The 55,375-nt window shown below is 39.9% G+C and carries 63 protein-coding genes, 1 tRNA gene and 1 pseudogene (1 of these 65 cut by a window edge); 20 read left to right on the top strand and 45 right to left on the bottom strand.

The window, feature by feature from the left end; all coding sequences use genetic code 11:
- From mobF to RBR61_RS01465, 9 genes are all read right to left on the bottom strand, one after another.
- Positions 1-3,767, bottom strand: a 3,767-nt coding sequence (mobF, locus tag RBR61_RS01425) for a MobF family relaxase (protein ID WP_320341724.1), incomplete at its 3' end; no start/stop codon positions are given.
- A 191-nt stretch (positions 3,768-3,958) separates the two neighbouring features.
- Positions 3,959-4,282 (bottom strand): hypothetical protein, encoded by a 324-nt coding sequence (locus RBR61_RS01430; protein ID WP_320341725.1) that lies wholly within the window; start codon positions 4,280-4,282, stop codon positions 3,959-3,961.
- Positions 4,283-4,300: 18 nt separating this feature from the next.
- The gene (locus RBR61_RS01435; protein WP_320341726.1) at positions 4,301-4,648 is read right to left on the bottom strand and encodes a hypothetical protein; all 348 of its coding nucleotides are present in this window, start codon (positions 4,646-4,648) and stop codon (positions 4,301-4,303) included.
- The gene (locus RBR61_RS01440) at positions 4,645-5,433 is read right to left on the bottom strand and encodes a hypothetical protein (protein ID WP_320341727.1); all 789 of its coding nucleotides are present in this window, start codon (positions 5,431-5,433) and stop codon (positions 4,645-4,647) included. Before RBR61_RS01440 ends, RBR61_RS01435 begins: the two co-directional genes overlap by 4 nt.
- 1 nt (position 5,434) lies before the next feature.
- Positions 5,435-5,593 carry a hypothetical protein gene (locus RBR61_RS01445; RefSeq protein WP_320341728.1) on the bottom strand — a complete coding sequence of 53 codons (159 nt, stop codon included), beginning with the start codon at positions 5,591-5,593 and terminating at the stop codon, positions 5,435-5,437.
- Positions 5,594-5,604: 11 nt separating this feature from the next.
- A complete protein-coding gene (locus tag RBR61_RS01450) occupies positions 5,605-6,183 on the bottom strand; it encodes a hypothetical protein (protein ID WP_320341729.1) in 579 nt (192 codons plus the stop codon).
- Positions 6,180-6,737, bottom strand: coding sequence for a hypothetical protein (locus tag RBR61_RS01455; RefSeq protein ID WP_320341730.1), 558 nt, complete (start codon positions 6,735-6,737; stop codon positions 6,180-6,182). Before RBR61_RS01455 ends, RBR61_RS01450 begins: the two co-directional genes overlap by 4 nt.
- A gap of 226 nt (positions 6,738-6,963) precedes the next feature.
- Positions 6,964-7,434, bottom strand: coding sequence for a helix-turn-helix domain-containing protein (locus tag RBR61_RS01460; protein WP_320341731.1), 471 nt, complete (start codon positions 7,432-7,434; stop codon positions 6,964-6,966).
- 135 nt (positions 7,435-7,569) lie between these two features.
- Positions 7,570-7,764 (bottom strand): helix-turn-helix domain-containing protein, encoded by a 195-nt coding sequence (locus RBR61_RS01465; RefSeq protein ID WP_320341732.1) that lies wholly within the window; start codon positions 7,762-7,764, stop codon positions 7,570-7,572.
- Between the two features lie 168 nt (positions 7,765-7,932).
- Here RBR61_RS01465 and RBR61_RS01470 point away from each other — a divergent pair, with 168 nt between their 5' ends.
- Complete coding sequence (locus tag RBR61_RS01470) at positions 7,933-8,589, top strand: hypothetical protein (protein ID WP_320341733.1); 657 nt, start codon at positions 7,933-7,935, stop codon at positions 8,587-8,589.
- The gene (locus RBR61_RS01475; protein WP_320341734.1) at positions 8,586-8,897 is read left to right on the top strand and encodes a hypothetical protein; all 312 of its coding nucleotides are present in this window, start codon (positions 8,586-8,588) and stop codon (positions 8,895-8,897) included. Before RBR61_RS01470 ends, RBR61_RS01475 begins: the two co-directional genes overlap by 4 nt.
- Positions 8,898-8,939: 42 nt before the next feature.
- Here the strand turns inward: RBR61_RS01475 and RBR61_RS01480 are convergent.
- A pseudogene (locus tag RBR61_RS01480) lies at positions 8,940-9,173 on the bottom strand (addiction module antidote protein); the annotation flags it as partial.
- 98 nt (positions 9,174-9,271) lie between these two features.
- Here RBR61_RS01480 and RBR61_RS01485 point away from each other — a divergent pair.
- The 4 genes from RBR61_RS01485 (at position 9,272) to RBR61_RS01500 (ending at position 10,163) form a co-directional block, all read left to right on the top strand.
- The gene (locus RBR61_RS01485; protein ID WP_320341735.1) at positions 9,272-9,526 is read left to right on the top strand and encodes a type II toxin-antitoxin system prevent-host-death family antitoxin; all 255 of its coding nucleotides are present in this window, start codon (positions 9,272-9,274) and stop codon (positions 9,524-9,526) included.
- Entirely contained in the window at positions 9,523-9,777 is a 255-nt protein-coding gene (locus RBR61_RS01490; protein WP_320341736.1) for a Txe/YoeB family addiction module toxin, read from the top strand. The genes RBR61_RS01485 and RBR61_RS01490 overlap by 4 nt, the downstream gene beginning before the upstream one ends.
- A 14-nt stretch (positions 9,778-9,791) precedes the next feature.
- Positions 9,792-10,037, top strand: a complete 246-nt coding sequence (locus RBR61_RS01495) for a hypothetical protein (protein ID WP_320341737.1) — start codon at positions 9,792-9,794, stop codon at positions 10,035-10,037.
- 46 nt (positions 10,038-10,083) lie between these two features.
- Positions 10,084-10,163: transfer RNA gene (locus tag RBR61_RS01500), tRNA-OTHER, on the top strand.
- A 3-nt stretch (positions 10,164-10,166) separates the two neighbouring features.
- Here RBR61_RS01500 and RBR61_RS01505 read toward each other — a convergent pair.
- Positions 10,167-11,375, bottom strand: coding sequence for an aminoacetone oxidase family FAD-binding enzyme (locus tag RBR61_RS01505; protein WP_320341738.1), 1,209 nt, complete (start codon positions 11,373-11,375; stop codon positions 10,167-10,169).
- A 112-nt stretch (positions 11,376-11,487) separates the two neighbouring features.
- On the opposite strand from RBR61_RS01505, the gene rimO reads away from it, so the two are divergent.
- Together rimO and tilS are read left to right on the top strand one after the other, a co-directional pair.
- Entirely contained in the window at positions 11,488-12,801 is a 1,314-nt protein-coding gene (gene rimO, locus RBR61_RS01510; RefSeq protein ID WP_320341739.1) for a 30S ribosomal protein S12 methylthiotransferase RimO, read from the top strand.
- Positions 12,794-13,798: a tRNA lysidine(34) synthetase TilS gene (tilS, locus tag RBR61_RS01515; protein ID WP_320341740.1), complete on the top strand. Its 1,005-nt coding sequence runs from the start codon at positions 12,794-12,796 to the stop codon at positions 13,796-13,798. The genes rimO and tilS overlap by 8 nt, the downstream gene beginning before the upstream one ends.
- Here the strand turns inward: tilS and RBR61_RS01520 are convergent.
- From RBR61_RS01520 to RBR61_RS01555, 8 genes are read right to left on the bottom strand one after another with little or no spacing between them, the layout of a single operon-like run.
- Positions 13,788-14,327, bottom strand: coding sequence for a hypothetical protein (locus RBR61_RS01520; RefSeq protein ID WP_320341741.1), 540 nt, complete (start codon positions 14,325-14,327; stop codon positions 13,788-13,790). The genes tilS and RBR61_RS01520 overlap by 11 nt on opposite strands.
- Positions 14,317-14,841 carry a hypothetical protein gene (locus RBR61_RS01525; RefSeq protein WP_320341742.1) on the bottom strand — a complete coding sequence of 175 codons (525 nt, stop codon included), beginning with the start codon at positions 14,839-14,841 and terminating at the stop codon, positions 14,317-14,319. The genes RBR61_RS01520 and RBR61_RS01525 overlap by 11 nt, the downstream gene beginning before the upstream one ends.
- Positions 14,831-15,850, bottom strand: a complete 1,020-nt coding sequence (locus RBR61_RS01530) for a hypothetical protein (protein ID WP_320341743.1) — start codon at positions 15,848-15,850, stop codon at positions 14,831-14,833. Before RBR61_RS01530 ends, RBR61_RS01525 begins: the two co-directional genes overlap by 11 nt.
- Positions 15,850-16,686 carry a tyrosine-type recombinase/integrase gene (locus RBR61_RS01535; protein WP_320341744.1) on the bottom strand — a complete coding sequence of 279 codons (837 nt, stop codon included), beginning with the start codon at positions 16,684-16,686 and terminating at the stop codon, positions 15,850-15,852. Before RBR61_RS01535 ends, RBR61_RS01530 begins: the two co-directional genes overlap by 1 nt.
- Positions 16,664-17,122, bottom strand: coding sequence for a hypothetical protein (locus tag RBR61_RS01540; RefSeq protein WP_320341745.1), 459 nt, complete (start codon positions 17,120-17,122; stop codon positions 16,664-16,666). The genes RBR61_RS01535 and RBR61_RS01540 overlap by 23 nt, the downstream gene beginning before the upstream one ends.
- Positions 17,112-17,735, bottom strand: coding sequence for a lysophospholipid acyltransferase family protein (locus RBR61_RS01545; RefSeq protein ID WP_320341746.1), 624 nt, complete (start codon positions 17,733-17,735; stop codon positions 17,112-17,114). Before RBR61_RS01545 ends, RBR61_RS01540 begins: the two co-directional genes overlap by 11 nt.
- Positions 17,728-19,029, bottom strand: a complete 1,302-nt coding sequence (miaB, locus tag RBR61_RS01550) for a tRNA (N6-isopentenyl adenosine(37)-C2)-methylthiotransferase MiaB (RefSeq protein ID WP_320341747.1) — start codon at positions 19,027-19,029, stop codon at positions 17,728-17,730. Before miaB ends, RBR61_RS01545 begins: the two co-directional genes overlap by 8 nt.
- 9 nt (positions 19,030-19,038) lie before the next feature.
- Entirely contained in the window at positions 19,039-19,284 is a 246-nt protein-coding gene (locus RBR61_RS01555; RefSeq protein WP_320341748.1) for an HP0268 family nuclease, read from the bottom strand.
- A 173-nt stretch (positions 19,285-19,457) separates the two neighbouring features.
- Between RBR61_RS01555 and nusA the strand changes: the two genes are divergently transcribed.
- Positions 19,458-20,594, top strand: coding sequence for a transcription termination factor NusA (gene nusA / locus RBR61_RS01560; protein WP_320341749.1), 1,137 nt, complete (start codon positions 19,458-19,460; stop codon positions 20,592-20,594).
- Between the two features lie 4 nt (positions 20,595-20,598).
- On the opposite strand, the gene RBR61_RS01565 is transcribed toward nusA, so the two are convergent.
- Both RBR61_RS01565 and RBR61_RS01570 read right to left on the bottom strand, forming a co-directional pair.
- Positions 20,599-21,558, bottom strand: coding sequence for an ABC transporter permease (locus RBR61_RS01565; protein WP_320341750.1), 960 nt, complete (start codon positions 21,556-21,558; stop codon positions 20,599-20,601).
- 140 nt (positions 21,559-21,698) lie between these two features.
- Positions 21,699-23,027, bottom strand: a complete 1,329-nt coding sequence (locus tag RBR61_RS01570) for a hypothetical protein (protein WP_320341751.1) — start codon at positions 23,025-23,027, stop codon at positions 21,699-21,701.
- Positions 23,028-23,173: 146 nt separating this feature from the next.
- On the opposite strand from RBR61_RS01570, the gene RBR61_RS01575 reads away from it, so the two are divergent.
- Positions 23,174-23,644, top strand: a complete 471-nt coding sequence (locus RBR61_RS01575) for a hypothetical protein (protein ID WP_320341752.1) — start codon at positions 23,174-23,176, stop codon at positions 23,642-23,644.
- A 45-nt stretch (positions 23,645-23,689) separates the two neighbouring features.
- On the opposite strand, the gene RBR61_RS01580 is transcribed toward RBR61_RS01575, so the two are convergent.
- The 5 genes from RBR61_RS01580 to gap form a co-directional block, all read right to left on the bottom strand.
- The gene (locus RBR61_RS01580) at positions 23,690-24,358 is read right to left on the bottom strand and encodes a TorF family putative porin (protein ID WP_320341753.1); all 669 of its coding nucleotides are present in this window, start codon (positions 24,356-24,358) and stop codon (positions 23,690-23,692) included.
- 159 nt (positions 24,359-24,517) lie between these two features.
- Positions 24,518-25,333 (bottom strand): enoyl-ACP reductase FabI, encoded by an 816-nt coding sequence (gene fabI / locus RBR61_RS01585; RefSeq protein WP_320341754.1) that lies wholly within the window; start codon positions 25,331-25,333, stop codon positions 24,518-24,520.
- 49 nt (positions 25,334-25,382) lie between these two features.
- Positions 25,383-26,090, bottom strand: coding sequence for a triose-phosphate isomerase (locus RBR61_RS01590; RefSeq protein ID WP_320341755.1), 708 nt, complete (start codon positions 26,088-26,090; stop codon positions 25,383-25,385).
- Positions 26,091-26,093: 3 nt separating this feature from the next.
- The gene (locus tag RBR61_RS01595; RefSeq protein ID WP_320341756.1) at positions 26,094-27,293 is read right to left on the bottom strand and encodes a phosphoglycerate kinase; all 1,200 of its coding nucleotides are present in this window, start codon (positions 27,291-27,293) and stop codon (positions 26,094-26,096) included.
- An 8-nt stretch (positions 27,294-27,301) separates the two neighbouring features.
- Positions 27,302-28,300, bottom strand: a complete 999-nt coding sequence (gene gap / locus RBR61_RS01600) for a type I glyceraldehyde-3-phosphate dehydrogenase (RefSeq protein ID WP_320341757.1) — start codon at positions 28,298-28,300, stop codon at positions 27,302-27,304.
- Between the two features lie 336 nt (positions 28,301-28,636).
- Here gap and nadD point away from each other — a divergent pair, with 336 nt between their 5' ends.
- Together nadD and rsfS are read left to right on the top strand one after the other, a co-directional pair.
- Positions 28,637-29,185 (top strand): nicotinate (nicotinamide) nucleotide adenylyltransferase, encoded by a 549-nt coding sequence (gene nadD / locus RBR61_RS01605; RefSeq protein WP_320341758.1) that lies wholly within the window; start codon positions 28,637-28,639, stop codon positions 29,183-29,185.
- Positions 29,170-29,505 carry a ribosome silencing factor gene (gene rsfS / locus RBR61_RS01610; protein WP_320341759.1) on the top strand — a complete coding sequence of 112 codons (336 nt, stop codon included), beginning with the start codon at positions 29,170-29,172 and terminating at the stop codon, positions 29,503-29,505. Before nadD ends, rsfS begins: the two co-directional genes overlap by 16 nt.
- Before the next feature lie 2 nt (positions 29,506-29,507).
- On the opposite strand, the gene mltF is transcribed toward rsfS, so the two are convergent.
- The 6 genes from mltF to RBR61_RS01640 all read right to left on the bottom strand — a co-directional run bounded on the left by mltF (position 29,508) and on the right by RBR61_RS01640 (position 36,759).
- Positions 29,508-30,938 (bottom strand): membrane-bound lytic murein transglycosylase MltF, encoded by a 1,431-nt coding sequence (gene mltF, locus RBR61_RS01615; protein ID WP_320341760.1) that lies wholly within the window; start codon positions 30,936-30,938, stop codon positions 29,508-29,510.
- A gap of 23 nt (positions 30,939-30,961) precedes the next feature.
- Positions 30,962-32,236 (bottom strand): ArsS family sensor histidine kinase, encoded by a 1,275-nt coding sequence (locus tag RBR61_RS01620; protein ID WP_320341761.1) that lies wholly within the window; start codon positions 32,234-32,236, stop codon positions 30,962-30,964.
- 39 nt (positions 32,237-32,275) lie between these two features.
- Complete coding sequence (locus RBR61_RS01625; RefSeq protein WP_137015123.1) at positions 32,276-32,938, bottom strand: response regulator transcription factor; 663 nt, start codon at positions 32,936-32,938, stop codon at positions 32,276-32,278.
- Between the two features lie 52 nt (positions 32,939-32,990).
- Positions 32,991-35,129: a ferrous iron transport protein B gene (feoB, locus tag RBR61_RS01630; protein ID WP_320341762.1), complete on the bottom strand. Its 2,139-nt coding sequence runs from the start codon at positions 35,127-35,129 to the stop codon at positions 32,991-32,993.
- Positions 35,126-35,380, bottom strand: a complete 255-nt coding sequence (locus RBR61_RS01635) for a FeoA family protein (RefSeq protein ID WP_320341763.1) — start codon at positions 35,378-35,380, stop codon at positions 35,126-35,128. The genes feoB and RBR61_RS01635 overlap by 4 nt, the downstream gene beginning before the upstream one ends.
- Positions 35,381-35,442: 62 nt before the next feature.
- Positions 35,443-36,759, bottom strand: coding sequence for a hypothetical protein (locus RBR61_RS01640; RefSeq protein WP_320341764.1), 1,317 nt, complete (start codon positions 36,757-36,759; stop codon positions 35,443-35,445).
- A gap of 157 nt (positions 36,760-36,916) precedes the next feature.
- Here RBR61_RS01640 and RBR61_RS01645 point away from each other — a divergent pair, with 157 nt between their 5' ends.
- Positions 36,917-37,474, top strand: a complete 558-nt coding sequence (locus RBR61_RS01645; protein ID WP_320341765.1) for a CDP-alcohol phosphatidyltransferase family protein — start codon at positions 36,917-36,919, stop codon at positions 37,472-37,474.
- An 11-nt stretch (positions 37,475-37,485) separates the two neighbouring features.
- Here the strand turns inward: RBR61_RS01645 and RBR61_RS01650 are convergent, their stop codons facing one another.
- Positions 37,486-37,869, bottom strand: coding sequence for a DoxX family protein (locus RBR61_RS01650; RefSeq protein WP_320341766.1), 384 nt, complete (start codon positions 37,867-37,869; stop codon positions 37,486-37,488).
- Complete coding sequence (locus RBR61_RS01655; RefSeq protein ID WP_320341767.1) at positions 37,866-38,066, bottom strand: hypothetical protein; 201 nt, start codon at positions 38,064-38,066, stop codon at positions 37,866-37,868. The genes RBR61_RS01650 and RBR61_RS01655 overlap by 4 nt, the downstream gene beginning before the upstream one ends.
- A 236-nt stretch (positions 38,067-38,302) precedes the next feature.
- On the opposite strand from RBR61_RS01655, the gene RBR61_RS01660 reads away from it, so the two are divergent.
- Both RBR61_RS01660 and RBR61_RS01665 read left to right on the top strand, forming a co-directional pair.
- Entirely contained in the window at positions 38,303-39,862 is a 1,560-nt protein-coding gene (locus tag RBR61_RS01660; RefSeq protein WP_320341768.1) for a DEAD/DEAH box helicase, read from the top strand.
- A gap of 116 nt (positions 39,863-39,978) precedes the next feature.
- A complete protein-coding gene (locus tag RBR61_RS01665; protein WP_320341769.1) occupies positions 39,979-40,344 on the top strand; it encodes an HIT family protein in 366 nt (121 codons plus the stop codon).
- A gap of 155 nt (positions 40,345-40,499) precedes the next feature.
- Here RBR61_RS01665 and RBR61_RS01670 read toward each other — a convergent pair whose 3' ends face one another.
- From RBR61_RS01670 to rpmF, 3 genes are read right to left on the bottom strand one after another with little or no spacing between them, the layout of a single operon-like run.
- Positions 40,500-41,501 (bottom strand): beta-ketoacyl-ACP synthase III, encoded by a 1,002-nt coding sequence (locus RBR61_RS01670; protein ID WP_320341770.1) that lies wholly within the window; start codon positions 41,499-41,501, stop codon positions 40,500-40,502.
- Positions 41,501-42,499 carry a phosphate acyltransferase PlsX gene (plsX, locus tag RBR61_RS01675; protein ID WP_320341771.1) on the bottom strand — a complete coding sequence of 333 codons (999 nt, stop codon included), beginning with the start codon at positions 42,497-42,499 and terminating at the stop codon, positions 41,501-41,503. Before plsX ends, RBR61_RS01670 begins: the two co-directional genes overlap by 1 nt.
- Before the next feature lie 3 nt (positions 42,500-42,502).
- Complete coding sequence (rpmF, locus tag RBR61_RS01680; protein ID WP_008335740.1) at positions 42,503-42,652, bottom strand: 50S ribosomal protein L32; 150 nt, start codon at positions 42,650-42,652, stop codon at positions 42,503-42,505.
- Positions 42,653-42,688: 36 nt separating this feature from the next.
- On the opposite strand from rpmF, the gene RBR61_RS01685 reads away from it, so the two are divergent.
- Positions 42,689-42,850, top strand: coding sequence for a hypothetical protein (locus tag RBR61_RS01685; RefSeq protein ID WP_320341772.1), 162 nt, complete (start codon positions 42,689-42,691; stop codon positions 42,848-42,850).
- Positions 42,851-42,894: 44 nt separating this feature from the next.
- Here RBR61_RS01685 and RBR61_RS01690 read toward each other — a convergent pair whose 3' ends face one another.
- The 4 genes from RBR61_RS01690 to metK all read right to left on the bottom strand — a co-directional run bounded on the left by RBR61_RS01690 (position 42,895) and on the right by metK (position 45,485).
- Positions 42,895-43,272 carry a hypothetical protein gene (locus RBR61_RS01690; RefSeq protein WP_320341773.1) on the bottom strand — a complete coding sequence of 126 codons (378 nt, stop codon included), beginning with the start codon at positions 43,270-43,272 and terminating at the stop codon, positions 42,895-42,897.
- 40 nt (positions 43,273-43,312) lie between these two features.
- Entirely contained in the window at positions 43,313-43,726 is a 414-nt protein-coding gene (gene ndk / locus RBR61_RS01695; protein WP_320341774.1) for a nucleoside-diphosphate kinase, read from the bottom strand.
- 147 nt (positions 43,727-43,873) lie between these two features.
- The gene (locus tag RBR61_RS01700) at positions 43,874-44,158 is read right to left on the bottom strand and encodes a 4Fe-4S dicluster domain-containing protein (protein WP_320341775.1); all 285 of its coding nucleotides are present in this window, start codon (positions 44,156-44,158) and stop codon (positions 43,874-43,876) included.
- A gap of 151 nt (positions 44,159-44,309) precedes the next feature.
- Positions 44,310-45,485 (bottom strand): methionine adenosyltransferase, encoded by a 1,176-nt coding sequence (gene metK, locus RBR61_RS01705; protein ID WP_320341776.1) that lies wholly within the window; start codon positions 45,483-45,485, stop codon positions 44,310-44,312.
- Positions 45,486-45,611: 126 nt separating this feature from the next.
- Between metK and RBR61_RS01710 the strand changes: the two genes are divergently transcribed.
- The 3 genes from RBR61_RS01710 to RBR61_RS01720 all read left to right on the top strand — a co-directional run bounded on the left by RBR61_RS01710 (position 45,612) and on the right by RBR61_RS01720 (position 48,555).
- The gene (locus tag RBR61_RS01710; RefSeq protein ID WP_320341777.1) at positions 45,612-46,208 is read left to right on the top strand and encodes a peroxiredoxin; all 597 of its coding nucleotides are present in this window, start codon (positions 45,612-45,614) and stop codon (positions 46,206-46,208) included.
- Positions 46,209-46,295: 87 nt separating this feature from the next.
- On the top strand, positions 46,296-48,209 hold the full coding sequence (locus RBR61_RS01715; protein ID WP_320341778.1) for an HD domain-containing phosphohydrolase: 1,914 nt from the start codon (positions 46,296-46,298) through the stop codon (positions 48,207-48,209).
- Positions 48,210-48,285: 76 nt separating this feature from the next.
- Entirely contained in the window at positions 48,286-48,555 is a 270-nt protein-coding gene (locus tag RBR61_RS01720) for a nitrous oxide reductase accessory protein NosL (protein ID WP_320341779.1), read from the top strand.
- 7 nt (positions 48,556-48,562) lie between these two features.
- On the opposite strand, the gene RBR61_RS01725 is transcribed toward RBR61_RS01720, so the two are convergent.
- On the bottom strand, positions 48,563-49,825 hold the full coding sequence (locus RBR61_RS01725; RefSeq protein WP_320341780.1) for an AAA family ATPase: 1,263 nt from the start codon (positions 49,823-49,825) through the stop codon (positions 48,563-48,565).
- Between the two features lie 47 nt (positions 49,826-49,872).
- On the opposite strand from RBR61_RS01725, the gene RBR61_RS01730 reads away from it, so the two are divergent.
- Positions 49,873-51,120: a diguanylate cyclase gene (locus RBR61_RS01730; protein WP_320341781.1), complete on the top strand. Its 1,248-nt coding sequence runs from the start codon at positions 49,873-49,875 to the stop codon at positions 51,118-51,120.
- Here RBR61_RS01730 and RBR61_RS01735 read toward each other — a convergent pair.
- The 3 genes in view from RBR61_RS01735 to RBR61_RS01745 are tightly spaced (at most 56 nt apart) and all read right to left on the bottom strand, a layout consistent with a single transcriptional unit that may run on beyond the window.
- The gene (locus tag RBR61_RS01735) at positions 51,117-53,819 is read right to left on the bottom strand and encodes a cation-transporting P-type ATPase (RefSeq protein WP_320341782.1); all 2,703 of its coding nucleotides are present in this window, start codon (positions 53,817-53,819) and stop codon (positions 51,117-51,119) included. The genes RBR61_RS01730 and RBR61_RS01735 overlap by 4 nt on opposite strands.
- 23 nt (positions 53,820-53,842) lie before the next feature.
- On the bottom strand, positions 53,843-54,961 hold the full coding sequence (locus RBR61_RS01740; RefSeq protein ID WP_320341783.1) for a VWA-like domain-containing protein: 1,119 nt from the start codon (positions 54,959-54,961) through the stop codon (positions 53,843-53,845).
- Between the two features lie 56 nt (positions 54,962-55,017).
- Positions 55,018-55,375, bottom strand: partial view of a ferritin-like domain-containing protein gene (locus tag RBR61_RS01745; protein ID WP_320341784.1) — the 3' portion only. It continues 161 nt past the right edge of the window; 358 of the gene's 519 nt are visible here — the last part of the coding sequence; its start codon lies beyond the right edge, outside the window — the gene reads right to left on this strand; the stop codon is at positions 55,018-55,020.

Raw genomic sequence — 55,375 nt, forward strand, 5'->3', positions numbered from 1 at the left:
CGATCTACTGCGATTTCGATTAAATCGCTTGTATGTTCAAGTTTATCTAAAACTTTTTCGACAAAGCTCTCTTTTTCTTTTTCGACTTTTTGTTCCGGCTGTCTGTTTTGAATTTTACGCTCTTCAGTGTTGACACCGTTTTTATGAAGATCATTTATATCTTGCCCTGCTTCTGATTTTTTATATTTGATATACTCAAACTTTTTAATCTCCGCTCCGGCAACTACATTTTTAACAAATTCAATCCCTGGCTTATCATTTTGGTTGTAAAACTCAAACGACTCATATTTAGCGGCTTTTATAGCCTCTGAAACTTTTAGATGGTTAGCTGTTGAATTAGCGATAATAACATCTGTACCTGTAAAATCTCGGTTTTGATAAGCTGCTGCATAGTCCATTTTTGACTCAAAAATAGCAACTTTTTTAACCGGCTCTTGACTTTTAAAATGAGAGATATTTTTCACTCCAAAATTCATAGTTTTCAAACTGCCTATTTGCTTTAAGAAGTGTATATCAGCACCCCCGCCTATCGACTCAATACCGATACCGAACGCCTTTTTAACCTCTTCATTTTTATTGGTGTACTGACCCGTGATCATCTTGAACTCTTTAGGTATTTTATAGATGCCACGGCTTGCAAGATAATCAAGAGCAGGTTTATAGTTATCTATCTCTTTTGTTTCTACAACTTTAGAGTTGATTTGAGCCTCAACTTTAGAGATATTTTCTTGTTTTATAGTTTCAAGATTATTTACACTCGGAGTTTTATAAGTATGGTTTTTACCGTTTAGATAATCTAATCTCTCTTGTACATAGTTGCGAATGCCTGAATTTGCGACCGCAAACTCTAACGCCTCTTTATAAGTTGCATCTTTTAGATCCATAACGAGATTTTCGATTGTGCCGTTATTGCCGCCAAAATCCTTATATTTCCACTCGCCTTTATTGTCGATGTACATATTTGCGCTAGCCGTATTTTCATCTCTAACTTTAAACTCATAACGCCCGTTTTTGATTTTATAATCAATGTTTAAAGCATCAAGAACCTTAGCCGGGTCCGTAAGCTTCAACTCTTGTTTTGTTTTGCTTGAGAGTTCATTAAACTCACTTGACTCTAGCGTTTTTATTTCTCGTTTCATAGGTATCATCCCCTCTGGTTTTATTTGCGCAGCTTTTAACATTTCGCTCGCATTTAGTTTTTGACTATCTCTAGCAGCTCGTTTTTTAAGTTCCTCTAGATCATCTGTGATGATGTGAGCCTCGTTTTTAGCTCTGGTAATCTGTGTGTAAAAATCATTAAATGATGCAGCTTGAGAGTTAGCGACTGCAATCACTTTGTCGGTGGTTTTACCTTGAGAGGCAAAATCCGTGATAGCATAAGCATGGGCGATATACTTATAGTTTTTAACACTAAAAGTTTTTTCGCTTTTATCAAACTTAACCGTTATCTCATCCTCCTTTATCGCTGTTATCTTTCCAATCTGACCGTTTTTTAAGCCCAATTTAGTATCATTTTTTTTCATGATAATCTGGTCGCCGATACCTATATCCGTTTTTGTCTCTTTGAAGAGATTTAGGCTATTGCCTTGTTTAGATAAATCTACTGTTTCTGTAAATACCTTATCTTTGAATGTATGCTCTATCGATAAAGTATTTTTATCGATATCAACACTTAAGATTTTTGCCTCTCGCCCTGCACTTATAGAACCTATATTTTTTGAGAGATAAACTTTTTCGCCTGCTTGATAATAGATAGCACTTCTTTTTTCAAGGGCTGACATGCTCGGAACTTCTCTTGTAGTAAATGTTTGAGATTCTGTTATCTCTCCCTCCTTAACTAAAAAAGAACGAATAGAGCTGTTTAAGGCTCTACGGTCTGCGTTTGTAGTAGTAATAAGTAAAGAGTTATGTCTATCTTTTAAATACTCCTCTTGAGCAGCGTTGAGCCTCTCATCACTATTTGTAATCTCTCGTGTTGTGTCTTTTAAAATGTCAAGAGCAGCGGTTATATCTTTATCCAAAATACTTGAAACCGCTGTTCGCATCAAGTCGTTTTTCTGACGGTTACCCTCATTTAGCCTTACCGTCTCAAAACCTTGTCGCTGCAAACCTGAAAAAATATCGCCTTGCTCGATTGATTTTTTTTGATTTTGGTCGCCTGAAAAAACAAGCTTGAGATTGTTAGCTTCGGCAATTTTTACGAGTTCGTGTGTGTCTCTTAAACCTAGCATACCCGCTTCATCGATAATGACGAGAGCATCTTTAATCTCCGCACCGCCGCTTTGTATAAATTTAGCGACGGTGTAACTCTCTGTTATACCCGCTTCTTTGGCTAGATTGTCTGTCGCTGTACCTGTCGGCGCAAGGGCTACGACTTTTATATTATTAGCCTCTGCGACATTTTTCACGATTTCAAGAGATGTAGATTTACCCGCTCCCGCAACACCTTGAGCTACTATGAACTGACTATTAGAACTTAAAATAGTGTGAGCTAGATTGTTTTGTCCCTCTTTTAACTCAAAACCTTTTTCAGTTTCAAACTCTTTTATCGCCTCTGCGATTTGCTCTTTATCCTCGGTAACTTTGAAAGTTTTGAGGTCTTTTTTAGAGAAGATATACTCCTCTTTTTGAAGTACCTCGATAGTTGTATATTCATTTCGTGATTTATTAATCGTAATAAGCTCTGAATAGTTCTCGAACTCTTTTTGAATTTCTGACAAAGATACATCAGTAGTTAGAGAAACCTTGAGAGAGTGTTTTAAGATATCCTCACGGGTAAAAACAGATTTTTTATCTGTAGTGTCCTCGATAGCTATTTCAACCGCCTCTTTAGCGGTAAATTTTCGGATTTCAAGGTCTGGATTTTGAGATTTAATAAGCTCTATATCTGCGCCTGCTTCTTTTAGCCTCTCAATATTGTGTTCTTGAATTTGCTCTCTATCTTTATTTTTATCTTTCCATTTTGCAGTTTGTTTCTGGGCTATATGAGTCGCTTTATATGAAGTCTGCCCGCTCGCTTCCATCTCTTTTTTTATGTCGTCTGAACGAGTTGAAAACTTATCTCTTAACTCTTTATATACATTTTTTAGGCTAAAACTACCTACTTTTGCATTACTTATTTCAACTTCGTAACCTAGTGCTTGAAGTTTTTGAGCGAATGAATTACGCTGGATTTGCCCGATAAGTTGATGGTTCATCATGATTTGATTAAACTCAACGCTTCGCCAATTACCCTCTTTATCTTGAATCATATTGATAGCCAAGCAGTGTTGATGCAGGTGCATATCATTATTGCGACTCTCGGAATGATCAAACCTGGTAAAAAGCATTTTGGACTCCGCCTCTGCACCTTGTAAGTTATCCCGGCTTTTTGAATTTGAGTAATTAGCCTCTGCAAAATCTAAAGCCTCGTCTATAGACTTTGTAAAAGCTTCTCTGATTTGAGCCTTTACCTCGTCACTTGAAATCTCGTACAAAATAGATACTGACTTGTCCGCTGCAAATGTCAGATCACATGCAGCTCTCTTGCGATCTCCATTTTCCTCTAAATCTTTTTTTGAGAGTTTGATTAACTGCTCTCCACTTTGAGGATGTCGCCCGTTTAAGAGCGCATCAAAATCTTTTAAATTAAACTCTGATAATCCGAGTTCATTTTTTAAGCCGCCGTAAAATGAGCCTTGCTCAAATTCATTACTTATAAAATATGTATCGTTCTCGAAATAATTTCTAGCCCCGGGTGCAGATACAATTTTGGGTCTTGCTAGCATTATTTTTCCTCCTTTTTTAGTATTTTTCTTTTTAAAAGCAACGCTCCACCTCAAAGGTGGGTTCGGTGCCTCTCTCTTACGAGTTGAACTTAAGTTGAATTTGAATTGAAGTTAGTTGAAGTTGTGTTGAAACTATTTGAACTCATTTGAAACTAGTTGAATTTGAATTGAAACTAGTTGAAATAAGCTTTTTACTCTGTTGCCCACTCCGGCGCAGCTTTTATCTCCAAATCTTTTCCTTTTCGCTCCAATTTAAAGTTTTGAAAATTATCACTCTTTGCTTTTTCACTTATAGCAGGTTTTGAAATTGGAGTATTTTTTGTATCTTTTGTAGCACTTTTTAAGAACTTGGATACATTTTGAAAAGTAGTGATAACTCCATTTTTTTTTAAAAATTGAACTATAGATTTCAAAGAATAGTTATCATTTTTAAGCTCCAAAATTTCGCCCTCAAACTCTTTCAAACTTGAAGCTCTTTTCGGCTTGTTCTTTTTTTTGAACTCTTCAATGTTCATTTTACATCTCCTTTAAAATTACCCGAACTTACCCATAAACCACATCATCAAAATAGTAATAAAACTACCCGTAAAAATACTACCAATGATGGCAATAATAAATCTGGTTTCTATCTCTGTTTTGCACTCCAAAAACTCTTTTTTTACATTTTTGAGAGCAATCAAGTTGCTCTCAAGCTCGAGGGACTCTCGCTCAAGACTTTTAAAAAGAGAATTTTTTGTGCTTAAGGTTTTTTTAAGTTCACTCACTATCTCTTCCCTCATTTTAACCGCGTCAAAATCTTTTCGAGCTTCCTGAATTTCGCCGATAATCCCGCTTAAATCGGTCATAAATTCCGAAAATTGCTCTTCGCTCATCACTTTCATTTTGAGCTCTTTTGAAGTTTAAACATAATTTTTTCAATCATATTTATCACATAATCGTTATAAAAATTTTGTGAAGACAAGATGAGAGAACGCTGTCGTGTAAGTTCTAACCTCTTTACACGGTCCTTCTCAGCTCTTTGAGCCGCAGTAATAGCGTCCGCATCGGTATCAACCAAACTTTTAAGCGTGCATTTTTTGGCACGAGATAACTTTATGGCTCTGCTATCTTTTAAGATGTAGTAGTTATCCTCGTTTGATAAATCGATACCAAAATTCTTTTTTATCTCGCTTTTTTTATCAAAAAATGACGAGAACTGCTCTTCATGAGATGTATATTCATGGTCGTTAAAACGATTAAAACTAAACATAATACGGTCGGGAGTGATAACATCGCGAATAGTTTGTAAAAAGGACATAGCAACTAACATATCATCACTACCGTCCATACTTGGAATGATTAATAGATCGATGGTTGAATATAGGTTTGCGGCAGTCATACTTTTATGAAAAATTTCAAGCTTAACCGCTCCAACATCAATTATTTTTACACCCTCATCAAGTAAATAATTTTCAAACTCTAAAAAAGATTGGTCACTCTCATTTAAAAAATCAACTTGTACTGATTTATAATCTTTACTTTTGATTTTTGAATCGCTTTCATTAATTTTATCAATCTCGATAAGTAGGTTTTGCTCTTTGTTTGTTGTAGGCAAAAAACTTGCAATCAACGACGCATTTGTCGTTTTTGCAGCCCCTCCCTTTAAATTAATTACTAGTACATTCATCTTATTTTTCCTCTAATTTTTTTTCAAGATTTTTAATCATTTTTAAATTAAAATCTCTGTCGATTAACAAATCCTCGATCAGTTTTTTTCGTTCATCAGCTCCACCGTTTTCTAAAATTTTTTTAACGAACTCTTCGCTAATTTCTATTTTTTTACTCATAATTTAACTCCTTATTTTTTTGTATTTTTAAGACTAATCTCAAAAATTTTATATTGATCATTTTGGGACACCGTGACCGCATCATTTTTAGACGGTGACCAAACTACAACTCTGTCGGCGTCGATCGCAAAAACAACTCCGCGATTTTTTGCTTTTTGTAACAGCTCCAACTCCGCAGCCGCGGCGCCTACCCTACCCTTGAGTTCTTGGTTAATATAATAATTGTTAAGCTCACTTTGAGCCAAGCTCCCGATATATCCACCCAAAAATAGGGCAACCGCACCAATCGCGATTGTATTTTTAACTTTAAAACTTGAAACTTTTCGCTCGAATTTATTAAATTTTTCAATTTGAAAATCAAGAGTTTCAAGCTCTTTTGAGAGTTTTTGTGCCTGTTTTGCGGCACTCATAATTATTTTTTCTTGTTTTTCGTTCATCAGCTCCACCGTTTTTTTAGGTGGAGGCGGCTCTGTATGTACTTTTTTTGCCGCGCTCTTTACAAAGTTCTGATCGTCCGGGAGAGTTGCGACCTCCTCAAGATCCTCGAAATCAATCACATCATCTGGCGCATCCCAATCTACTTCCTTCATTTTTGAGCCTCCCACGCTTTTACAGGCGATCTAACGGCTGTGCCGACATCACCTCGGGCTGTCGCCTCTGCCCGCTCCTTCTCCCACGCCTCTTTTTTAGCTTTTTTTTCCGCATCGATTTGCGCGATTTTTTGTTTTTTTAAATCTTTTACAAATGCGATATAATTGTCAATTGGTTTTGCTCGACCTCCCATAAATACAAGAGTTTGCAGCTCTTGATTGAGTTGTCGTAGAGAGATTTTGTCGAGATTATCTTTGAGTTTTTGCTTTTTATCTTCGAGCTCTTTAACTACTTTTTGGTAATCGGTATCAATTTTGAGGGCGAAATTATCAAAATCGAAACCTACTACCTTATCCTCGTTTTGCTCCAAATAATAGGCGTAAACCTCAGTTTCTCCGGCTTTATTGTTAAAAACTGACATTTTGTAGGCATTTTGCACCTGCTCAAAAGTCTTATCTCCCGTGAGTTCTGCGAGTTTTTGGGGATCTGGCCCTCCGCAACCTGTAAACAACATCGCCGCAACTAAAGCGGCACTCATAATTATTTTTCTCATTTTTTTACCTTGTGTTAAATTTTGTTTTACATTTAAGTGTTTCTTTAGGAAACAGCAAATGCAAAATCAAATTTAATACATTACATACTCTCTCCTATGTAAGTGGTAATCGGTTTTGACCCTGGACTGAGTTGTGGGTTGATAATTTAAATAACTTGAGGTTAAATAACCTCTCATAAACTCTAACATGCCATTAGGGCTCATGAGGGGATACTTACATTTACTCTTACCCCTTTATTTTTTCTTTTTTAAACTCCTCTCTCCTCTTATTAACTAAATCAATATTATTAATAAGATCAGTATTATTAATACAGTCCCATTTTTGCACGGTGTCAAAATGGCACGGTGTCATTTTGGGACTTTGGCTATTTTGCGCCAAAGTGTCATTTTGGGACTTTGGAGTTTGTGAAGGCATCTCATCCTCTAAAATATATCTTCCTGTTCCATTTTGGTTTTTTTGATACTCAACAATCCCAAAATCTTTTAGTTCTTGTAACAATTTCAATATGGTTTTTCGCGATTCTTTGAGCTGAGAGGCCATCGAGGAAGCTGTGAAGTTCCAATCATCCGGTTTGGAGTACATAAACGCGTACAAACCTTTAGCCTTTAAACTCAACTCTCTGTCGTTAAGAATAGAGTTCGCGATTTGGGAATATGGGTTTGTTCGTCTTTTTTTAACTGAGTTTTGTTCTTTCATTTTAGTGCCTTTTTATTTATGCACTTAATAAGGTGTGTGAGGGTATAATTGCGGCTCACAATGCTTTTATCAAGTGTTGTTGTAAATTAAAGTTTCTTAGTTCTCAAAATTTGGTCGTGGCGAGAACTAAGGCGACTATCCTGCTATTGGTTGTACTTCGTTTTTATCTATATAATCTTGGATCCATTCTTTTTTATAAACACAAACATTCCCGACCTTACTAAAACGAATTTTGCGAGCGGTTCTCAAGTTCCGCAATGTTGTTTTAGATATTGGTAATAACCCATCTATTCCTTTTGCTACTTCTTCTGTTGTGTAATATTCTTTCATATCGTTTCCTTTATTTTATCTAGTATATAATATATACTTTAAATCGTAATTGATAGTACAATTGTATATATTATATACTTAAAAATACATTAAATAGTATTTAATATATACTATGCTATAGTTTTTCACAAAAGATAGTATATTATATATACGAATAGGGGTTTATAAATGACATTTAAGGAAACGATGGCTGCTGTATTTGCTTCGTCAGAAGGTGCTTACTACAAATGGAAAAAAGAAAATCGCCCTATCATTACTCTTCTCGATAAATATTTCTCGAGAGAAGACCTTGAAGAGTTTCTGGAGACGGGTAAAGTCGCAAAACTTGAAAATCTAAACCTTATTGATAAATCTGCAAAAAAAATAGTTGCAGAATTTTTTTATCAATCTTCTACAAACTCCCATAAAAACAAAGAGTTTGCAGATGTCATTTTTCCTGCATTTGTTAAAAAAGAAAATGATTTTGTTAAAAATCAAAAAAAACTTTATGAAGAAAAAATAGCTCAGATAAAAAAGAACTCAGATAAAAAAGAAGAGCTAAAAAAATATGTGGATAGTCTTTGTGTTAATTACAAAAAAAGAGAGTTAATTAAATTTATCATTGAAACAGATCTTGACATTGATAAAACAACGGCTTTGCTTGAGATATCTCCTTTAAATGATCTCGAAATTCACTTTCTAATAAATTTTTATAGAAATTTTTTAGATACCATAGACAATATATCTGATTTTATAAAAATAAATCACGCTCTTTCAGAAATGAAAAATATAGAAAAAGAAATGTTTGATACAATTTTGCAAATTAAAAATGGAGATAAAAAATGATTAAAATTGAAAATTGGGTTACTCTTGAAAACCCGATAACCAATCAAGACCTGCATAAAAAATTGTTCCAAGGACTACAAAATTTTCAGAATAAGTTTAAACCTAATGATATTGTTTATCTTTTCGTTCTCAAAAAGGATGAGCAAAATCGTCGAGTTTTCTTTAGTAATCATGCTAACTGGAGTAAAGACGAATATGTATTGGTTGATAAATATAAATATCACAACTTTTGGTCACCGACAGATGCAGCTCTTGCTTTTGCACAAACTATTACAGAGCGCGTGATAAAGTTGAGCGGGGCTACATAATGCTAACGGTTCGTTGTCAATCTATCATTAAGTAGGTTATGCCTACGCCGATACCTGCACTTTTACGCCTAGAGAGTTGAGCACTTTTGCAATAGTGTCAAATTTAGGCTTTGAACCCTGATGAAAGGTTTTGTATAAGCTTTCTCTTCCAAGCCCTGTATCTTTTGCTATTTGACTCATCCCTTTTGCTTTTGCAATATGCCCTATAGCTTCTAAGAGTTCATCTATATCTCCATCTGTTAAGATTTGAGATAGGTATTCTGCTATCACTTCCTTTCTATCAAGATACTATCATATCAATAATACTATAAAATTTGCATTCATTTACCATATATGTACTATAATTTGTACATACATTTAAAAAAGGAGTCAAAATGCAAACTATGACATTTTCTCAAATCAGACAACATCTAGCTACTGCTATTGATACAGTTGTCCATAATCACTCTCCTATTGTTATTACTCGACAAAACAAAGAGCCTGTAGTTATGATTTCGCTTGATGATTACAAATCCATAGAAGAGACGGCATACCTTATGCAGAGCATGACAAACGCATCAAGGTTAAATAGTGCCATAGCACAACTCGAAGCAGGGCAAGGCACTAAAAAAGAGTTGATAGAAGAATGAATCTCACTTTTGCAGATGAAGCTTGGGAAGACTATCTCTATTGGCAGACAACTGATAAGAAGATTTTAAAAAAAATAAATGCACTTATCAAAGAGATAAAGAGAGAACCGTTTAAAGGCACTGGAGAACCTGAACCGTTAAAGTATAATTGGTCGGGCTACTGGTCAAGACGAATAACGATAGAACATAGGCTAGTTTACAAAGTAACCGAAAATGCTATATTGATAGCGCAGTGTAGATATCACTATTAAAGGAAATTCCTATAATGGTGGATAATACAATTGAATATAAAGGCTATATCGGCTCGATAAAGTATTCTAGTGAAGATAAGCTCTTTTTCGGGGAAATAGAGCTTATAGATGATTTAGTAACTTTTGAGGCAGATAGCGCAAGTGAGTTAGAGACAAACTTTCACAATGCGGTGGATGGATATTTGCAAACTTCTAAAGAGCTGGGCAGAAAACTACAAAGGGCTCAAAAGTCGCAACAGTTTAAAAAATCTACTACATAGTGTGGTAAAAAGTGGGGCAAGGCTTTTTTAAAAGCTTTAAAACCTCATAAAATAGGAACTTTGAAGTACAGCAAGTTTACCTCGACAAGGTAAAAGTCACTGGTTCGAGTCCAGTTGTGAGCACCACGTCTAACTTTCATTTATCCCTTTTGCACACACAACGCCGCTGCTAAACGCCCATTGAAAATTGTATCCGCCAAGCTCACCCGTCACATCGACAACTTCGCCAATAAAATAGAGTCCTTTTACATCCAGTGCTTCCATAGTATACGGATTTAGCTCCTCACTCAAGACTCCGCCGCGGCACACTTCGGCTTTTGAAAAACCGAAATTTCCCGCAGGTGCGAACTCATAATCGTGAATTCTCGCTAACTTCTCTTTTGTCTCATTTGTGACCTTTTTACACTCGACATCTTCTATATCAAGAGCTGCCAAAAGTGCTTTTGAGAGTCTTTTTGGAAGCGGTATGACCGAACTTAGCTGTTTTTTGCTTCCTTTTATCAGCTCTAAAATATTATTATCGGGAAGAAAATCAATCGAAATATTTCCTTTTTGCCAGTAGAGAGATGCTGAGAGAACTACGGGGCCGCTTATACCTTTATGAGCAAACAGAAGCTCCTCTTTTAGAATTTTGCCATCAACTTTGATAGTGGCAGGACAGCTAAGACCGCTAAGCTCTTTCATCCAGAACTGCTCTTTTTGAACGGTAAGTCCGACAAGTGCGGGAGTAAACTCTTTTACTTTTATGCCAAAACTCTTTGCGATCTCAAGGCCGATATCACTCGCACCGAGATTTTTGTAGCTTTTGCCGCCTGTTGCCACGACCACTTTTTTAGCTCTAAAGAGCTCTTTGAGAGTTTTTACTTCAAAAATATCGCCCTCTTTTTTTACCCATAAGATTTCACTGTTTAAAAAAAGATCCGCATTTTTTGTATGTTTTTTAAAGATATTTATTATCTCATCTGATGAGTCTCTGCAGAAGTAGTAGCGCTTTTTTCTCACCACAGGTTCAAGATCGTTCTTATTTAGATATTCAAGCAGGTCATCTCTTGAAAAGGTCTCAAAGACATTAAATATAAACTCTTTTTCGCCGTCGTAATTATCTCTGCTTAACTGGGTATTTGTAATATTGCATTTTGCACCGCCTGAGATTTTTATCTTTTGGGCTATTTTACTGTTGCCATCTACAATTGCAACGCTTAGTTTTTTGTCCAAATTTGACGCGCACATAAGTCCGCTGGCACCTGCTCCGAGTATTAAAACATCATATATCTTCATGTCGAAATTATACTTTATGGCACCTTTAGCTATAATACGAAAATATATTTTATAACTCATACTCGTTCATTAAGGCTTCACCTTGGGTGCCCCAAAATCAAAGATTTTGACCCTAAGGTTGCCCAAACTTTACTTCGTATGGTTATAAAAAGTCTACAAAAAATGGAAATTAATGAGCAACAAACTTCATATCGTATCTCTTGGATGCACAAAAAATTTGGTCGACACCGAAGTGATGATGGGCAAACTTCAAAACTTTGAACTGACCGATGATCAGGGAGATGCAGATGTCATCATAGTAAACACCTGCGGTTTTATAGATGCTGCAAAACAGGAGTCGATAAACACGGTGCTAAATCTTCACGACGCGCGAAAAGAGGACTCGGTTTTGGTTATGGCAGGGTGCCTTAGCGAGAGATATAAAGAGGAGTTGGCTAAAGATATGCCAGAGGTTGACATCTTTACCGGTGTTGGCGATTATGACAAGATCGATGAACTGCTACAAGAGAAAAAGAGCAGATTCTCCGAAGCCGTTTATCTTATAGACGGTGCCGAGCGTGTTGTAACGGGTTCAACTTACCACGCCTATATAAAGCTCTCCGAGGGGTGTAACCAGGCATGCAGCTTCTGCGCAATTCCATCTTTTAAAGGCAAGCTAAACTCCAGAACTCTTGACTCTATTGCAAAAGAGGTTGAGGGTCTTGTTGCAAAAGGGTATTATGATTTTTCATTTATATCTCAGGACAGCAGCTCTTATTTGCGAGACCAGAACGTTAAAGACGGTCTTAGTCTTCTTATACAGAGAATCGAGCTTATCGAGGGAGTAAAGAGTGCTAGGATTCTCTACCTCTACCCATCTACAACATCGATGACGCTTCTAAAAAACATAGCAAAAAGCAAGATCTTCCACAACTACTTCGATATGCCTATTCAGCATATAAACAACGATATGCTGCGTATAATGAAAAGAGGATTCGGCAAAAAAGAGACCTTGGAACTTTTAGAGTTTATGAAGTCACTCCCTAACTCGTTTCTGCGTACAAGCTTCATCGTCGGGCATCCCGGGGAGACTCAGGAGATGTTTGATGAGATGTGCGAGTTTGCCGCAGATTTCGGTTTTGACCGCATAAATGTTTTTGCATACTCCGATGAAGAGACGACTACGGCACACGAGATGAGCGAGAAGATTCCTGCAAAAACAATCAACAAGAGAGCCGAGATCTTAGGCGAGATTGCCGCTGAAGTTATGAAAAACTCGCTTCAACGCGAGATCGGCAAAGAGGTTGAGATAGTTATTGACGGCGAAAGCGAAGAGCATGAGTATCTCTTAAGCGCAAAAAAGCTCATCTGGGCGCCTGAGATCGACGGCGAGATCTATGTAAATGACAGAACCGGCGATGAAGAGCTTGAGTTTGGCAAAATTTACAAAGCCAAGATCACCGACATTGTCGGAGACATACTAACCGCAACAGTAGATAATGATTAAAGACAAAACCTTATCAGACCTTAAAGATAAAAAAAACCTCCTGGCCTTCTCGGGCGGAGCGGACTCTACCGCTCTCTTTTTTCTTCTCTTAAAACATAACATCCCCTTTGATATTGCTATCGTCGACTACGGTGTCAGAGAGCAGAGCAAAGAGGAGGTGGCATATGCTCAAAAACTGGCTCAAACGCACAATCTCAGATGTCATCTGCTAAAAGCGCCAAAGATAGAGCAAAATTTCGAAGCAAAAGCAAGGGAGATACGCTACGCTTTTTTTGAAGAGCTTATTAAAGAGTACGGCTATGACAATCTCTTGACCGCTCACCATCTTGGAGACAGGTTCGAATGGATGCTAATGCAGTTTTGCAAAGGTGCCGGATGTGCAGAGATAGCGGGAATGCAGAGCGTTCAAAACAGAGAATTTTACAAACTTGTACGCCCTCTTTTGCACCTGGACAAAAAAGAGCTTTTAGCCTATCTGCATGCGAACGAAAAACACTATTTTGAAGATGAGAGCAACTTTGATGAGGATATAAAAAGAAACTCCTTCAGACACAAATACTCTCTGCCGCTTTTGGAAAAATACCTAAGCGGGATAAAAAAAAGTTTTGACTACATCGATGAGGACAGAGCGGAGCTTATTGAAGAGATAGAGCTTGAAAGCATTAATGATTTTGCATATTTTAGAAGTTCTCATAACCTAAGAGCCGATATTTTCACAATAGACAAATATCTGAAATCACGCCTTTATATGCTTAGTGCAAGCGAGCGGGAAGCCCTAAAAGAGACTCCTGCGGTTATTGTCGGAAGGCGCTTCATCATAAATCAGGATAGAGGATTCGTATTTATTGTGCCGTACGAGAAAAAGAGCATCAAGATGGATGAGAAGTTCAAAGATGAGTGCAGAGTTTTAAAGATAGAACCCAAACTAAGACCATATCTGTATAAAAACCAAAAAGCTTTTTTAAAAGTAAAAGAGCTGCTTAGTGCTACTGCTTAGTGGCGTTTGACTCTTTGTTATTGTAGACCTTCATAGTAAAAGATGAGCTGATCATCTCACCCTCTCTTTTGAAGTTTATCGGAAAGTTCACGGCTATTATCCAGTCGCTTTTATTTACAGCATCGAGGAAATTGTAAAAGCTCTTCGGCGAGCTGATCTCTGACGTCGTATTTACTTCATAGACACTAAACTCCTCTTCATCTTGGGCTTTGCTGGTTTTTGATACGCTCAAAGTGCTGAAAAATGATTTATGCTGCTTCTCAAATCTATCGGGATTAAACTCCGTTGCGAACGCTTTTATGATATGCAGATTATCGCTCTGTAGCTTTTGAAGTATAACCTCTTTCTCGATCGAGAAGTCGCTAAGCTGCTTTAGTTCAAGACTCTCTTTTTTTAGTTCCGCTTTTTTGATCCTGTACTCTTTGCCCTCAGGAATGAGAACCGCAAAAGAGAAGATAAGGACGAACAGAAGCAAAAAGAGCGTGATCGCCATCAAGTATATGTTCTGTCTTGAGAAATTAATTTGCACCGCTTAACTCCTCTTCATCTATATAGTTGGTGGAGACAAATCTTAGCCATCCGTTTTGGGCTGGGTAAAAACTGCTGTATGTTCTATGAAATATGGAACGCAGCGGGGCTTGAAGCATAAAGTTGTAAACATCCTTGTTTGGCGTAATACCGTAAAGAATAAGCCCGTCTTGCATGATCTTTGCCTCAGAGAGCGTTATTCTGCTTGGAACCAGATCAAAGAGATTGTTTATGCTCTCTTTTAAAACGCTGTTTTTGGTAAAGACCTTTTCAGAAAATAGGCTCTGTTTCTCAACGACTGCGATCTGGGCGTTCATGCTCGATATATTTGTACGGAGCTGAATCTTTTGCTTGGCAATATCATCTATCTCGCTCTTAAACCTGTAGTCTTTAAAAAGCAGAAAAGCGTACGTGCTAAAGAGCATAAAGAGAGTAACGCCGAAGAATGTAAAAAGCAGCTGTATATCTTTTGTAAAGACCGTCTTTTCTCTAGCCTTTATGTAACTATATCTCATTTGCCTCTGCCTTTGCCATCTCAGAGAGTGCTGCGCCAAGATCTATCTTTCTTACATATACGTTTAAGAACATCTCCTCTTCAAGATAGCTCTTGAGTTCGGCACTTGTCCCTATGCCGTCTGCTATATAGATGGTCTCGATAAACTGGCTCTCATATTTCGGGTCTTTGTAAAAAGTGTTTAGTGCACTTTGTATCAGTGAAAATCTCTGATAATCCTCATTGAACCCGTCACTTGAAATATCGACATCGCTCTCTACTCTCTCTTCGATCTCCTGTATCTCGGAAAACTCATCCATATCGTCACCGTTGTCGAGGTCTTCGATATTTGTAAAGTCGTCAAAACCTGAGATGTCGTCATCATCGTCGTTCATACTGCTCATCTCTTCAAGATCGATCCCCTCTATGCCAAAAGAGTCATCCTCATCAAGCGAAGAGTCGATCAGCATATCCTCATCATCCCTGTGATGCTGCATATCGAGATACTCCGCATAAAGCAGTTTTAAGTTGTCAAAAATGGTAAAAGAGAGATAGTTGTCTTCGACCAAGACGAACATAGAGAGACTGCTCTCTATCTTATCTTTAAAAAAGTTGGCCAAGATCGCAAAAGGGGAGAAGATATAATCCAGTCCGATACTCCTGTACTCGTGTTTTATAGCTTCAAGGTCATACTCCGAGGTATAAAAAGCCCACTTGTCAGAGTAGCAGATATACTCAGACGAGTTAATGTCACAATACTTCTCCATCTCGCTTGGCACACAAGTGGGAACGGCTCCTTGATTTGAAGATTTGTCGAGTACGGATATGTAATAAAAAGGGGTCTCTTTAAAAAATGAGCGGACAAACTCATACATCTTGGAGTTTATCGTTGTGGTCTCAAAAACTTTATGCGTGCTCTGCAGCACATCTTTTTTTGAGCAGACCTCAACATATACGACAGTCTGTATATTTTCGACAATGATATTTATAAAAACTTTTGTATATAAAGTCTCTAAAAATTTACCGACCATTACTCTTTAGCTCCACAAAGAGGATGAGCCGAGTTGTAGTTTTCCTGTTTCAATGCACTACCCAGTTTCGTATATATTTGCGTCGTTGCCATAGATGAGTGTCCCAACAGCTCGCTGACATCGGCAATAGGAGCCCTGCCGTTTAAAAGACCCGATGCGTAAGAGTGCCTGAGCTGATGCGGAGTGACTTTTAAGCCGACTCTTCTAAAGACATTTGTAACTATATATCTTAGACTGTTTTGGCTTAATTTTTCGCCATTTTTCTCAAAAACAAACTTTTTTTGCGCCGTTGTACTCAAATATTCGTCAAGCAGCTCTTTTGTATTTGCCAAAAGAGGGATATCTCTTTGTTTATTACCTTTTCCTATAACTCTTATCCACTTCTCAGATACATTCCCTATTGTAAGTGAAGCAAGTTCTGATATTCTAAGCCCGAGCGTATAAAGAAGCATAACAACTAGTTTCTCTCTTAGATCGCAGTGTGAGATCGCTTCTACGATATGCTTGTGTGATATAGGCTTTGGAAGGGTCTTCGCCACCTTGACGCTCTCATCCGCCTTTAAAACAACCCTGATGCCGTTGTCGTTTAGGTACTCGGCAAAAGAGCGGATTGCGCTAAGTTTTTTACTGATAGTCTTTGGATTTAGCGAGGAGATCTTTATGCGGTAAGGCATAAGGTTTAAAAGCGTATGCCCACCCTCTTGAAGCACTTCAATATATGCAAATGCCTCTTTTAGAGACTCATCGTAGCTCTTGATGGTAAGGTCGGAGTAACCTCTTATCTCTTCTAAGTAGAGAAGAAAGTCTCCTCTTTTAGCTTCTATTGATTTTTTCAAGTAACTTCTCAAATTTACCGTAGTACTCTGCTGCCTGCTCTACCAGCTCATCGTCTGTTACTACACTGGGTGCCAGTTTTATGTATGCGCTTATCATGATCTCGCAAATCATCTTCATTTTTGCCTTATCCGCATCCAAGATGCTCTCTTTGCGGGCGATCTCATCTATGATCTTCATATACTTTTTTGCATCATCTATATAAGAGACATATTTCAAAGATGTCTGCGACTGCGTCATAATAGTAGCCGCCATCCTGTTGTAGAGGTCCAGACTAAACGCCTCTTTTGCAAGAGTATATGCCTCTTTATACTCACCCGTCTCGTAGTAATACTTAGCTCTAAGCGACTTCTCATATGACGGGTTTGCTATAAAGTACGCCCCCATTACAAACAGCAAAAAAAGTGCGATAATCGGAATAAACAATCTAGATTTCATGTTTTAACAGCCCCTCTTTTATGACTTTTTTTGCCTCTTGCATATCCATATCACTGACATCTATCGGAGATGTGGAGTAGTAGTTCAAAGTGCCGAACGGTTTTGGGATCGTAAATCTGTCCCAACTCTTAAGCTGCCAAAATCTGGTCGGCTTCATTTCAACCAGAACTATTTTGGCTTTTGCTTTTTGCGCCATCGCTATTATACCATCTGCGACCTCATGTCTTGGTCCTTTTGGTCCATCTGGCGTAATACCGATGTCATAACCATCTTTTAGAGCCCTTATTCCTTGCATCAAGACTCTTGTTGCATTTCTGTTTGTCGAGCCCTCTATGGTGCCAAGTCCGAAATATTTGATGGTTTTTGAGATAAGCATGCCGTCAAAATGGCTTGAGATCAAAACTTTTGCGTGAGGGGTTTTTCTGTATCTGGAGTATAAGTAGGGAAGCATCAAAAGCTCTCCGTGCCAACATGCAAAGATCGTCGGCTCGTCGCTTATTGACTCAGGAGAGTTAAATCTCTTTTTATTGGTGAGATAGATCAGCCTTATAAAGAGCGATGCCACAAAGGGAACGATCAGTAACGCCAATGTACGAAATATCTTTTTACCCAACAACTTCTCCACTTAAGATAGTTCTTCCTATCTGAGTGATCTTCACATCTCTGAACTCACCCAGCAGTTCGTCGGAACCTTTCACTTTTATGACTATATTGTTGTCGCTTCGCCCGCTTACATAGTAGTCCTGATTTAGGTCTTCAAAATAGACTCTGTATATCTTGCCAAGATGCGTTTTGTTCTTTTCATCCAAGATCTCCGTATGAAGATTTTGAAGCGTTGTGAGTCTGTGAGATGCGACATCTTCGTCTACTACATTTGTGTAGTGTTCCGCTTCCGTCTCAGGTCTTGGGGAGTACTTGAACGAGAATATCTGATCAAACCTCACCTTCCTCATAACATCCAGGGTATCTTCAAAGTCCTCATCGCTCTCACCGGGAAAAGCAACGATAATATCCGTTGAGATGCTGACCTCCGGACATACGCTTCTTAACTTTTCAACACGGTTTAAAAACCACTCTTTAGTGTAGCCGCGCTTCATATCACGAAGCACTTTGGATGAGCCGCTCTGAAGCGGCATATGCATAGATTTGCATATTTTAGGGTTTGAGGCGAACTCCTCTATAAACTCGTCATCCATATGAAACGGATGCGGGGAGGTGAAGCGGATTCTCTCAATGCCTTCTATTTTGCTCAGTCTTCTAAGAAGTTCTGTAAAATTTACCTTTTCATGTTCGCCTGAGAATCGGCGTCCGTAGTTGTTGACGTTCTGCCCAAGCAGAAAAAGCTCTTTTGCTCCGCCGTCTGCCGCTCTTTTAGCCTCACGCAAAATAAGCTCTGCAGGTATCGAAATCTCATCCCCGCGGGTTTTTGGAACTATGCAGTAAGTACATGATTTATCGCATCCGATGGAGATATTGATGTAGGCTTTATATGGAGACGTTCTAAACTCGTCAAAAGCAAATTCGCTCTCATCGTAGTTTATATCTACTTCAACGGCTCTGTCCTTGTGCAGGACTTCCGTTATTTTAGAGACGTTTCTAGCCCCCAGTACAAAACTGACATAGGGCGCTTTTTTAATGATCTCTTCGCCAAGATGCGATGCCGTACAGCCGCAAACGCCTATCTTGGCTCCCTCTTTTCTCTTCTTGTTAAAAACTCCAAGCTCAGAGAAAAGCTTTGCAACTGGTTTTTCTCTGACCGAACATGTATTTATTAAAATAAGGTCTGCACTCTTTAGATCATCTGTAGTCTCATAACCCTCTTTCTCTCTAAGTGCGGCGATCATATGCTCGCTGTCGCGAGAGTTCATCGCACAGCCCAATGTTTCAATAAATAGTTTTTTTGACATTAAAGGTTCTTAGTTTATGATGTGAACTTGGTACATATACTCGTTATCTGCGAGTCCGTATTTTACTTCGTTCATATAAAAACTTTTTCCTTTTGCCTCGAAATAGTCCTGAAGCTCTAAAAGATCTTTGTGTGAATTTTCTCTGTCAAAGTAAAAGATGGCGCTCTCCTGCTTCTCTAGTGCAGCTTCTATCTTTTCTAATTCCGCTTTTTTAGGTTTTGCCGTAATATCTGTTCTTGCAAACTTTAAATCCATAATCTTTCCTTATATCAATGCTATATTTTCTTGCATTATAGTAAAACTCTACTAAAAATCGTATTAAAGCTAATTTTATGACTATTTTTGGTATAATATCACTCTTCATAAGAAATCCCTAAAAATATTTTTAACACTGTTTTTTATGAGACAATTTTGTACAGGATACAGTAATGGAAAAAATTCTAGATATAGTTGAAGCAATAGCACATGAAAAAGGTCTTAAACCTGAGAAGGTAAAAGAGGCGCTAAAAACAGCATTTATTCAAACAGCAAAAAGGGTCATAAACCCGAAATTCGCCTTTGAGGCGGTAATAAACAACCAGACAAAAACTCTTGACGTCATTCAGACGATAACAGTAGTTGCAGACGATGATGAGAGGCTAAAAGATGAAGAGATGGCTCCTGCTTATATCTCTATCACAGAAGCCAGAGAGTATGACGATCAGGTAGAACTTGACGATCAGCTCCAAATTCCGCATGACTTGGAAGAGTACGGCAGAACTGCCGCTTCAACCCTTCACCGCGAGATAGAGTACCATGTTCAAAGACTTATAGAAGATGAGATATTCAATAAATATAAAGCTAAGATAGGAACACTGGTAACAGGCAGAGTAACAAGAGTTGACAACAATAACGCGACATATATAGATGTTGATGAAGTCCGTGCGGTACTGCCTATGAAGAGCCGTATAAAAGGCGAGGTTTTCAAAGTGGGAGACCATCTAAAAGCCGTTGTAAGACGTGTCAACATGGATAAAGAGAACGGTATTCAGATCGAACTCTCGCGTACCTCTCCAAAATTTCTAGAAGAGCTTTTGGCACTTGAAGTTCCTGAGATAGCAGACGGAACGGTCGTTATAGAAAAGAGCGCGCGTATTCCGGGTGAGAGAGCTAAAATAGCGCTTGTTAGTATGCACCCGCAAGTTGATGCGGTCGGTGCAACGGTCGGCGTTAAAGGCGTTCGTATCAATGCCGTCAGTCAAGAGCTTATCGGTGAAAATATAGACTGTATCGAGTATACGAGTATTCCTGAGCTTTTTCTATCAAGAATAATGAGCCCCGCTATCATCTCTGCGGTTGAGATCGTAAAAGATGAGAACGGAGAAGCCGAGAAAGCTATCATCACGCTCTCAAGTGATCAGAAATCAAAAGCTATCGGTAAAGGCGGTATAAATATACGTCTTGCTTCTATGCTTAGCGGTCTAAATATAGAGCTTGTAGAGAGTGACAAATCTGAGCAAGATGGCAGTGAGAGCAGCAGCGAACAAAAAGAGAGCGTTGACGCTTTGGCAGCTCTGTTTAACTAGCCAACTACTCTCTTGCCATGTAAGGATTTAGCTTCAAAAGGAGCAAATCCGCTATCATATTGCCTAAAAGAGTCAAAAACGCCGTGATCATCAAAGTACCCATTATTATCGGGTAATCACGGCTCAGGGCACTCATATAAAAGAGCTGTCCCATTCCCTCTATCCCGAAAATAGACTCCAAAATAACGCTTCCTCCTATAAGCCCCGGCAAAGATAGCCCCAAAAGAGTGATTATCGGCGGCAGAAGATTTGGAAGTATGTAGTAGCTAAGAAGCTCTTTTTTACCCAAACCGCGGGAGAGTGCGAAGTAGTAGTAATCACTCTTTAGTATCTCCAGAGTCAAAGAGCGGATATAGATTATCATGCTTCCAAGCCCCACAAATATCATAACGCCGACCGGCAAGACCAGATGCCATGCCATATCAAGATAGTACTGAGCTCCCTCTTTTGGCTCTACGGAGTGCAGACCCGAGATAGGAAACAACCCCAAGGTCAAAGAGAAAAAGATGATAAAAAGAAGTGCCAAGTAAAACGAAGGCATAGAGAACGAGATAAGAGATATCTGACGGATAATATAGTCGCTCTTCTTCTCATAGTTAAGTGCTGCTTTTATCCCTAAATATAGAGATATTACAAATACGGCAACAAGCGCGGTTATATTCATAGTTAATGTTACGGGGAGGCGCTTTAGTATCTCGGCACTTACATCCTGACCGCTTACAAAAGAGATGCCGAAATTTAGGCTAAAGATGTTTATAACCCAGTCTGTATATTGCTGCCACAGAGGTTTGTCAAGACCGTATACCGCTTTTAGCGCGGCTATTGCCTCGTCCGTCATATTCGGGTTTAGCTCCCCTGCTCCAAAAAAGCTGTTGGGTGCAGCATGGATTGCCAAAAATGAGATGACGGAGATAAGAAGAAGCATAAAAAGTATGTATGCCGTTTTTTTAATTAATCTGTTCATTGAAAAAAATTATAGCTAAAAAAGATCAAAATGAGACCTACTCATCTTCACACAAAACAGGAAAGGAGAAGATGAGGAGGGCTCACTCCCCCGGAAGGAGGTCGGGGAAGATGAGCTTATAAAAGGGTGTATGGCAATGATTAGAAGTTGTATGTTAGATAAATCTGAATATGATTAGTATCATTATCAGTATTAGCTACATTATCTTCTTGATTATCCATAACGTATGCTACAGAAGTATCTAACGGACCAAATGATTTAGATGCAACCAGAGCGATCTCAGTCACCTCAGTATCAACTGCTGCACTTGGGTTAATGTCAGCCACATAGTAACCTGCAAGCAGATCAACACCTGCAACGGTTCCCTCAGCAGTTATAGAGTAAGACTCAGCACCTGTAGAAGATACGTTACCGTAAGCCCACCACATCTCAGTATATAGTTTAGACTGGCCGGTAGTAGTAGCAACGTTAGAAACACCTAAAGTACCTTTGTCGTCTACATCAGAGTATGCAACTTTAACAGTAGCAACATCTTTAGCTTCATAACCTAACATAGCAGCAAAAGCTTCATCTTCATCAGAGTTATTTACTTCAATTTCAGTATATTGAACACCAGCTAAGATACCACCAACATTTAAGTCCGCTTGAAACCACATTGCATCTGCAAGTTGCTGTAGGCTATAGTACCAAGCTTGAACTGTCAATGGTTTGATAGTGTTATTTACAAGACCTGCAACATAAACACCGTTTGTTCCAAAAGTATTAAACTTGCCACCCTGAGAAGTGATTCCAGCTTGAGCAGCACCACCTTGAACACCACCTAAATTAATATCATTTAATGTTCCCGGAGCAAGTGGATTACCAGTGTTTTTTGGATCCCAGCTTGAACCATTGTGCTTACCAAGGTATGTAGCAACCAATGTAGTATCAGGAATGCTTTGGTTGATTAAAACAGCACCTTCGAAAGTATTTTGATCGATTCCCCAAGTCTCAGTAAACGCCAAAGGAGTGTCAACAGACTGACGTCCAACTTTAACAGTAGTGTCAAATGCAGTACCTGCTACCCATAGTTCACCCATAAAGAATGCATCATCAAGTTGTTTACCGCCAAGTTCACTAGCAAAACTAGCACCAGCAGCATCCGATATAGTGTGAACATTCGACCAAGTATTATCTACTAAGTTATTCTCCAAACCTAAAGTAGTAACATAAGTACCTTTAACACCTGCAGACACACCTTTAGTAAGATCTGTAGTTAACTCTAAGTTAGCAGCAGCATTGCCATAAGCACCTTCAGCATCAAAAAACGAAGGCGTAGTTCCACCAAGAACACTCTTGTAAGTACCAACGTCAGAATCCATTGTTCCGTAGAACACACTTACGTTACCAGAAACTTTTGTGTTTTCAATTGCAAATGCAGTTGAACCTATTAGCATTGCTGCTATTAAACTTAATTTTGTTAATTTCATCTCGTCTCTCCTAGTTTTAATATTGTCAATAATCTGTCAATATATTGTCATCATAATGTCATAGAAAACTTTAAATTAAGTTTAACTTACACCAATAAACTAATATTTTTTGCCATATTGTTATTTATTTTCTGTATACTTACATTATGAAAAACATTATTATGACAATATTGGCAGTTACACTCTTTAGTGCATGTAGTAAAGTGGATGGTGCGAACCCATCTCAGAACCAAGCACTAAACAGCGTTGCCGGGAAAAAAGAGAAAAAGAGTGGCTATATGCAGCAAGCACTGGACAACTGGTTAAAGAACGAGTGGGAACCTATTGTCGCGGGAACTGAGGCTCCTACCGGAGATACCAAAGTTAAGATCATCCCTAATGAGGACGGCTCTGCAAAACTTGTGGAGAGTGAGACGGGCGTAGTTTTAAAGGAGCTCACCGCTCAGCAGGTAGAGAAACAAAAAGAGGTACAGTCTAAATATAAGGAAGAGGACAGAGCGTTCACTCTGCAAGAGTATGTAGATAAAATTTCTGTTTACAACTCTAACCACACAACAGACGAGAAGAACTCACACGTAAACAAGATCAGTTCTATGCCTGTTATCGGCAAGAAGTAGATCTGCTATAAAAAGCCATATTCCAAAAAGGAATATGGCGTTATCTTAAAAAGCAAAACTCACAGTCGCCACTACATTATCTTCATCCGCAGCAGAATCAGTATCATGGCTAAAGTCGATATATGCCAAACTTAGATCAAACTTTTCAAATGATCTGTTAAGCCCTAGAGAGTAGTAGTAACCTATATTGTCATAATTTCCGTAACTTGCATCAAAACCTATCTCATAAGGCAACACCGATGTGGAAGCACCGACTTCGTAAAAATCTTCAGGGTTTGTATCGTCTGTCTCTATGCCAAAACTCTGTTTTGCGCTAAGTCCAAATTTATCCCACTCCTTGCTTACACCAACATAGGCTTCACCGAAGTTATACTCATCTGACTTATTTGGATAAGCATACTGTATATATCCGACATCATAGCCGATACCTGCAATCTCTCCTGCATATCCTCCGTATATATCCAGTTCCAAAGAGTTATTGTCATTTGCACCAAAATCTACGTTTGAGCCCCAAACACCTGCATACAAACCTTTATACTCCAGATCGACTCCTCCTTGGATGGCAGGAGAGTCTTTTGTCTGTGTCATTCCTCTCCATACATAGTTGCTAGTTAAGCTCATATTTGCGCTTACGTTAATACCAGTACTATCCTCATTTGCAAAAATTGAAGTTGCAAACAGTGCAGCAACTACGCTAAATCTAATAAGTTTCATATCTAATCCTTTTTTTTGGTTGCAATATTATTACACATGGATTAGATTTATGATGCAGAAAATAGATTAAAAATTAAGCAGTTTATTGAGGAAAATTTAATGAGTTTTTTTAAAACATAAAGCTAACAAGCTTTATGTTTTAAAAATATTTGTTTATTGTTATCTAGCATCCCAAGAGAGAACAGTTTTACCGTCTCTCTCTTCGGCAGCTGCCATACCCATGATGTTATATCCTGAATCCACATAGTGAACTTCACCCGTAACACCCGAAGCCAAGTCACTTAGTAGATACATAGCAGAGTTGCCCACCTGCTCTATGGTCACATTTCTCTTAAGCGGCGCATTTGTCTCGTTCCAGTTAAGGATCTGCTTGAAATCACCTATCCCCGCAGCTGCCAGTGTTCTTATCGGTCCTGCCGAGATAGCGTTTACTCTCTGCCCTTTGCTGCCAAGCTCTACCGCCATATATCTTACGGTTGATTCAAGTGCCGCTTTTGCAACGCCCATAACATTGTAGTTTACTATATATTTAGGCCCGCCCAAATATGAAAGTGTCAATATAGAAGCGTCATCTGCCAAAACAGGCTCTAGACGATTTGTCAGGTCTATTAACGAATAAACTGAAATATCCATAGCAATTTGAAAAGCCTGTTTTGTAGTTTTCATAAAAGGTTCGCTTAGTGCCTCTTTTGGAGCAAACGCAACAGAGTGAACCAGGAAGTCGATCTTTCCGAAATCCTTCTCTATCAGTGAAGCGATATTTGCCATATGCTCTTCGTTTGATACATCAAGTTCGTACACTTTATCGCTGCCAAAAGATGCAGCCAACGGCTCAACTCTTTTTTTAAGCGCATCGTTTAAGTATGTAAAAGCCAACTCAGCACCTTGCTCATGACATGACTTTGCTATTCCGTACGCTATCGACTTATCGTTTGCCAATCCTACTATTAAACCTCTTTTGCCCTTCATTAACATTCTGTATCTCTCCTGTTGTTTTATTTGATTTTAAAAAATTTGGTACTGCTTATTTTTCTAACATACTTGCATATTTACACATCGTACAAAAGTGCTCCGCATAAAGCGCCGCACTCCCTACTAAAACACCGTCAACTCCCTCAAGAGCCAAAACTTCCGCTGCATTTGTCACCTTAACGCTTCCGCCATAAAGCAGAGGAGCTGATGACTTTTTCTTCAACTCTGCATGTATCGCCACGATATCCGCGTTTGTCGGAGTAAGCCCTGTTCCGATCGCCCAGACAGGCTCATAAGCTACGATCAGGTTTTCATATGAAGCATCTATACCCTCATACTGCGCAGATATATACTCCATCATACTATCAAATCCAGCCTCTCTGATCTGCAGCGGCTCACCCACACAGTAGATGATCTTAAAGCCAAGCTCTTTATAGAAGTTGAACTTTTTTACAAGCTCCTCTTGAGTCTCGCCGATTATGTGTCTTCTTTCGCTATGACCAATAAGAATGGTTTTTATGCCAAACTCTTCCAACTGCTCATAACCGATCTCGCCCGTAAATGCGCCATTGAGTGTCGGGTAAGCATTTTGAGCGCCTACGACCACGGCTCCGGAGTGTGAATTTAGACTTGATGTTGCAGGAAAGACAAAAACTTCCTCAGAGATGCTGTTTTTACTTAAAAAACTCTCTACCTCAGCTATATACTTGGCAGTTTTCTCTCTTGTGAGATTTGTTTTTAAATTTGCTGCAATTATCATATTCTAATCCCCTTTTATCATTAAAGATGCTACACCAGGCAAAATTTTGCCCTCTAGCAGCTCCAAAGATGCCCCGCCGCCTGTTGAGATAAATGTCATCTCATCATCAACGCCTATTCTTTGAACCAGGTCCGCAGTATCTCCGCCGCCTACAACGGTTGTCGCATAACTGTCAGCCACGAAGTGCGCTATCTCGTTTGAGCCTCTTGCAAATTTGTCCATCTCGTAAACGCCCATAGGACCATTCCACAGAACAGTCTGAACATCGCCCAAGACCTCTTTGTAAAGTCTGACGGTCGCAGGTCCGATATCAAGACCCATCCATCCAGCAGGTATCTCCTGAGCAGATGTTATCTTTATAATAGAGTCTTCCGCAAACTTCTCAGCAGCCACAACATCTACAGGCAGATAAAATTTTACGCCAAGCTTTTTTGCCTCATCCATGATGTGTCCTGCATCTTCAAGCAGATCATCTTCTACAAGCGAAGCACCTATATCGTGCCCAAGCTTTTTTAAGAACGTAAACGCCATACCGCCGCCGATCAGGATCTTGTCCACTCTTGGCAGAAGGTTGATAAGCGCTTCAAGTTTGCCCGATACTTTTGAACCGCCTACTATTGCAGCAAAAGGACGCACAGGGTTTTGTATCAGCTTGCCGAAAAACTGTATCTCTTTTTGAAGCAAAAATCCCGCCGCTTTATGGTCATTGTCAAAAAAGTGCGTTATTCCCTCAACTGACGAGTGGGCGCGATGGCTAACCCCAAATGCGTCGTTTATGTAAAAATCAGCCATTGAAGAGAGCTTTTTTGAGAGCTCTTCATCGTTCTTTGTCTCACCCGCCTCATAACGAAGGTTCTCCAGAAGCAGAACCTCTCCCTGTTGCAGAGCTGATGCTTTTGAGAGCGCATCTTCACCTACTACGTCTTTTGCCAAGATAACTTCTCTCTTTAGCAGATGCTGAATTCTTCTAGCTACGGGAATCAGTGAATATTTCTCAACCACCTGTCCGTCCGGACGTCCAAGATGAGAGCCGAGCACAACGGAACAATCTTGATCGAGACAGTAGTTTATGGTAGCAAGAGCGGAGCGTATGCGGCGGTCGTCTGATATGTTTCCAAACTCATCCATCGGAACGTTAAAATCGCATCTGATAAATACCTTCTTGCCTGCAAGATCTAAATTCTTAATGTTTAAAAGTTCCAAATTCTATCCTATTTGCTGATATGAAGAGCCATATCTAAAAGTCTTGTAGAGTATCCCCACTCGTTGTCGTACCAAGCCATAACTTTGACCATATTGCCGTCAATCACCTGAGTAAGATCCTCTGCGACTATAGAGCTGTACTCGCATCCGACGAAATCTTGAGAGACTCTCATCTCTTTATCCATTAGAATTATCCCTTTAAGAGCGCCGTCTGCAGCTTTGTTAAATGCAGCCGTCACTTCCTCTTTTGTAGTGTTTTTCTTAACGATGACGTTTAGATCGACCATAGAGACGTTAGGTGTCGGAACACGAACGCTCTGCCCGTGAAGCTTGCCCTGAAGTTGAGGAAGAACCAGACCGATAGCCTTTGCAGCACCCGTAGTTGTCGGAATCATATTGATAGCTCCGGCACGTGCACGGCGCTTATCTTTTGAGTGTTTTACATCAAGTATGTTCTGGTCGTTCGTATAAGAGTGGATCGTAGTCATAAGACCTTTTTCAATTCCAAAAGCGTCGTCCAATACTTTAGCTATAGGACCAAGGCAGTTCGTCGTACATGAAGCGTTTGAGACTATATCTTGCCCTGCGTAGAGGTGCTCATTTACACCAATAACAAATGTCGGTGTGTCATCCTTTGCGGGAGCCGAGAAGAGGACTTTCTTGATACCGTTGTCAATATGTATCTGCGCATCTTTTTTACTTAAAAAGACACCAGTACACTCTAGAACCATATCTGCACCGCACTCGGCAAACTTTAGGTTTTTTGGATCTCTGTCACTGAAAACTCTTATCTTTTTACCGTCAATAGTAATGTTCTCATCATCTATCTGCACTACTTCGCTCTTAAATGTCCCATGGACAGAGTCATTTTTCAGAAGGTAGAGCATCATATCTATACTAGCCATATCGTTTATTGCCACGATCTCTACATCATCTCTTGTTGCAGCAATACGAGCTACACAGCGACCGATTCTACCAAATCCGTTAATTGCTATTTTTAGTGCCATTATATTTCCTAACTAAGGGCATCTCTAAAAACCTTTAACCATTTTTGCTTTAAGAGATTTTGTACATATCTAGGCGACGCGAAGAGCCATAGCCAAAGCTACGGCGATGAACGGCAACAAAGATAGGTGCAAAATCTATAAAGCCCGAAGGGAAGGCAACTTTTTAACTGTTTTGTCGTCAGATATCTCACTCTTAACTACGGTTAGGAGTTTCAATATCTTCCTAAAAATAGTTTAAAAATTTGCTCTTCAAAAATCAGTAAAGGGTTTCTAGAGATGCCCTAAAAATAAAAGTTGGGCAATTTTACCTAAACTTAGTTATAATTCGCTTTAAATATGGATACAATCGCACTTTTTGGCGGCTCTTTTGACCCGCCGCATATCGGTCACGAGGCAATAGTAAAGGCTTTGATGAATTTCAAAGAAATTGAGAAAGTCATTATAATGCCTACATATCTAAATCCGTTTAAATCAAAGTTTTATGCTCCTGCATCTCTTAGAGTAGAGTGGTTAAAAGAGATATTTAAAGAGTATAAAAATGTCGAGATTTCAGAGTATGAAGTTTTACAAAAAAGAGCGGTCTCATCAATAGAGAGCGTCAAACATCTTTTAGAAAGCTACAGAAAAATATATCTTGTAATAGGTGCGGACAACCTCTCTTCGCTTCATAAATGGAATAGATATGATGAACTTAAAGAGCTGGTGACATTTATAGTAGTCCCAAGGGATAATATTGAGATCCCGAAGCAGTTTTTAAGATTGGATGTTGATGAAAAAGTCTCATCGACCAATCTTAGGGAGTGCATCGACATCTCAAAGCTGCCAAAGAAGTGTGTAAAAGAGATATATAATTTTTACAAGGAAAACAGTTGCAAAACAGAATAGAAAAAATAACCCAAGTCTTAGACAAAAACAAAGCGGAAAACATAGAGGTTTTTGACCTAAGAGAGAAGAACTACTTTGTAGATTATGCGATCATCGCATCATCACTTGGTTCAAAACACACTTTGGCTCTTTTAGACCATCTAAAAAATGAGCTTAAACCGGCAGAAAAATTTGTAAACGTAGATGAAAGCAGTGACTGGGTCGTAGTCGATCTGGGCGATATACTGATCCACATAATGACCCCTGAGTACAGAGTGAAATATGACATGGAGAGCTTTTTAAGCTCACTTGCCCAGGGGAAAGAGGGAATGCCACTCTAGGCTTAATCCTCCTCAAACTCCCTGTTGCTTAAAAGCGGCTCATAACTGCTTTTTTGCAAAATATCCCTGTAATCGTATATGGAATCGACATACCTCACAGGTTCGCTTCCTCTTGCATATCCGTGCTTTAGCGTTTTATAGTACTTTTTTTGCGCAAGCAGAGGAAGCACTTTTTTAAGGTCGCTCCAGACGTTTTTATTGAGCCCCATCCTCTCCGCCAACAGTTGCGCATCAAAAACGTGACCCAGACCGACATTATATGCCGCAAGTGCGAACTTTAGACGGTCTTCGCCATTTACCTCAGGAGGTACACGCTTCAAGAGTTCATTTAAATGCTTTGCGCCGCCCTCAATGCTCTGCTCAGGGTCAAGCCTGTTTTTAACTCCTAACATTTTAGCCGTAGACTGCGTAAGCATCATAAGCCCCCTTACTCCCGTATAGCTCTTTGCTTTTGGGTTCCAGTGAGATTCCTGATAAGATTGCGCAGCAAGAACCGAGCAAGGGATGCCGTACTTCTCTCCATACTTCTCAAAAAGCTCCTTATATTTTGGGAGTCTGGTTTTTATTCTGTCATAAAATGTCTTGGTGTTGTAGTAGTCAAAAAAAAGAGCAAAAGAGTAGTAGTGATCTTTTAAGCGTGCCATCTCTCCGCTTTGATTAAAACCGTTAAGCCAAGAGTACATATCGTCTTTTAGCTCTTTTGAGTCCTGTGCCAAAACCCAAGCGAGCTGCTCTCTGTTACTTACAGAAAAAGCAAGGGCTATCTTTGGAAAATAGCGCTGATTGAGCGCATATATATTCGAGTCCGCTATGGTGCAGTCAATCTCATTAGATGCGACTTTTGCCAAAAGCTCTTCGGTGGAGTGCTCCGAGGTGTATGTCGCATTTATATCAAAGCCGTCTTGGCGCAGCGACTCTATTGTCTCGCTGTAGCTCGTATCTTCCCCCACAACTATTCTAAGTCCTGAGAGATCCTCTATACTTTTTGGAAAGTGACCCTGCCACAACATTCCCCTGTAACAGATCACCTGCTGCTGAGCTTCAAAATATGAGGGTCCGAAGTTGAAATTTTTCTCTTTGACCTTCGTCTTTGCCAAAGACGCAGAAGTTATATGAATACTTGGATCTTTGCTAAGCTCCAGTGCCTCTTTTGTGGTGTTTACAACAGTAATATTTAGTTCAACGCCCAAATGCTTGGCATAGGCATCAAGAAGATCGTACTCAAAACCTTTCGGTCCGTCAGGTCCTATGTAGTATGTAGAGGGGGAGTTTAATAGTGCTACATTAAGGATCTTTTTCTCTTTTATCTCATCCAGCAAAGATGGTGTCTTGATCCTGTGGATAGGCTTATAAGCGGTATGCGAAAGCCACCCGAACACAAAAAAAGATATAGCAAAAAAAACTATTATGCTTGATTTAAGATACTTATCCATTACACTAGTTTACACTTAAAAACTTATGCAAAAATAAAGCGATTCGTACCATTTTCATACTCGTGCGCAAGTACCTGATTGTGCGCTTTTAAAATAGAGTCTACAAGGTATAGACCCAGTCCGAAACTGTTCTTTGCAGGGTTGTCTTTGGTAAAAGGCTCTATGTAATATTGAAGCGGATGTGCGATGCATTCGCCTTTGCTCTCAAAACATAGCTCTCTATTTTTTATCAGTATCTTAACGTGCGAATCGCTGGAGTACTTTATGCCGTTGTCTATCATATTTTTAATAGCCGTGGTGTATAGCCTGTAGTTCGCATTTATCTTATAGCTTGCATCTACGTCTATATCAACACAGTTTTTATCTATCATAGCCATATCAATTGCACCGTCTATAATATCAATAAGGCGGTACTCCTTAAAGTCCGTCTTATCCCCAAGGCTTGTAACCTCTTCTATAAGTGCAAACTCATTGACCAATGACTCCAAACGCCCAAAGATAGAGCTAAATCTCTCTCTTTGTTTTTGCGATTCCAACATCTGTGTAGCAATGGTTCCTTTTGCGATAGGGGTCTTTAGCTCATGCATCAGATTTCGCAAAAAGAGGGTTCTAGACTCCAGGATGATATTTATCTTCTCTCTTGTAGCTTCAAGTTCGTTTGAGATAAGCGCTATCTCATCACGACCTTTGGTCTTAAAAGAGATGTTCATATTACCATCACCGTAAAGTGCTATCTTTTTTCTTAGTCTTATAAGCGGTCTGAGTCTTTGCAGTATCAAGACAAAAGAGAATGAGATGATGACAAGTATTGTCATATACGAGTAAGCAACGCTCCAGTACCTGTAGGGCTTTAGCTCCTCATCCAAGATCAGAACGGACGATGTGGGAGACTTAATAAGAAAATATATTTTCTTATTGAACTCAAGCATTGAAGCGGTAAGGTCCGTGACGGTCCTTTTAGTGAAAAATCCGCCCTGAGAAAAGGTCAAAGAGGAGTTTACGCTCTGAAAATCCTTCTTTTTTAGAACTTTTGCATTGTTAAGGATCGTCTTTATCGCCTCTTTATCTTTTTCAAGCACAAAGTTATAGACGGCAAGATTTGCCTCAAGCATGATCTGAGAGTGCTGTTTTTGCTGATGCTGGCGAAATATCTGGGTAATAGTTGCGTGTTTTGTAAAGATGTGGTCGATGTAGTGCTGCTTGTTTAGGAGAAAAAATTCCCAAAAAACTACGCTTACACTGATAATTGTAACTGCAAGTGCGAATAGAACGGTTATTAAAACGGCATGCTGGCGCACTACTGTCTCCCCCGCTCTATTTTAAAGCCTGAAGATGTGCTACTTAAGAAGCTTATAGCCAACGCCTCTTACCGACTCTATAAGAGATTTGTCTCCGAGCTTGTTTCTGATCCTGCCGACCATAACGTCTATGCTTTTGTTAGAAGAGTCTTCGTTTATGGCATTTACGTTATGGATGAGATCCTCTCTTGATACAACAAGCCCCTGCTTGGCTATCATGTAAGAGAGGATGCCGAATTCCGCTTTTGTAAGGTCTATATTTCTGCCCTTATATGTGATCATCATTGAAGATGCGTCACACTTGAAGTCGCTTTTAGACTCCTCTTTTTGCTGAGACTTAGCCTCATAACGTCTAAGAACGGAGTGTATCCTAGCCTCAAGTTCACGCGGATCGTAAGGCTTTGGAAGGTAGTCGTCCGCTCCGAGTTCAAGCGCTTTTACTTTATCAGTCACATCGCTTCTGGCAGAAGAGATAATAATAGGGATATCCTGTCTCTCACGGATCGCTTCACAAACCTCTAAACCGTCCATTCCAGGCAGCGTAAGATCTAATATAACTAGATCAAAAGGCTCCAACTTCAATATGCTTACTGCTTTAAACGGGTCATCTTCCGTGATAATCTCAAAGTCAAACTGCTGCAGATACTCAGTGAGTATCTCCGCTAATTCTAAATCATCTTCAATCATTAATATTTTTTTCATGTGGCAATTCTAGCAAATATGCGCTAATAAGTAGTTAATATTGCACAAATATTTAGTTATATAGCATAGAAGTGACGTTATAGGCAATAAATGCCAGTGAATACGCCGCTATAGACGTAAAAGCTAAAAGGTAAAAGAAGTACTTTATGCCTCCCGCTTCACGCGTAAATACAACCGAAGCTGCCAGACACGGCAGATAGATCATAACTACGACTATAAATGCGACGGCTGATGGAAACGGGATATTTTTGGAGATTATCTCTTTTAAAGATGCGCTCTCCTCGTTCACATCCTCACCAAGAGCGTACAAGACGCCAAGCGTGGACACCACCACCTCTTTTGCCGCAAGTCCTGTCTGAAGAGCAACGCTCATCTTCCAGTCAAATCCTAAAGGCGCAAAGATAGGCTCTGAAAATTTACCGATACGTCCCAGATAGCTCTGCTCCATATTGGCCTCTGCAAGACTATTTTCAATAACTCTTCTCTCCTGTTCATCTACCGCTTTTTCGATCTTTAGAGCGTAGCTATCTTCAAGCTCTTGATTGTGCGGATAGTTGCTTAAAAACCAGACAAGAATTGAAGCGGCCGCGATAAACGTACCCGCTTTTTTTAGATACATAAGAGTCTTTGTAACGACCGTGTGCCAGATGAGCTTCAGCGAAGGAAGTCTGTACTTTGGCATCTCCATTACAAATGGCTCATCCATCCCCTTAAAAGCTGTCAGTTTAAGTATTTTTGCCGCAAAAAGCCCAAGCATGGCACCCGTTATATAGATGGCGAAGAGAACATTGCCCGCCATCGACTCGGAGAAGAATGCGCCCGCAAAGAGAACATACACCGGAAGCCTTGCCCCGCAGCTCATAAACCCTATGATAAAGAGAGTTAAAAGTCTGTCACGGTCATTTTTTAATATCCTCGCAGACATATAGGCAGGAATCGAGCAGCCAAAACCTGTTACAAGCGGTATGAACGACTGCCCGTGAAGACCGAATTTGTGAAAAAATCCATCAAGCAAAAACGCAACTCTTGACATATAACCCGTACTCTCCAAAAGTGCTATTCCTATAAAGAGTATGGCAATATTCGGGACAAACAAAACAACTGCACCGACTCCGGAGATGATGCCGTCAACCACAAGAGAGCGGACATCGTCATTTGCTATGGTCGCTCCGATGGCATCTCCAAACCAGACAAAAAAGGCATCTATCCACTCCATAGGGATAGAGCCTATCTCAAAAGTAAGCTGAAAAAGCGCCCACATAAAAAATAGAAATATCGGTATGCCGAATATCTGGTGAATCAGCACCGAGTCTATCTTGTCGGTAATAGTCTTATCAGAGATCTTTACCTCCTGCTTTAAGACCTCGGTCACTACTCCTCTGTTAAAAGAGGCGTATTCAGAAGCGAAAGCCTCTTTTATATCACTGGAGTCATGGTGGAGCTCTATATGTTTTGACGCTTCTATCAAAATAGGCTGCAGCTCTGTCCAGATAGGATCATCATGAAGCTTTGCATAGGTATATTTGGTGTTCTTTAGAAGGTTTATCGCAATATTTCTATATGTGTTTTCGTCCTCATACTTGTGTTTTGCCAAGTAGTCAACAATTACCTTTATCTCCTCTTCAACCGCCTCGCTAAAGATAAGCTTGTACTCCATAGCCTCATTTTCATACTCTTTGATGATCGCTTCTATAAGTTCTGCTATACCTTTTTTGGTAGCTGCAGAGACCTTGACGCAGGCAAATCCTAAAAGCTCGGACATATATTTATCATCTATCTCAATCCCCTCTTTATCTGCTTCATCGCTCATGTTGAGTGCAAGTATCATCTTTTTGCCAATACTCATAAGCTCTGCTGTGAGTTGAAGATTTTTTTGCAGGTTTGTAGAGTCAACGACGTTTATAATAAGATCATAATCCTGTGTAAGAAGATAATCGTTTGTCACCCTCTCTTCTATCGTATAATCATTTAATGCATAGGTTCCGGGCAGGTCGACCACGGTAAAGTGGTAATCTTTATAGTCAAAAAGAACCTCGCTCTTCTCTACAGTGACTCCGGTAAAGTTCCCAACATGCAGATTTGCATTCGATATGGAGTTTATAAGCATACTTTTGCCGACGTTTGGCTGTCCGACAAGTGCTACTTTTATATGCTTTGCCGTTACCGGACACGCCTTTATATCTCTGTTCACAGTGTCGCTACCTCTATTAACTCTGCCTCTTTTGCTCTAAGTGCTATTCTCATTTTCCCCACTTTTACCTCTATCGTACTCTTTGCAGGAGCGTGTTCAAGCACCTCCAAGATAGCATTCTTCATTATCCCAAAAGAGATAAGCCTCTGCCTCAACTCTGCATCGGCGTTTAGTTTAACGACTCTCACTATACATGTTTTTTTGCAATCAACAAGTCTTTTTATATCTTTATTATCCGTACTATTGTGCATATCTTATCTTTGGTCATTATTTTTCATGATGATAATCGGTATCATATTAAATATAGATTAATTTAAAATTTGTATAAAAGTAAAACTCTTATATTTTCCCAATCTCCGCCGTTGCTTCCACTGTTTTTATTGTCTTCGTTTAGAACATATAGAGCTCCGATTGTTAAATTTTTATTTGGCATATATTCAAAGCCTATATTTTGCTCTACTATATGTTCCTTAACTCCAAGAGAATTCTCTCTGCCTTTAAAATCCCCATATGCATACATAAGACCAAAGTCATCATGCGTATATGTAAGCCCTGCTACAACAGCCTGCGCATCTCTATCTAAAGTAATAACATCTATTATCATAGAGTCCATATTTGTATATAAAGCCCCTCCGCCAAAACCTGAGAAACTGCCTCTTAGCGCTTGTTTTTCAGACCAATTATATGCACTCGAGAGAGCAAGATCTTCAAACACAATAAACTCTACCATTGCTCCATATATTGAAGACTCTATGCCACTGTTGTCAGATTCTCTTTGATCCACATATTGAGTACTTGCATGAAATGCATAATCTTTTGAAAAAGCTATATGCAAAGAAAAATCTATGTATAAAGAAGTATTTGCTACATTTAGCGTTGCACTGTTTGGGTCATTGTCTTTTGATATATCATAGTACCATACACTTGTATCTATGAATTTGTCTGCGTAGGACAATCCACCAAAAAAGGTTCCATCTTCTCCTGTGTCAGACCAATGGTTTTGGGGAGACAAACCTGCATCAGTCCCTTGCCATTTTGTAAGCAAGCCTCCAAAAAACGACACTTCTTCATCTTCATAAGAGAGCGTATAAGCTTCAAACGTATTTGAAATTATTCTTATATCGTCACTGTCAGCCAAAGGTGTATCTATAAGTTGACGACCGGCGCGAAAATTTAATTTACCGTTTGTATAGTTTATATACGCTTGTGAAAGTTCTGTATAACTCCCATCTTGAGAAGAAATTTCACCATTATGTCTATTCTCCTCTCCTGTTGCAAAACCAATATCGTGAGCAGTGCTAAACTCCACTGCTGCATTAAATCCGTTATACTCAGCCAACTCGTACTTTAGTTGGCCACCGACGGCGGTCGCATACTGATTTTCAGTTCCGTCAACATAATAACCTGAATGCAAAACCTTTATTTGCCCTGAAACTTTCCCCTCTTTAAACATATGCTTGGTTTTTTCAACTACGGAAATCTCTTTTTCCAGAGGTGCCGCAACTTTATCTATAATATCTCTTATTGAGTGTTCTCTATCTTTTAGTCTTTGAGACACCTCCTCTAAAGCATATACATTGCAGCTTAATATTAAAACAATCAGAGATACGCCAAAGGCTATTTTTTTCATTCTCTTATTCTCTTTTAATCAAATTTATCTCCAAAATGATAATAGATATCAACTTACATGTAGCTTAATATTGATAATGCTTATCAATATTCTAGAGACGAAGATTGTAAAAAATAAAATTAATTTTTTAGGCTATAATTTCAACAAAAAGACTACTATGAAATTTCTATTTACAAACCAATCACACTTTAATCTTGCAAACATGTTTACTTTTGCAAATATAACAGCGGGCCTTCTGGCTACATACTTTATAACTCAAAACAACTTTTTTACGGCTATTGTTCTTGCTTGGATGGGAGGGGCTTTTGATATATTTGACGGCAAGATCGCAAGAAAATACAATCTCTCGAACGAGTTTGGAGTTCAGCTCGACAGCTTCGCAGATTTTCTGAGCTTTGTTCTTGTCCCTGTTTTTCTGATCTTTCAAGCGGTCTACTCAAAAGAGCTCTCTGGAGCTATGCTTATAGTTGCGGCGATCATAAGCATCTACTACGTCATCTCAGGTCTTAGAAGACTTATACAGTTCAATATAAACTCGGATGCTGGAGAGGTTAGCAAATACTTCACAGGAGTGCCCACCCCTCTTGGAGCGATATTGCTCTGGCTTGTTTACTTAGCCTCTGCTTATGAAATAGTGCCTGCGTTTGCGGTAGTGTTTCTTATGATAATAGTAGGATGGAGCCTTAACTCCAAGATCAAGGTTCGCCATCCGTAGAACTTTAGCTCTTATTTGCTATTGAGCGCGTACTTTCCGCTTCCTAGCATAAATATTAAGATCGACATAATAAGATACAGGAACGGAAGTTCAAAAACAGGAGCTCCGTGCTTGCCTAGAGTAAGGAGCGAGTTTCCATAGGCTAAAAATATAGCCAGAACCATATTAAACGCCAAGACCAAAGAGGCGATCCTCGCATAAGCTCCAAGCAGGATCAAGATCGGCACAACGATCTCACCTACATAGACACCGTAAGCTAAAAACTCTGGAAGTCCAGAAGCAGTTGTAAGATGTTTTACTCCGCCTATTCCGTTTATTATCTTATCAAGCCCGTGAAAAAGCATCATTATCCCGACGGTAAGTCTTAAGATGAGTTTTGCTGCGTCATTTGTCATTTACTCTCCTCGTCTGCTTTTCTAAATCTGCAGCTTCCCACCAAGATAACTTTGCCTGACTGTATAGCCTCTTTTATATATGCTAGCGTGCCTTTTGGATCAGCATCTCCGACCTCCTCGGCGATTATCTTAAGAAGGTCGTCCTCATTGGTTATTTTCCAAGTTTTTTCATAACTGTATTGTGTCTCTATTTTCATAACAGTATAATATCCAAAATTTAAAAAATATATCTCTAAACGATAATATATGATTTACTACCTGCTGTAAGCAGATCTAGTTCATTTTTTTACACAATATAAACTTAACTAATTCACAATATAATTTATTTAAATCAAAAACCCAATATATTTAGGTATAATTCGCCAAATATTTTAGGGGAAGGTGCCTTGCCGTTTACGGCTTGCTTGTATCATCTCCTATCCAAAGGATAATGATGCAAGAAAATGCACAAACACAACCAGAAACAAAGGCGATCACATTTGATGATCTAGGACTAAAAAAAGAGATACTTCGCAGTATCAAGGAAGCTGGATTTACAATTCCAAGTCCTATTCAAGCAGCTGCAATACCATTCGTACTAGCGGGTCGCGACATCGTAGGTCAGGCACATACGGGAACAGGTAAAACAGCGGCTTTCGGCCTTCCAGCTCTTAACAACATAGACCCAAAAGACGGCGTAGGCATACTTGTTATTACTCCGACACGTGAACTTGCAACTCAAGTAAGCGACGAGCTTTTTAAATACGGAAGAAACATAGGCGCTAGAACCGTAACAGTTTACGGCGGCAGCTCTTACAACAGACAGATAGACCTTATCCAAAGAGGCGCAAGCGTTGTTGTCGCTACTCCGGGAAGACTTCTTGACATTTTAAAGAAGAACCTATTAAAAGACTTCGCTCCAAGCATCGTTGTTCTTGATGAAGCGGATGAGATGCTTGATATGGGATTTTTAGATGATATCAACGAAATATTCTCTTATCTTCCTTCAAACCGCCAGACACTTCTCTTCTCGGCTACTATGCCAAAGCCTATTAAGCTTCTTGCAGAGAGAATTTTGGATAATCCTGAGTTTGTCAGCATCACACAGGGTGAGACTACAAATACAGATATTAACCAAGAGTACTACGTCATTGACGAACATGAGAGAGATGACGCGATCATACGTCTTATGGATGCAGAAAAGTGTAAAAAAGCGGTTGTTTTTTGTAGAACAAAAAGCGAAGTCGACAGACTCTCAAACGTTCTCTCAAGCGCAGGATATTTGGCGAACGGGCTTCACGGCGATATGGAGCAGCGTCAGCGCGAAACTGTGATCAAAGGTTTCAAAAACAACAACGTAAACGTTCTTGTAGCAACAGACGTCGCGGCTCGCGGTATTCACGTTGACAACATCTCACACGTTTTTAACTACCATATCCCTTTTGATCCTGAGTCTTATGTTCACCGTATCGGAAGAACTGGACGTGCAGGTACAAAAGGTAAAGCAATTACACTTTTGACTCCATTAGAGTTTAAAGAGCTTCAGCGCATAAAAGCAAAGGTCGGAACTACTATGACACACGCTTACGTTCCAAGCAAGAACGACTTAAGAGCAACGAACCTAAAATCGATTGTAGCAAATATAGAAGATCAAAAGATCTATGATGAAGCGCACCAGATACTAGATATGCTAAAGCAGGATATTGATGAAGAGACGATTATGTTTAAACTGGTATCTATGATACTAGACAAGCAGACCATCCAAGGTCCAAACACTATCGGTATTCCTGCAGATAAACTGGCTGCTATCTTGGAACGTGCAGATAAGAGAAGAGACACCAGAGGCAAAAGCGGAAGTCGCGGAGGTTTCCGTGGGAACAGAAGCCGCTCAGGCAGCAGTGACAGAAATCGTTCAGGCGAGAGAAGCCGCTCAGGCGGCTACAGAGGCAACAGCTCTTCTGGCGAGAGAAGTCGTCCAAGCGGTGACAGAAACCGTACAAGAACAAGAGACTAAAAACTTCTCTTACCAATAAAGCCCGAAATGATTTTCGGGTTTTCTCCTATCTCTCCTACTTATAACCTCAATTGAAACTCCAAAAAAACGATATAATTTGCCAAAAAAGAGAAAATATGACAATTTATGAAGATAACGAACTCTATATAGAAAAAGAGAGCAGTGAGATACCGTGGCTCAAGATTTTTACAAAAGAGCCTTTCGTAGAACTTGGGGATCTTCCAAAAGAGCTTCGCATGAGACTCTGGAATGTCTATGACATAATAGAGCGCGAGATGAGAGAGTACTACAACCCTAAAAAGATCAATATGGCATCTTTTGCCAATATGCTCCCGCGTGTTCATATACACGTTATGGCAAGGTTTGAGAGTGACAGCTACTTTCCAAACCCGATGTGGGGAGAAAAACTAAGAGAGTCGAAGTTGAATCTGCCAAACGAGGAAGAGTTCTTTAATAGAGTCAGAAAAGCGCTTGATAGATAATTTTACAAAGAAATTTCTGTATAAATAAAATAGATAATTTTGTTCTAGTTTGAGGCGGGATTTAATTTTTTTTGAGGAGTTTACTTATTGTAAATGACGAAAAATAAAACTAAAGCCCAACGCTAAAATCGGACAAAAGTATCATTTTAGAAGAGTTATTTTTTAAATGGTGCAAAAGGCACGAGTGCGCTTCCCCATGTCAATCCCCCGCCAAAAGCATCAAGCAGCATAAGTTCTCCCGCTTTGAGTCTTCCGCTCTCATAAATATCATTTATTGCCATCGGTATAGAAGCACCCGACGTGTTTCCGTACTTCTCAACAGTAAGCACAACCTGCTCATCTTCTAGTTTTAAAGCATCGCCTACGGCTTTTATGATTCTATAGTTTGCCTGATGCGGTACAAAATGTTTAATCTCAGATGCTTGAATACTGTTCTCTTTTAAGATCTCGACAACATCTTTTGTAAGTGTCTTAACAGCTACCTTGAAGGTCTCATTTCCTTTCATCTGCATAAAACAGCTTGCGGCTTCCTGCTCCAAAGAGTCATGTGCAGAGCCGCTTCCGCCGTTTGGGGTCATAAGAAGATCTGCAAACTCACCGTCTGAACCTGTGTGAATATCTATGATAGCCTCATCTCTGTTCTCGGTCGCACTTATAACTGCAGCTCCGGCACCGTCGCCAAAAAGAATACATGTACCCCTGTCGCTGTAGTCTGTTATTGACGAGAGTTTTTCTGCACCGATAATCAGCACATTTTTTTTCATTCCTGACTCAATAAATGCTTTTGCGATTGAGAGAATGTAGACAAATCCAGTACATGCGGCAGATATATCAAACGCTGTAATATTTCCAAGACCCAATTTTGTACTTATGATAGTAGCGGTTGATGGCATACAGAAGTAATCAGGCGAGATAGTAGCACATACGATCATGTCGATCTCGCTCTTATCCAAGCCGCTTCTTTCTATTGCGAGTTTAGCAGCAGCTACACCCATGTCGCTCGTAAACTCATCACTTGCGGCGATATGTCTCTCTTTTATGCCTGTTCTCTTTGTTATCCACTCATCAGAAGTATCTACCATTTTTGAGAGATCTTCATTTGTGAGAATCTTGCTAGGAACATAAGCACCTATAGAGCGAAATGCCGCATACGCCATTAAACTTCCTTGTTTTTTAGTGCTTCAAGTCTCTCAACTATATGTGTGTTTACGCCTGTATCTACATAGTTTATAGCTTGAAATATCGCATTTTTTATTGCTTTTGGAGTGCTTTTGCCGTGACTGACTATCGCACACCCTTGAATACCGATAAGCGGAGCGCCGCCGATCTCTTCATAGTTCATCTGTTTTTTAAGAAGCTTGAATACTTTTCTCATTAGAAGAGCCCCGGTGATCGCTATAGGAGATTTTCTAATATACTCTTTTATAAGTCCGCTTATCGTAGAAGCAACACCTTCAGAGGCTTTTAAGACCAAGTTTCCGACAAACCCGTCACACACGATGACGTCACAGCTTGCATTGAAAATATCACTGCCTTCAACGTTCCCTTTAAAGCCTTTATAGCCGTCAAGAAGTTTAAATGCCGCTTTCGTTACGTCGTTGCCTTTGCTCTTCTCTTCGCCGTTTGCCAAAAGACCGATCGACGGAGTTGATATCTTAAACATATCCTCCGCATAGCATCCGCCCATAACTGCAAACTGCAAAAGATGTTCTGCTTTAGAGTCAACGTTTGCTCCGACATCGAGTATTACAGATTTTCTGCTGCTCTTTGTAGGCATCAAAGCCACAAGTGCAGGTCTTAGCACGCCTTTTAAGCGGCCAAGTCTCAGAGTCGCCAAAGTCATTGTAGCACCGCTGTGTCCCGCTGAGACAACACCATGCGCTTCACCGTTTTTAACCAGTTCAATAGCTTTATATATCGAACTCTCTTTTCTTTTTACGGCATCTGTCGCGGCATCATCCATCGATATAACGTCATCAGCTTCGACTATAGAAATCTTATCTCTATAACGTTTTGGTAACAGAGGTAAAATTTCCGATTTTTTACCTACAAGTATAGGAATAAAAAGTTTGTGTTTAAGAGCCTGCATACAGCCCTCTACAATTGGTTTGGGACCGAAGTCCCCGCCCATTGCGTCAATAGCAATCTTTACCATTTACTATTTATACTCACCGGTTGTTGGGTTGATGTGGTGTGGAAGTTTGTATGTTCCGTCTTTATCTTTAACAGGTTTAGCTAAAGTTATTTTATAGTGAGTTCTTCTCTTCGCTGAACGTGAATGAGATACTCTTCTCTTTGGTACTGCCATAATCTATATCCTTTCTATCTTTATTTAAAACGCAATATGAGCAGAGCCCATCTTGCTACGCTTGCCGCTTTGGCACTAAAGCTTGCCCCTTTTCGGGGCAGAACCCTGTTTGAAACGCAATATGAGCAGAGCCCATCTTGCTACGCTTGCCGCTTTGGCACTAAAGCTTGCCCCTTTTCGGGGCAGAACCCTGTTTGAAACGCAATATGAGCAGAGCCCATCTTGCTACGCTTGCCGCTTTACTACGCTTCCTCTTCGGAAACAATCCCCTGATTGCAACTTTCGCAACTGTGATAATCGCTCTTTATAAGCTCTATCTCCGAGCTCAAAAGCTCCTCTATATCAACGGTAGAGTCAAATGACTCTACGACGTCTAAGAGAAGTTCATCATCTTTTTCGTAAATGCCGTCTGAGATGAAAAACTCTAGCTCCTCATCTACATCAAACATAAACTCATTAGCGCAAATGTCGCAATTCAGGTCAATCTGCCCGCTTAATTTCGCTTTTAGCAAAATTAATTTGTCGGCATCATACTGTAAATAACCTTTAAAAGTTATTTTATCAAATTCAACTTCAAAATCTAACGGAGTATTGCTTACTTTTCGCAATAATATTTTCATAAAAAAAGCTAAGCTCTACTTATTTGAATATTTTCATCAATTAAGAGATTTCTCTCTCTGAGAAAAAGAATGCGATCTCGATAGCTGCGTTCTCAGCAGAGTCACTTCCGTGAACTGCGTTAGCATCTATGTTTTCAGCGAAATCTGCACGGATTGTTCCTGCTTCAGCCTCTTTAGGGTTTGTTGCACCCATAAGGTTGCGGTTCTTTAAAACTGCATTTTCACCTTCAAGTACAGAAACAACCACTGGACCGCTTATCATAAAATCAACTAAATCACCGAAGAAAGGTCTCTCAGAGTGAACTGCGTAAAAAGCTTCTGCATCTGCGCGAGAAAGTTGTATCTTTCTTGTTGCTGCTATTTTTAGACCATTGCTCTCAAAACGATCTAAAATCTTACCGATAACACCTTTAGCAACGGCATCTGGTTTTATTATTGATAGTGTGCGTTCCATCAAATCTCCTGTTAAATATATAAAATTAGAGTGGAATTGTACCCAAAAAGAGTCTGATTTAAGCTAAAATGGAAAAATTTATGAAGATGTTTGAAAAAATGGATTAAATCACAGGGGTAAAACCCTATGATTTTTTGTAAATAAAGATTACTCTACTACAGCTTTGCCTACGCCGCGCATATCATCCGTAATGTCTTCACGGTGCTCTGGACTTGGTCCTACAGCATCCCATGTAATACATCCTTCAGTTGGACAAGCAGTAGCACAAGCAGGTTCGTCGTGATGACCAACACACTCTACACATTTATCTGCATATACGTAGTAAATCTCTTCACCCGTTGGATTATCATCCTCGTCTACAATCGCCTCTACAGGACACTCATCAATACAAGCGCCACAGTTAATACATGTATCACCAATAATTACTGCCATTAGGATTCTCCTAGTTTTTATTTCGAAGTAAGTTTAACCAAAGATTTTTAAATAAAGCTAAAAAATCTTCTCTAAAGGTGTAACAAGTATGAGTTGTTACCCTTTTTATATGATTTTTTCCGAAAAAACAGAGTTTTGATAATTGTTATTATCAAATTTTGAGGTAATTCTTTATATCCTCTACCCTGTCTAATTTTTCCCATGTAAAATCGCTATCTTCTCTTCCAAAGTGTCCGTATGCAGCAGTTTTTCTGTATATCGGGCGCAAAAGGTCTAAAGACTTTATGATCCCCCTTGGAGATAGGTCAAAAAGCTCTTTAACGCAAGCCTCTATCCTCTTCTCATCTACAACTGCGGTTCCATGGGTATTAACCATTATAGAAGTCGGCTGAACGACACCTATCGCATAAGATATCTGAAGCGTAACCCTATCACAAGCTCCTGCAGCGACCAGATTTTTTGCAATATGCCTTGCTGCATAAGCCGCACTTCTGTCAACCTTGGTCGGGTCTTTGCCGCTAAACGCTCCGCCGCCGTGAGGACAGCTTCCGCCATAACTATCTACTATTATCTTTCTTCCCGTAAGTCCAGCGTCTCCCTGAGGGCCGCCTATAACGAACTTTCCTGTCGGATTTATATGAAAGATCGTCTTATCGTTCATAAGCTCAGCGGGGATGACATGCCTAATAACCTCTTTAATCACATCTTCATGGATCTTCTCTTGGCTTATTTCAGGAGCATGCTGGGTAGACACCACTACGGTCTCTACACTAACAGGTCTCTCGTCTACATACTTTATGCTGATCTGCGCTTTTCCGTCTGGTCGAAGATATGGAAGTAGACCCTCTTTTCTAACCTCAGCCAATCTCTGCGCCAAGCGGTGAGCCAAATATATTGGAAGAGGCATAAGGACATCTGTTTCTCTGCAGGCATACCCGAACATCAAACCCTGATCTCCGGCACCTATCTCTCCATCAGCCTGACTTACACCCTGATCTATATCCGGAGACTGCTCTCCGACGGCATTTAAAACTGCTGCAGAGCGATAATCAAACCCGTATGTCGCATCGGTATATCCGATCTCTTGTACAACTTTGCGAACTATATCTTGCATCGGTGCGTATGTGGTAGTTTTGAGTTCGCCTGCTATTATACAAAATCCGTTTGACACCAAGGTCTCACACGCAACGTGTGCGGAGGTGTCATGTTCAATAATATAATCCAGAATTGCATCGCTGATCTGATCCGCCATCTTATCAGGATGCCCCTCTGTTACAGACTCTGAAGTAAAAATATACTCTTTTGGAGTAGAAGCTTCTTTTGTCATCGATTTTCCTTAACACTATTTTAAAACGCCAAAAGTATATCAAAAAAGAGAATAACTTTTATTGCTTGGAGTTTCATTAATATACTTTCGTTAAAATTTTGCAAACAAACCAAAAGGATTTTTATTATGTTAGTAACAAACCCAGCTCCTGATTTTACGGCAACAGCAGTTTTAGCTGACGGTTCTATAGTTGATAATTTCAAATTATCTGAAAATTTCGGCGAAAAAGGTACTGTAATATTCTTCTACCCTCTAGACTTTACTTTCGTTTGCCCATCTGAGATCATCGCATTTTCTCACAGAATCGATGAGTTCAAAAACCGCGGCGTAAATGTTATCGGTGTATCAGTTGACAGCCAGTTCTCTCACTTCGCATGGAGAGAGACTCCGGTAGAAAAAGGCGGTATCGGAAGAATAAAATACCCTCTTGTTGCGGACCTGACAAAACAGATCTCTAAAGATTACGACGTACTTTTCGGCGAGTCAGTAGCTCTTCGCGGCTCGTTCCTGATCGATGCAAAAGGTATAATCCGTCACGCAGTTATCAATGACCTGCCTCTTGGAAGAAACATCGATGAGATGATCCGTATGGTTGATACTATGCAGTTTACCGACGAGCATGGTGAAGTTTGTCCTGCAGGATGGCAAAAAGGTGACGAGGGTATGAAAGCTTCAACAGAAGGTGTTGCAGAGTATCTGGCTAAAAACAGCGAAAAACTATAAAATAACTATAAAAATAAAGAGTACCAAAGAGTGAGGGCTTAAAAACCCTCACATGCTATTTTCTGTTTTTTATTGTAAAATGGTTCTATGAAACTAATTTTTACAATACTATTTTTTCTTACAATTATCACAGCCGATGAGACAAAAGAGTTGCGTGTCGGCATCTACGACAATCCCCCTAAAATATTTATAGACAAAAACAGCGAACCCTCAGGTTTTTTTGTTGATGTTTTAAATGATATAGCCGACAAAGAGAGTTGGCGTATCAGCTATGTAAAGTGTGAGTGGCAGGAGTGTCTTTCGCTGCTTAAAGATGGAAAAATCGACATTATGCCTGATGTCGCCTACTCAAAAGAGAGAGAAAGGCTTTTTAAGTTCAACAAGGAGATAGTTCTCTCAAACTGGTCCGTAATCTACAGAAACAAAAACTCCAAGATATCATCCATCTTGGATCTGGATAAGAAGAAGATAGCTCTGTTAAAAAACAGTATTCAGCATGAGCAGATGCAGGAGATTTTGGAGCTCTTTGACGTAAACCCGGTTTATGTTCTTGCCGAGAGTTACGAAGAGTCCCTAATGCTTACTCAAAGCGGAAAAACTGAAGCTGCCATAGTAAACAGATATTACGGTGAGCTGAATGAAGACAGGTTCAGTGTAAAACCGACATCCGTTCTTGTAAACCCAGCAGCTCTAAAATTTGCATTTACAAAGCTTGGCAAAAATGAGGAGACTATCAAGAAGATAGACCTTCACCTGCGTGATCTAAAAAACGACAAAGAGTCGATCTACTACACGTCAATGGCTAAGTGGCTTAAAGATAAGGAGCGTTTTCATATTCCTACATGGGTCTACATCTTCTTCGCGATAGCCCTTGGGGCTTTGCTGCTGCTTGGTATCGCAGTAGCTTTTTTTAGATATTTGCTGGGGCTAAAGACAAAAGAGGTTATAAAAGAGTCTAAAAAACTGCAAAAACTCCAAGAACAAAAAGCTAAGGATTATGAAAAACTGGTCTATGCCATGGTTTCAATGATCGAGCAGAGAGACTCCTATACTGCAGGACACTCACAAAGGGTAGCAGAGTACTCTCTTCTTATAGCAAGAGAGATGAATTGCTGCGAAGATAGTTTTGACCTGCTCTTTAGAGCCGCAACCCTTCATGACATAGGAAAGATAGCGACACCGGATTCGGTCTTGCTAAAACCTGACAAACTCTCAAAACTTGAGTATGACCTAATAAAAGAGCATGTAAATGTAGGAGTTAAAATACTTCAAGATGTTCCAATGTTCAGAGATATTGCGAAAATAGTAAGACACCACCATGAAAAATATGACGGAAGCGGCTACCCTGACGGACTTGTAGGAGATGAGATACCCGAACTTTCACGTATCATGATGGTTGCGGATGCATTTGATGCTATGACTACAAATAGGATATACAAACATAAAAAGAGCATAAGCGACGCACTAAAAGAGATAGAGTCTCTAAGCTGCATTCATTACCATCCTGAAGTTGTAAAGAGTGCGCTAAAAGCTCTATCGAACATCAAGATTATTGAGGATTTTAACCAGAATCCCGTGAGCGCTATCGAACAGCAGAGATTTGCCTACTTCTACAAAGACGCGGTTACGGAGTTGTACAACACAAAATTTTTAGAGACGGTCCTTCAAAATGGAGCTGCCGATCAAAAGTATAAAAAGCTTCTCATTATATCTTTGCACAAGTTTGACATCTACAACAAACAGCATGGATGGGAGGGCGGAAACAAGACGTTGAAAGAGTTTGCCAACCTTCTTTGCAGACTTTTTAAAAGCAACCTTCTCTTTAGGGCGAGAGCGAACGACTTTCTTGTGTTGTTACAAGATGAAGTTACAGACAACAACGCTCTCTTAGAGAAGATCGAAGATTTCACAAAACGTGCAGAGTTGGAGTTTGATTTTAATATTTATGATTTAAAGAGTGACGGAATAAACTCTTATGAGGATTTGAAAAAGTTTTTATAAAATTAGTTTTTTTTATATTGTCTTATTGAACTTATATTGGTATCATTAACTCTAAAATTCAAAAGAATGGATCAATATGAAAACTCTGCTATTGACATTTTTGATGGTGATATCTTTGATCGCCTCCGAAAAAGAGGAGATAAAATATATAGTCGATGCCAAAAATTACGGTCTGGTTGCCGCTAAAGATGCATTTTACGTTATTGACAGCCATAAGTACGGAACTATGCAGGAGTACTTTGCCTTTGCAAAAGAGGAAGATGCTAACGACCATGTAAAAAAATATGGGGGGAAAGTGGTAGATTACGAGACTTACCAAAAGTTGCAACAAGAGGCTTCAAAGTAGCCTCTCATCAAGCTCCCCTTTTTACAAATTCCAATGCTTTTGGGTTTACGAACACTATATCTCTCCACTGTCTCTTAGGGGCTATCAGGTTTAGGCGCTTAGGGTTTGAACTTCTCGAGATCGCCACATAAAACTGAGAGGGTGCAAATATCTCGTTTGTCTCGATTATAAGATCCTCTATGCTCATGCCCTGCGATTTATGGATGGTGATTGCGTATGCCAGTTTTATAGGGTATTGATAGACGCTAAAAAGGCTCTCTTGAAGCACCTCTTTTTTACCGCCTACGCTCTTCTCCTTCCAGACCTCTTTGCTCTGTGCCACGGTCTCAAGCTTTACGACAACGCCGTCTCTTTTTTGTACATAGACATATGTAGCATCTATATTTACGACCACTCCGCGCTCACCGTTGAAGTAGTTCCATGCATTTCTGGTAAAGAGCACGGGCACGCCTATCTTTAGCTCCAGCTCCCTCTCTATCCTGGCATCATCCATAAAACGCTCTATGTCGCCCTCTTTTACGCTCTTAGAGTGTTTTATGACTCCGGCCTCTTTTATAAATAGCTCGCTCTCTACAAACTCAAGCTGGTTTTTGTTGTGCAGCGATGCGGAGATATTTTTGCCGAATAAAAAAGTAAATTCGCTCAAATCCTGCGGAAGCGGTTTTATAAACTCATTGAGGGCGTTATGCACACTCTCATCCACAAAGCCGTCTCTCACGCTTGAGAGAAGCTCTATAAAATCACTGTCACTTGTTCTGTAAACATGTGTCAGCTCGACCTCTTCAAAATCAAACTCTCTCCATGAATCGGACTCAAATGCAAATCTTACCTCTTTGTAGCCGCGAACCACCGGAGGGAGCTGCAAAAAGTCGCCAACAACCAGAAGCGAGCCCTTAAAATCGCTCTGCTCAAGCCTTAGGCGTATCATATCAAGCAAGGCATCGCTCACCATCGAGATCTCATCAATGACTATAAGGTCCATAGAGGAGATAAGCTTTTTTATCTTCTTGCTTGCCTCAAATTTAGAGTTCATCTCAAGTTCGCTCAGGCTTGAAGCAATTCCCAAGTCCAAAAAACTGTGCAGCGTCTGCCCGCCTATAAGCGTTGCAGCCATTCCCGTAGAGGCAAGTTTTGCCACTTTTTTAGACTCGCTCTCGTAATATTTTATAACTTCTCTTGTAATGGTCGTCTTTCCGACCCCTGCACCGCCGGTTAAAAAAACGCTCTTTCTTGCCTTTAGTTTTTCAATGACTCTGTTCAAATAATCCATAAAAAATTATACTATAATAACGAAAAAAATTGGGGGAGTTATGCCTTATGAGCAATAGAATATTGGTAGTAGAAGACAACAAGACTTTAGCAAAACTGATCGCAAAAAAGATAAGCTTGGAGCTGGATTTTGAAGTTGATGTCGCATACAACCTCTCTGAGGCAAAACTGTTTTTAAAAAGATACAAATATTTTCTGACCCTGCTTGACATTAATCTTCCCGACGCCCCAAACGGAGAGATAGTAGATTATGCTCTGGAGAAAAAGAACCGCGTAATCGTGCTAAGCGGAAATATTGACAAAGAGTTCAGAAAGAAGATGCTCAAAAAGAACATAATCGATTATGTCACTAAAAGCGGGGCAAATGATGTCAACTACATCATCCAGAACATAAAAAGACTCAAAAAGAATCAAAACCACAAAATACTGCTCATAGACGACTCTCTTGTATTTAGAAAACAGATGCAGGGAATGCTTGAGAATATGTTTTTTAAGGTCATCTCCGTTGCCCACGGAGAGGAGGCACTAGGCATGTTAGAGAGCACTCCCGATATAAGTCTAGTCCTTACCGACTATCATATGCCGGTTATGAACGGGCTTGAGCTCACAGGAGAGATCAGAAAAAAATATATAAAAAACGAGCTTGCGATAATCGTAATATCGGGTGATGACGATGACGAGACGACAGCTCTGTTTTTAAAGAACGGCGCAAACGACTACATTAAAAAACCGTTCTCAAAAGAGGAGTTTTCATGCCGCATAAACAACTCGATAGAAGCTCTTGAAAATATACAGGAGATCACGAACAGTGCGGAGCGCGACTTTTTAACGGGTCTTTACAACAGAAGATATTTCTTTACTAACGCTTCAAAATATTTTGAAGATGCCAAAGAGAACTCAGAGCATTTCGCAATAGCTATGATAGATATTGACAATTTCAAAAAGATAAACGACACATACGGTCATGATGCGGGAGACAGAGCGATCGTGCATCTCTCAGATATCTTAAGAACCAACGTCTCGAACGAGGATATAGTGGCAAGATTTGCGGCAGAGGAGTTCGGAGTTTTGCTTAAAGACGTATCTTCGCAAAAGGCCGTAGAGATATTTGAGAGGATCAGACAAAACGTCCAGACCAGCAAGACCAAAGGCAACAATAACGAGGAGATAAACTACACTATCTCCATAGGGCTTGTAACGACCAACGATGAGAACCTTGACTCAAGCGTAAACGAAGCGGATATGTTGCTCTACAACGCAAAACAGAACGGAAGAAATCAGATAGTCGTAAACTAGGCTGTCTCTCTCTTTCTTGCAGCCCTGAGTCTGAACTGTTTTTCAAGCTCCAAGAGAACAAAAACAACAACTCCGCATACAAAAATCATACTAAAATCAAACAGCGTTAAAGATGCCGTTAAAAAAACTTCCTGCAAAAAAGGAGTATAGGTTATAGCTATCTGTGCAAAAAAGATGACGGATACTGCGCTCCATACGACCCTGTTTGCGAGAACATCACTAAGCTTCAACTCTATTATGTTTAAATTTCTAATATAAAAAAGGTGGAAAATCTCCAAAAAGACCAGAACATTAAGTGCAAGAGTTCTGGCATACTCTACAGTTGCACCGTTTTGCATCGCATAGTAAAAAGCACCAAAAACAGCAATAAGGAAGAGTGTCGTCACATAAACGATATGCCATATAAGTTCCCTGTTTAAAATAGGCTCATCGATCGCTCTGGGACTTCTTTTCATTATATTTTTATCTTCATCCTCAAATGCCAGTGCAATACCCAATGTAACGGCTGTTATCATATTTGCCCAAAGTATCTGAATAGGAGTTATCGGCATAACCATTCCGAAGAATATTGCAACTATAATGACCGAAGCCTCGGAGGCATTCGTTGGAAGCGTCCAGCTTATGACCTTCTTTATATTGTCATAAACTCTTCTTCCCTCTCTTACGGCATTTACTATGGAGGCAAAATTATCATCCGTTAAAACAAATTCGCTCGACTCTTTTGCCGCCTCTGTACCGCTTTTTCCCATGGCAATACCTACATTTGCCCGCTTCAGCGCAGGCGCGTCGTTTACACCGTCACCTGTCATCGCTACAATTTTTGAGTGCGCTTGAAGCGCCTTTACCAATCTTAGTTTATGCTCAGGAGTAGTTCTTGCAAATATATCCGTATCAAGTACCGCACTCTCAAGCTCCTCATCACTCAACTTCTCTATATCCGTACCGCTTAAGACATTCTCGCAATTTCTAAGCCCTATTGTCTTTCCTATAGCAGTTGCGGTTAATAGATGATCTCCAGTTATCATTTTTACATCTATATGTGCGCTGTAGCACTCTTTTATCGCCTCTATTGCTTCAGGGCGAGGAGGATCTATCAATCCCACAAGTGCGATTAGCACGATACCCTCTTTTAGATCATCAAAGTCAAGCGTTAATTTATTATTGGAGACTTTTTTATATGCAAGCGCTAAAACTCTCTGTCCCGAAGATGCAAGCTCTTTTGCCTTCTCTTCCCAATACGCTGTTTGGATCTCTTTTTCGTTATGTGCGTCCACATACTCAAACTCGGACATCTTAATGATTATCTCCGCCGCCCCTTTTACAACGATGATAGATTCCCCTTCATGACTATGATTTAGTGTTGCCATATATTTATGTTTTGAGTCAAAGGGTATCTTGTCCTCACGTTTAAAAGCTTCTCTTGTCTCATCTGCGTAGAAGCCTGCTTTATGGGCAAATGTGACTAAAGCACCCTCTGTCGGGCTCCCTTCTATTTTCCAAGAGTCACCCTCCTTTTTTAAAATAGCATCACTGCATAAAAGAGAGGTTTTAGCCAAAAACTTCAGCCTCTCCTCTGTATCTATATCAACCTTCTCATCTTTGAAATATAGTTCTCCTATAGGCTCATATCCTGCACCGCTCACCTTGTAGTCTCTATCATTTGTAACTACACTGCTGACCATCATCTCATTTTGGGTAAGCGTTCCCGTTTTATCGGAACAGATGACAGAAACAGAGCCTATGGTCTCAATGGCCGGCAGCTGTCTGACTATTGCATTTCTCTTTGCCATAGCCTGCACGCCTACTGCAAGCGTTATAGTCAAAACAGCAGGCAGACCTTCGGGAATAGCGGCAACAAAAAGCCCTATTACCGCCATAAACGCCTCTGTAAAATCAAGCCCTTTTACAAAATGACCGATAAGAAAAATAAGAAGAGAAAAGGAGAGTATAAAAAAAGTTAGATATTTTGCAAATCTGTCCATCTGCTCAACAAGAGGCGTGGTAAGGGTCTCTACGCTGCTTAACATTCCACTGATACGTCCAAGCTCCGTTCTGTCCGCCGTAGCGACAACAACACCTTTTGCTTCTCCGCCTGCTATAGTCGTTCCTGCAAACGCCATTGAGCTTCTGTCTCCCAAAGTTGCTTCAGGCATGACTTTTTTGACACTCTTCTCAACAGCAACCGACTCTCCGGTCAATGGAGCTTCTTGTGCGCTAAAGGCGTGTGTCTCAAGCAGCCTTATATCTGCTAAAACTCTATCCCCCGGCTTCATAAAGACAATATCGCCGATGACCAACGATTCGCTTTGTACTTTTTGCCTGCTATTATCCCGCACTACGATGGCATGAAATGCCAGCATCTTTTTTATGGCATCCATCGCATTTTGCGCTCTATTCTCTTGGATAAAACCTATAATTGCATTGATTAGCACGACTCCGAGTATTACTACAGTATCTATCATATGATCAAGCAGCGCAGTTACTACGGCTGCACTTAAGAGTACGTAGATCAAAAGATTGTTAAACTGCATTAAAAAACGGATAATGGGGCTCTTTTTCTTCTCTTCTTGAAGTTTGTTGGGTCCATACTTTTTAAGTCTCGCCTCAACTTCGGTGCTGCTTAGACCATCTTGTGAACTCTCAACTGCTCTTAGAACTTCATCTGCTTCTAAAGAGTGCCAGTGATTATACTCTTGCATATTAGACTCCATCTTTTTATGAACTATTCTAACACGATAAGAGTGCCAAATGGTACAATCATCTCTTTTGGAGCCACCCACTTTACCTCGTAATTTGGCTCTTCGCTTGGAAAGATTCCATCCAGATCAGTGAAGTACAGAAGCAGCTGAACATCTAAGAGCTCTTTGTCTATAAACTCAAAGACCGGCCTGAAGTCGGTTCCTCCGCCCCCTTTTATATCCGCCTCTAAAATATCGCCGCCAAAAAATGTTTTATGCGACCTTATCTTATCATCGCAGACAAGCATATCTATCTCAAAATTTGCAACGCTCAACATCAAAAAATTTAGCTCGCTTAAAAACTCGTTTAGAAGTTTTTCATCTACCGAACCGGAACTGTCTACTGCCACGACAATTTTTACTCTTTGGGTTGTAGAAGATGGCAGGTATATGCCCCTGTATAGAAGTTTTTTACTCGGCGGTATTAACACATAATCATCTCTGTAGAACCTCTGCAATGCCGCACTCAGCTCTTTTCGCCAATCTACCTTTCCCTCGTCTGCTATGCTGAAAAATCTTCCTATACCTACAGGCATCTCGGAGTTCTTAGCCTCCTCTTCAAGTTTAGCTTTGGCAAACTCTTCAAAGAGCTGCTCGCTCAGGGCATCGGTTTTTTGAGGCGTGTTTTGCCTGTTTTGTTCACTCTTGTCATCTTGCACGTCTTCCGTCTCATCCGCTTCATACTCAAGCTCGTCACGCAAAATATCCTCTTTTAACTCCGCATATATCTCCTCTGCATACATACCGCTGAATCTCTTTGAGTAATGCGCCTCATCGGGGCGGACAAGACCGTTTTGAACCAACATATCGTTGATGGCATAATCCGTTGAGAGCTGCCACAACCAGCCGCTTCTGCCGTTTTTTCTCGCTTCATGGGCAAGAGAGGCGTGCATGGCGCCGTTTGCAAAAACGAACTCCATCTGCGCGGAATCTATCTTTTGCAAAAAATCGCTGTTGTATTCGAGCTTGATGCCGTTGCTTTTAAAGCTCTGTATATCGTCGTTTTGTACCAGTTCAAGTTTAGCGGCGAGTGCTCCGAAGAAAGGGTGGGAGAGCAGAAGTTTGGATTTTGCTTGAGATATCTTTGTTTGAATATTTTGCATTGGAGGTTTCTCTTTTGGTGCATAACATCAAAGAGAGTGCCTCTTTGATGTTAAAGTTATTTCTTTAGACTTTTTTTAAGATCACTCACAAACTCCGTAATGTCATCATGCAGCGCTTGAAGATCCTCTTCGTGCTCGACCTCGTCAGCCAATATCTGTGAGACTATATCGTAAGTAACTATATCTTTGTCTCTTGTGAGATCGACTATGCTTGAGTAAGTGTTTATTGCACACTGCTCACCCTTGATCGCATCTTCTAGGATAGCTACGACATCAAAGTTTTTAGGCTCTTCATAGCCGCAGTTACTCTTTTTCATCCACTCTTTTGGGTTTAAAAGAGGCGTTCCGCCAAGTTGTAAAATTCTATCGGCTACCATATTTGCGTGTCTTAACTCATCTGCCGCGTGCTGGTCA

Origin of the sequence: Sulfurimonas sp., assembly GCF_034005705.1 — a bacterium.
Classification (GTDB): Bacteria; Campylobacterota; Campylobacteria; order Campylobacterales; family Sulfurimonadaceae; genus Sulfurimonas.

What these genes read in the sequence shown, in the direction of transcription:
- tilS (WP_320341740.1), top strand. Translation starts at nt 12,794, where the DNA reads ATGATTAAAGACAAAACCTTATCAGACCTTAAAGATAAAAAAAACCTC.
- RBR61_RS01540 (WP_320341745.1), bottom strand. Translation starts at nt 17,122, where the DNA reads ATGAAATCTAGATTGTTTATTCCGATTATCGCACTTTTTTTGCTGTTT.
- RBR61_RS01725 (WP_320341780.1), bottom strand. Translation starts at nt 49,825, where the DNA reads ATGGATTATTTGAACAGAGTCATTGAAAAACTAAAGGCAAGAAAGAGC.
- RBR61_RS01440 (WP_320341727.1), bottom strand. Translation starts at nt 5,433, where the DNA reads ATGAATGTACTAGTAATTAATTTAAAGGGAGGGGCTGCAAAAACGACA.
- RBR61_RS01650 (WP_320341766.1), bottom strand. Translation starts at nt 37,869, where the DNA reads ATGACAAATGACGCAGCAAAACTCATCTTAAGACTTACCGTCGGGATA.
- RBR61_RS01740 (WP_320341783.1), bottom strand. Translation starts at nt 54,961, where the DNA reads ATGCAAAATATTCAAACAAAGATATCTCAAGCAAAATCCAAACTTCTG.
- RBR61_RS01495 (WP_320341737.1), top strand. Translation starts at nt 9,792, where the DNA reads ATGGTGGATAATACAATTGAATATAAAGGCTATATCGGCTCGATAAAG.
- RBR61_RS01735 (WP_320341782.1), bottom strand. Translation starts at nt 53,819, where the DNA reads ATGCAAGAGTATAATCACTGGCACTCTTTAGAAGCAGATGAAGTTCTA.
- RBR61_RS01565 (WP_320341750.1), bottom strand. Translation starts at nt 21,558, where the DNA reads ATGAACAGATTAATTAAAAAAACGGCATACATACTTTTTATGCTTCTT.
- RBR61_RS01570 (WP_320341751.1), bottom strand. Translation starts at nt 23,027, where the DNA reads ATGAAATTAACAAAATTAAGTTTAATAGCAGCAATGCTAATAGGTTCA.
- RBR61_RS01690 (WP_320341773.1), bottom strand. Translation starts at nt 43,272, where the DNA reads ATGAAAATATTATTGCGAAAAGTAAGCAATACTCCGTTAGATTTTGAA.
- RBR61_RS01475 (WP_320341734.1), top strand. Translation starts at nt 8,586, where the DNA reads ATGATTAAAATTGAAAATTGGGTTACTCTTGAAAACCCGATAACCAAT.
- metK (WP_320341776.1), bottom strand. Translation starts at nt 45,485, where the DNA reads ATGACAAAAGAAGCTTCTACTCCAAAAGAGTATATTTTTACTTCAGAG.
- RBR61_RS01665 (WP_320341769.1), top strand. Translation starts at nt 39,979, where the DNA reads ATGACAATTTATGAAGATAACGAACTCTATATAGAAAAAGAGAGCAGT.
- RBR61_RS01645 (WP_320341765.1), top strand. Translation starts at nt 36,917, where the DNA reads ATGAAATTTCTATTTACAAACCAATCACACTTTAATCTTGCAAACATG.
- RBR61_RS01660 (WP_320341768.1), top strand. Translation starts at nt 38,303, where the DNA reads ATGCAAGAAAATGCACAAACACAACCAGAAACAAAGGCGATCACATTT.
- RBR61_RS01455 (WP_320341730.1), bottom strand. Translation starts at nt 6,737, where the DNA reads ATGAGAAAAATAATTATGAGTGCCGCTTTAGTTGCGGCGATGTTGTTT.
- RBR61_RS01575 (WP_320341752.1), top strand. Translation starts at nt 23,174, where the DNA reads ATGAAAAACATTATTATGACAATATTGGCAGTTACACTCTTTAGTGCA.
- nusA (WP_320341749.1), top strand. Translation starts at nt 19,458, where the DNA reads ATGGAAAAAATTCTAGATATAGTTGAAGCAATAGCACATGAAAAAGGT.
- RBR61_RS01710 (WP_320341777.1), top strand. Translation starts at nt 45,612, where the DNA reads ATGTTAGTAACAAACCCAGCTCCTGATTTTACGGCAACAGCAGTTTTA.
- RBR61_RS01720 (WP_320341779.1), top strand. Translation starts at nt 48,286, where the DNA reads ATGAAAACTCTGCTATTGACATTTTTGATGGTGATATCTTTGATCGCC.
- RBR61_RS01530 (WP_320341743.1), bottom strand. Translation starts at nt 15,850, where the DNA reads ATGGTCGGTAAATTTTTAGAGACTTTATATACAAAAGTTTTTATAAAT.
- RBR61_RS01525 (WP_320341742.1), bottom strand. Translation starts at nt 14,841, where the DNA reads ATGAGATATAGTTACATAAAGGCTAGAGAAAAGACGGTCTTTACAAAA.
- RBR61_RS01715 (WP_320341778.1), top strand. Translation starts at nt 46,296, where the DNA reads ATGAAACTAATTTTTACAATACTATTTTTTCTTACAATTATCACAGCC.
- RBR61_RS01445 (WP_320341728.1), bottom strand. Translation starts at nt 5,593, where the DNA reads ATGAGTAAAAAAATAGAAATTAGCGAAGAGTTCGTTAAAAAAATTTTA.
- miaB (WP_320341747.1), bottom strand. Translation starts at nt 19,029, where the DNA reads ATGTCAAAAAAACTATTTATTGAAACATTGGGCTGTGCGATGAACTCT.
- RBR61_RS01505 (WP_320341738.1), bottom strand. Translation starts at nt 11,375, where the DNA reads ATGAGTTATAAAATATATTTTCGTATTATAGCTAAAGGTGCCATAAAG.
- RBR61_RS01555 (WP_320341748.1), bottom strand. Translation starts at nt 19,284, where the DNA reads ATGGATTTAAAGTTTGCAAGAACAGATATTACGGCAAAACCTAAAAAA.
- nadD (WP_320341758.1), top strand. Translation starts at nt 28,637, where the DNA reads ATGGATACAATCGCACTTTTTGGCGGCTCTTTTGACCCGCCGCATATC.
- RBR61_RS01430 (WP_320341725.1), bottom strand. Translation starts at nt 4,282, where the DNA reads ATGAACATTGAAGAGTTCAAAAAAAAGAACAAGCCGAAAAGAGCTTCA.
- RBR61_RS01730 (WP_320341781.1), top strand. Translation starts at nt 49,873, where the DNA reads ATGAGCAATAGAATATTGGTAGTAGAAGACAACAAGACTTTAGCAAAA.
- rpmF (WP_008335740.1), bottom strand. Translation starts at nt 42,652, where the DNA reads ATGGCAGTACCAAAGAGAAGAGTATCTCATTCACGTTCAGCGAAGAGA.
- mltF (WP_320341760.1), bottom strand. Translation starts at nt 30,938, where the DNA reads ATGGATAAGTATCTTAAATCAAGCATAATAGTTTTTTTTGCTATATCT.
- RBR61_RS01640 (WP_320341764.1), bottom strand. Translation starts at nt 36,759, where the DNA reads ATGAAAAAAATAGCCTTTGGCGTATCTCTGATTGTTTTAATATTAAGC.
- RBR61_RS01485 (WP_320341735.1), top strand. Translation starts at nt 9,272, where the DNA reads ATGCAAACTATGACATTTTCTCAAATCAGACAACATCTAGCTACTGCT.
- gap (WP_320341757.1), bottom strand. Translation starts at nt 28,300, where the DNA reads ATGGCACTAAAAATAGCAATTAACGGATTTGGTAGAATCGGTCGCTGT.
- RBR61_RS01670 (WP_320341770.1), bottom strand. Translation starts at nt 41,501, where the DNA reads ATGGCGTATGCGGCATTTCGCTCTATAGGTGCTTATGTTCCTAGCAAG.
- RBR61_RS01580 (WP_320341753.1), bottom strand. Translation starts at nt 24,358, where the DNA reads ATGAAACTTATTAGATTTAGCGTAGTTGCTGCACTGTTTGCAACTTCA.
- RBR61_RS01435 (WP_320341726.1), bottom strand. Translation starts at nt 4,648, where the DNA reads ATGAAAGTGATGAGCGAAGAGCAATTTTCGGAATTTATGACCGATTTA.
- fabI (WP_320341754.1), bottom strand. Translation starts at nt 25,333, where the DNA reads ATGTTAATGAAGGGCAAAAGAGGTTTAATAGTAGGATTGGCAAACGAT.
- plsX (WP_320341771.1), bottom strand. Translation starts at nt 42,499, where the DNA reads ATGGTAAAGATTGCTATTGACGCAATGGGCGGGGACTTCGGTCCCAAA.
- RBR61_RS01490 (WP_320341736.1), top strand. Translation starts at nt 9,523, where the DNA reads ATGAATCTCACTTTTGCAGATGAAGCTTGGGAAGACTATCTCTATTGG.
- RBR61_RS01590 (WP_320341755.1), bottom strand. Translation starts at nt 26,090, where the DNA reads ATGATAATTGCAGCAAATTTAAAAACAAATCTCACAAGAGAGAAAACT.
- ndk (WP_320341774.1), bottom strand. Translation starts at nt 43,726, where the DNA reads ATGGAACGCACACTATCAATAATAAAACCAGATGCCGTTGCTAAAGGT.
- RBR61_RS01460 (WP_320341731.1), bottom strand. Translation starts at nt 7,434, where the DNA reads ATGAAAGAACAAAACTCAGTTAAAAAAAGACGAACAAACCCATATTCC.
- RBR61_RS01700 (WP_320341775.1), bottom strand. Translation starts at nt 44,158, where the DNA reads ATGGCAGTAATTATTGGTGATACATGTATTAACTGTGGCGCTTGTATT.
- RBR61_RS01450 (WP_320341729.1), bottom strand. Translation starts at nt 6,183, where the DNA reads ATGAAGGAAGTAGATTGGGATGCGCCAGATGATGTGATTGATTTCGAG.
- RBR61_RS01465 (WP_320341732.1), bottom strand. Translation starts at nt 7,764, where the DNA reads ATGAAAGAATATTACACAACAGAAGAAGTAGCAAAAGGAATAGATGGG.
- RBR61_RS01470 (WP_320341733.1), top strand. Translation starts at nt 7,933, where the DNA reads ATGACATTTAAGGAAACGATGGCTGCTGTATTTGCTTCGTCAGAAGGT.
- RBR61_RS01635 (WP_320341763.1), bottom strand. Translation starts at nt 35,380, where the DNA reads ATGCACAATAGTACGGATAATAAAGATATAAAAAGACTTGTTGATTGC.
- rimO (WP_320341739.1), top strand. Translation starts at nt 11,488, where the DNA reads ATGAGCAACAAACTTCATATCGTATCTCTTGGATGCACAAAAAATTTG.
- RBR61_RS01685 (WP_320341772.1), top strand. Translation starts at nt 42,689, where the DNA reads ATGAGCAGAGCCCATCTTGCTACGCTTGCCGCTTTGGCACTAAAGCTT.
- RBR61_RS01655 (WP_320341767.1), bottom strand. Translation starts at nt 38,066, where the DNA reads ATGAAAATAGAGACACAATACAGTTATGAAAAAACTTGGAAAATAACC.
- RBR61_RS01625 (WP_137015123.1), bottom strand. Translation starts at nt 32,938, where the DNA reads ATGAAAAAAATATTAATGATTGAAGATGATTTAGAATTAGCGGAGATA.